Source organism: Paralcaligenes ginsengisoli (genome assembly GCF_054781135.1).
Window position 1 is genome coordinate 1 of sequence record NZ_BAAGUZ010000041.1, and the last position, 53,978, is coordinate 53,978.

Genomic DNA, 53,978 nt, shown 5'->3' on the forward strand with positions numbered 1-53,978 from the left:
GGCTGCGGCCGCGGCGGACTCAAGCTCGCTCACCCTGCCTGGGCCGCCACCCCCGCTCGTGTTAGAGTTTTTTGGGTGGTCGCTAACACCTTTTTCTGCGGGCACGGGGTAACGCGACAATACATCACGGCACGGCCTATTTGGTAGGGAGCCGAGCCCTATAAAAATACCGTCCTGGATTACAATCCATTATTCATAACAAAGGTTCCATCGAACAACGTTCTTCGGTTATCAGGGGGCTCGTCCATGACCATACTAGAATCAGGCACTCGTGAGCTGGCTGATCCCATGCCTGAAGAAGCCATTGAAAAAAATCGTGGCGAGGCGCCGGGCCTGATTGCCCGACTGGGGCGCTGGCTGGACGGCGATCGATCGAACAATCCGGTGGAAACGGAAAGCCTGTTTTCGGCGCGGTTAACCGATGTGGCGGCAAACCGGTTGGCCAAGCAGTGGTGCACCCGATACGCGGCGGCTGAGGACAAAGAACGGCGTTTCCTATTGAATAATCTGGCTCAGACAAGCTCAGGCATCGAGCCGCGCACCGATCAGGGGCTGCGCCTGTTCAAGCGTTTCAATGCGCAAGCCGATGGTTTGCGGTTCCTGGTGGGCTTGCGCGCCGATATGCTGCGCTGGCGCAAGCAGATTGCCGGCTTGACCGTGCTGGAGCACGAGCTTGAAGGCCTGTTATCGACTTGGTTCGATGTGGGTATGCTCGAACTCAAGCCCATTACCTGGGATTCGCCGGCGTCGCTGCTCGAAAAGCTGATCCAGTATGAAGCCGTGCACGAGATCCATTCATGGGAAGAGTTACGGCACAGGGTTGCGAAAAACCGTCGCTGCTATGCATTTTTTCATCCCGGCATGGACGATATCCCGCTGATTTTTGTCGAAGTCGCGTTTGCGCCGCAAATGGCCGGCAATGTACAGGCGCTGCTGGATCCTCAGTCGCCGGCGGCGGATCTGGACAAGGCTCGTTGGGCTATTTTCTATTCCATTTCCAACACGCAGGCGGGCCTGCGGGGCATCAGTTTCGGCAATTTCCTGCTCAAGAGAGTGATCGAAGAATTGCTGCGCGAATTGCCGCGCTTGAAGTCGTTTGCGACTCTGTCGCCGATTCCCGGCTTTGCGGCATGGCTGGGTAAACAGGATGGCCAGGTTTTGCAGGAACTGCTGCACGATCGCAGCGATAACCAGTATGCCCACGAGAGCGCCCGCGCCGGCGTGAGATGGGTTGCTCAATTGCAAAAAGCCGCCGTCGGCCAGGCATCCGAAGTGGTGCAGCGTACCGGCCTGAAATTGGCGGCCCATTATCTGAAAGCCATGAAGAATGGCCAGCCGCTCGATCCGGTGGCGCGCTTTCATTTGGGAAACGGTGCGCGTATCGAACGCATCAATTGGGCTGCCGACTGCTCGGCCAAAGGCCTGGAGCAATCGTGCGCGATCATGGTGAATTATCTTTACGACCTGGATGAACTGGATGCAAATCTGGTGCAGTTGGCTGCGGGAAAACCGAGGCTTTCCCGCAGCCTGAAATGGCGCTGATTGTCCTTTCCGCGCGCATTGGCGATTATTGACAGCCAGGCTGGCGGGGCGAATTTGCCCTTGCCGGACGGAGCAGAATATTTTGGAGACTTTTTGAGTGAGCAACACAAATCTTTACGCGGTACTTGAGTCGGGCTTCCCGGACGATCGAAGCCAGGTTGCGATCCAGACGCCGGCACGCGATTACAGTTGGGACGATATCGATCATTTGTCGGCGCGTTTTGCCAATCTGCTGCGCCGGCTTGATCTGCCGGCGGGCGCCCGTGTTGCGGTGCAAGTTGAAAAATCTCCTGAGGCCCTGATGCTGTATCTGGCGACGATACGCGCGGGCCTGGTTTATTTGCCTCTGAATATCGCTTATCGGGCTGCCGAGGTTGAATATTTCCTTGGCGACGCCCAGCCATCGGTATTGGTCTGCGCAAGCAAGAATCTTGCCTGGATCGACAGCCTGGCGAAGAAAACGAATACCGCTCATGTGTACACGATGGACGACGATGGCAGCGGCACGTGCCTTGCCGCCGCTGCGGACCTGTCTTCGGAGTTTCAGACCGCCATGAGCCAGGACGATGATCTGGCGGCTATTCTCTATACATCCGGGACGACCGGCCGCAGCAAGGGGGCGATGTTGACGCATCGGAACCTGGTGTCGAATGCGCAGGTGCTGAAAGCGTATTGGGGCTGGCGTGCGGACGATGTGTTGCTGCATATGTTGCCGATTTTCCATGTGCATGGCCTGTTTGTGGCCTCGCACGGGGCTTTGTTGGCGGGAGCCAGGATGATCTGGCTGCCCAAGCTCGATATCGAGCAGGCGCTGCGCTATTTGCCGCAAAGCACCATGATGATGGGAGTGCCGACCTATTATGTGCGCTTGTTGGCGGACACTCGATTTACCCGCGAGCTTTGCGGCAAAATGAGGCTGTTCATTTCCGGCTCCGCGCCGCTTCTGACGGAAACGTTCAGGGATTTCCAGGCCCGTACGGGGCATGTCATTCTGGAGCGCTATGGCATGAGCGAAACAGTAATGCTGACGTCCAATCCCTATGATCCGGCCTTGGGCGAGCGTGTGGCCGGCACGGTCGGGCAAGCCCTGCCTGGTGTGTCGGTGCGTGTGGTCGACGATGCCAATGGGGCGTTGGCCGGGGGCGAAATCGGCAATGTGCAGGTGCGCGGGCCCAATGTATTCAAAGGGTACTGGCGCATGCCCGAGAAAACCCGCGAGGAGTTCACCGACGATGGCTGGTTCAAGACCGGCGACGTAGGTCGATTTGGCGGCGATGCGCGCATTCCGGGTAATTATCTTTCGATAGTCGGACGCAGCAAAGACCTGATCATTTCGGGCGGCTTCAATATCTACCCCAAGGAAATTGAAGCCATCATCGATGAAATGTCGGGTGTGGCCGAGTCGGCGGTTATTGGTGTGCCTCATCCGGATTTCGGCGAAGCTGTGGTGGCTGTGATTGTTCCGAGGCCGGGGGCGGTTATCGATGGCCTGCGCCTGCAAACAGAACTGAAGGCGCTGATTGCCAATTTCAAGGTGCCCAAGCGTATTCATGTCATAGATCAGTTACCGCGCAACACCATGGGCAAGGTGCAGAAGAATGTGCTGCGCGAGGCCTACAAGGAACAGGGCTAAAGTATTTTCGGTTCGAGTGCTTATGGCGCTGAATGTGTTTCGATGACTGTTGTTTTGAGCTGTTTTTGGGCTTGAGCGATGACTGTGGTCTGTGTTGTCTGTAGCGTGGTTGGTGGTTCTATAAAGACGCCGCAGGGTGGGCGGTGCTGTGCAGTCCGGCACGTCCAGCGGTCGGCTAGCTGCGCTATCCGACTGCCCGGGTCTGCCTCGTCCAGGCGGGCGTCGGGCCAACTCGCGCCGCCCCGCGCTGCGGGTCGCCACTCAAACAGGGCCCGCCGAAAGCCCCCGCCTTCCCTTCGTCAGCACCCGGCGCTGGACTACCGCCGGACTACACAGCACCGCCCACCCTGCGGCTTGCGTTGAGGAAATGCCTCGAGGTATACATTGGGGAAGCGGCGTTTAGCCAATCACAGGCTACGTTGAGGCGGTGGGTGCTTTTAGTACATCCAAGTCGTCAATCGAGGTAGATGTGGCGACGTGATGGAGGCATGAGTGCGGGCACGTTAACGGTTCTATGGGTGCAGGCCCATTAACAGTAGGTGCAAGCACGTTGATTCCAGGCATGCCCTAATGTGAGCCGTCTATCGGGGCTTGGGGTCAGGACCGGCGTAAGGCGTGCGCCGGATGCTACCGTAGGGAAGGCGGGGGCCTTCGGCGGGCCATGTTTGAGCGTAGCCGCGCCAGCGGCGTAGCGAGTTTGGCCCGACGCCCGCCTGGACGAGGTAGATCCGGATCAAGCACGCCGTGCCGGTCCTGACCCCAAGCCCCGATAGATGGCGTCTTCAAATACCAAAACGTCAAATACCATAAACACCCGAGTACCATAAACACCCGACCCAAAAATACTCTAGCGAACTACCCCACCAGGACACTGCCGCCCTATTGTGTCAGCCTAGCGAAGGGACCTGTCCAGCCACTTCAATACGCCGGGCAGCGTACGGAAATCCGATACTGAACGGCTTTCTATTGTCGGGTGTCTTGCTCGCAGCATGCGCGATAATGCTCCGCCCGGGCCCAGCTCGAGAGCAACGGTTATACCTGCTTCAGCGCACGCGTCCATGCATCCCGCCCAGTCTATTTTTTCAGCAATCTGGCGCGGAAGAAGCGTAACTGCTTTCTCTTTTGTGGCTATCAGCTCGGCCAATACTCCTGATATTACAGGGCTTGTGAAATCTGCAAACGTGCAGTGTTCCAATTTTTCCCTGAATGGGGCCACCGCGCCCAGCATCAACGGCGTGTGCGAAGCTATGGCAACGGGAATGGCAACGGTATGGCCGCCCATTTGCGCGAGCAGGGGCTCGACAGCCTGCAAATCGTGATGCAGGCCACCCAGGATCAGGCTGTCTTCCCCGTTTTCAATCGCGATCGATAGTCCGTGCCGGGTAATAAGTTCATGGATAACCGTGCTGCGCAAGCCTGAGACCGCCATAAGGGATTGTCTGGCCGACGCTTCGGCGTGCGCATCCATGCAGCGTGCGCGGAATGCTGCCAGGCCGATGGTTTCGTCGGCGGAAAGCGCGCCCGCCACCCCGTAAGAGGCAACTTCCCCGATGCTGTAGCCGGCTACCAGGGCTGGCGGGGGGATACTGAGTTTGATGGCTTCCCAGACAGCCAACTCGGCGGCAACGATCAAAGGCTGCGCGATGCGGTTGGAGAACAGCAGCTCGTGATCGTCGAGTATTTCCTGCAAGGGCATGCCGCATACGGCTTCCGGCAGCCAATGTTCCAGCAGGCCTCCCACACGTGTATCGGTTTTGGCCAAATCGAACATATGTGGATGTTGGCCGCCCTGGCCAGGACATAGAATGGCTAGGCGCTGCATGGCTTTTTGTATAGGTGCGGGCTAAGACAAGTCATTGTTCCACCGGCAATTCGAGAGCACTGAATGGACAAGGCAGGTTGCAGCCAGTAAATCGGCGGCGCCGCCGGGCGAGAGCCGTTGACGCACGAAGGTGTGGTGACAATCCAGTGCGCGGTTTTTCCAATTGGGGTGTGCGGTCCCCCCAAGAGCCAGGAATTGTTGCGCAAGATTCCTGACGGTTGCCGCGCCTGCCATGCCGCCGCGATGGTACACATTGGTATCGCTGATATGCGCCATCAACGAAAAAAAAGAGTCGATCCGTGCGCAAGTCGTAGTGCGCCCGGCCTCCAGTGTCCGTTCCAGTGCGGGTAGGGCAATGTCGAAGATGGAAGGAAACCCCAATGCGGCTTCCTCGCGGGCACCGCTGGCTGCGTGGTTCACTGCCACTTGCGCGCCGTGCGATATGGAAGTGTCTGTCGATGTCGAGTGCATATGTCCGGCCAGCGCACCACCCCATGTGATCGATAAGGCACTGCGTATGGCCCGGGCGGACAGGGTGACTCGATGGGCACGACAATGGCCCATTGCCGCGCACAGCAAGCCAAGAGAAAAAATTGCGCCACGATGGGTATTGATGCCGCCCGTGGCCGACAGCATGCGGACTTCGGCCTCCATGCCTAAATGCTTGAGTGCGGCAAAGGGCGCATTGTTCATTCCCGCTTCCGCTATATTTATGAAGTAATGCCGCAATGAGAACATGCTGTGCAGGAAAGTCGCCGCGGTCATGTCATGGTGGCTGCCGCAGTCGACCAGCGATACCAGCCCCGGCTTGGGATACAAGATCAGTTCGGCATGCAGGCTGCGCACCGCAAGGCGGCCCAAGTGCGCGCAGAATGGCTTGTCCACACCTGAAGCCGGCTTTGCGGCGGGCTTTGGCGCCGGTAAATATTGAGACCGGGCCGCTGGCCTATGCGTGGATGCTAGCCCGCGCATGATATCGCCTCGATATTTCCAAGCGATGCCAGCAGCGCGGATGTCGTGGTCAGGTGCACGCTGGAATTTTCCTTGACGAGAACGCGCGAATTGATTCCGCAGCGTATCGCCTGTACCCATTCTTTCCAGGCGACCGCTTGTCCCGAAGGGAATAAGGTTTCCCCATCCAGTGGCAAAATTCCTGCATGGTGTTCCAGAAGGGCAAGCCCGTCTTCGAGTTGGGTGCGAGTTGTTGGCGAAAACAGCATGTCGATATCCGAGCTTGCCGTCACATAAGATACGGCAGTCAGTGCTTGCCATGCGATGGAGCCATAAACCTTGAACACCAGGCCGCGTTGAACGGCTTGCCCAGCCAGCAATTGCAGCTGATGCCGCCAGGGCGCAGGCGCGGTGGCGATGATGGCATCGATGGCAAGCGGAGGCATGGTCCGGCTTGTCTCGGAAATGGGTGCGCGCAATGAAATACGGATTTTTTGGCGGGTGACCGAATCGGGCGGCAGCGCGATGCCCAAGCAGACTTGATTGGGCATCGCATCGGGATCCGTGCGCCGTACAACCGCTGGCCAACCGCTCCGTTGCCAGCGCTCCAATGCGGGATGGTACTTTGGCGCAACGCTGTCGCGGCTCGCCCGCCAGCCTGCGTCCGTTAGCCAGGCCAGGTCATGCCGCTTGAACATGAGCCCCGGAAATCACTGCTTCCGCCACAGGATAGGCCAGTTTGCGGCCTCCTCGGCTCAGGCCTAACGAAGTGCGTTGATCCGATGAATTCGTACTTGCAAGCGCCGCAATCAATTGTGCGGAGAAATTGCTGTCCCAGATTGCTTCGATTCCGCCCATGCGAAAGTAGTTTTTCGGGCCGGGAGCGAAAACGGGATTTTCCTTTGCCAGTTCGATCAATGTCTGTTCCGGAACCTTGGTAATGCGCGCCATTGCCGGCAGGCCCATGACGCGAATAGTCGATTCCGGCAATGCATAGCAGGCGTCGGCCATCAGGCCGCTGGCAATGAAGCCGCCCGAAAGCGCCTGGTCGTATACAAGGGCGATGACCTGGTGGCCGCGGCGTCGCGCCAGGTCGACGCATTTTCCCAAATGCGCCATATAGCTGTTGATTCCCAGCATTTCATCACGATGGCGCAGGCGCTGCCCCTGTGTATCGACCAGAAGGAGAATTGTTCGTTGCGGATGATTGCGAACGACTTGCAATACCGCCTTCGCCTGGGACAAGGCAATCTCGATGCCGATCGATGTGTGATTCGTTGTTCCGATAACGGCGATGGTCTTGCCTTGTACCTGCGCCGTTCCCGACAGGAAGCTATCCTGCTCGATAATGGACTGGCCTTCGGGGAACAGTTGCCGTGCAAGCTCTTTCCATTCCATCATCAGGCTCCCAGGCGATATTGAGCGGCATATTCGCTGAAGGCTTGGGCTTCCAGCATGGGAACGATTTCAGGATTCGGTATGCCAAGCTGATGCCAGATGTCCATGGGCTCGGTATGTGTTGAGAACTCGTGCAGGCGATTTTCCAGCAATCTTTGTTCGGATTCCAGCGCGGTGAGCGTCAGTTCAGCCCCCGTTTTAATGCACGCCTGCATCGCGTCGTAGGCGGCTTGCCGGAAAGCTGCCGTATCGTCGGCTATGAGGGTTTGGCAATCTCCCAGCAGATAGCGGTGCTTGCCGCCTGTGGTACGCCAGACCAGTGCCCGGTCGCGCGAATCGAATTCTTCTACTCCGTTGGCTGTTTCAATGACTTCCGGTCCCGATATCGCCATCCGCCCCTCTTCCGACATTACAATCGCGTTCGTGCATCGAGCAACAATACCCATGCCTCCAAAGCAGCCGTTCGACCCGCCGATCAACCCAATCACAGGAATACCCGCGGCTCGGGCATCCAGTACCGCACGCATGACTTCGGATACCGCGATGAGGCCGGCGTTGGCTTCGTGCAAGCGCACGCCGCCGGTGTCCAGCAACAGGATAACGGCAGCGACATTTTCGGCAATGGCGCGTTTCAATAGGCCAACCAGCTTGGCGCCATGAACTTCCCCCACCGCGCCACCCATGAATCCGCCTTCCTGCGCCGCGGCGAATATGCGCGTGCCGCAAAGCAGACCCTGCCCGATCACCACGCCGTCATCGAATGAAACCGGAGCATCGAGTTGCGCCAAATGGGGGCTGACGAGCCGTATTCCAGGGGGCAGGAATTCTTCGAAAGTGCCTTTATCCAATAAACCATGTATCCGCTCGCGGGCGTTTGATTCCAGATAGCTGTTCATGACGCGCGCTCCAGCAGCGTTTCTATTGCCTGGTCCAGGCGCAGCCTGACGACTGCGGGCGTTGCCCCCATATCATTGATTGAAATGCGTGCGTCGGACAATTGCCAGCGTTGATTGAAATCCGTTACCACTGCTTCCCATATCGCGGCAAAGCCGTTTGCCGCGGTTTTGATTTCAATCGCGCAGCCGCCCTGTAGCGCTGCGTTTTCGACCAGTACTTCCAGGTTCCCGGAGCTGACGACACCGACCAGCTCAGGCTGCGCGGGTATGTGGCGCAGGCCATTTTCAAAGTGAAAATTCAAGGTTTCCATGCGTGTATTACCAGTTTCTGAAAGACTTTGGCGGGTTGTATAAGCCACCCGATGCGCGGACCAGGTCCTTCATTGTTTTGGCTGCGAGCAAATCCCGGGTTGCCGACCGCTTGTCGACGCCGAGATCTTCCGCCCTTTGAATAATGCCGCGGTCGCGAAGGTTTTCCACCATGCGCCTGTCGCGGGCCTGCCCAACGGGTGTGTAGCCTGCCACACCGCGGATTGCCTGCTCCCGCTCTTCATCGCTGCGGCACAGCAGTAGATTTGCAATCCCTTCTTCAGTCAGGATATGCGTGACATCATCGCCGTAAATCATGACTGGCGGGATAGGCATGCCGGTTTGTTCGGCAAGCTGCCATGCGTCCAGGGTTTCCACAAAGGCGGGTTGCATGCGTTCGCGATAGGTTTCGACAATTTGCACCACCAGTTTCCGGCCATGGGGGATAAGGGATTTTCCCTTACTCGCCTGTTGGCCCGCCTTCAGCCATGCGGGACTGGCATGGCGCCGTCCGCGCGCATCGGCCCCCATATTGGGGGCTCCGCCAAAGCCCGACATTCTGCCCAGGGTTGCGGTCGATGAATTGCCTTGCAGATCGATTTGCAGTGTGGAGCCTATGAACATATCGCAAGCATAGTGGCCGGCGGCCTGGCACAGTGCGCGATTGCTGCGCATGGACCCATCGTGGCCGACAAAGAAAATATCGGATCGGGCGCGAATGTATTCTTCCATGCCTAATTCAGAACCGAAGGAATGGATTGATTCGACAAAGCCGGCTTCGATTGCCGGAATTAATGCGGGGTGGGGGTTGAGCGCCCAATACTTGCAGATTTTCCCTTTTAATCCGAGCGACTCGGCGTAGGTCGGCAAAAGCAATTCGATGGCGGCGGTATTGAAACCGATACCGTGATTCAGTTTTTGCACTCCGTATTCGGCATAGATGCCTTTGATGGCCATCATTGCCATCAGGATCTGCAGCTCTGAAATTTTTGCGGGATCGCGGGTAAATAGCGGCTCGATGTAATACGGCGCAGGGCTTTGCACTACAAAATTTACCCAGTCGGCCGGTATATCCACGCGTGGAAGCACATCCACGATTTCGTTTACCTGGGCGATCACGATGCCGCTCTTGAATGCGGTGGCTTCGACGATTGCGGGGGTGTCTTCCGTGTTCGGGCCGGTGTACAAATTGCCGTTGTGGTCGGCGGATTGCGCTACCACCAGGGCGACACGCGGGGTCAGGTCGATGAAATAGCGGCCGAATAGTTCCAGATAGGTATGGATTGCGCCGATATTGAGTTTGCCGGCCGATGCAAGCCTGGCCAGCCGTCCGGCTTGAGGCCCGGAGAACGAGAAGTCCAGCTGCGACGCAATGCCTCGTTCGAACACATCGAGATGTTCGGGCAGCGCCAGCACCGACAACAGCATGTGTAAGCCGTTGATGCGCGTCGAGTCGAGACTGGCCAGCGCTTTTGCGAGAAAGTCGGCCTGTTTCTGGTTGTTGCCTTCGAGGCAGACCCGGTCGCCCGGCTCGAGCACGCTGTACAGGAGATCGTTGATATGCGCTGCGGGCAGCAACTTGCCTGCAAGCACAGCACCCAGTGCCGACCTTGCGCGGGCGAGGCGTTGGGCTGTGTTGCTTCGCCTGGTATCCCAGGCCCGGTCAGCCATGTTCATTTATTGATTCCCATCAGGACATCCGGTATTCCTGTTGCGATTCCAGGGAACAGACAGAGTAGCAATATCCCCAGGAACATCAGTGCCAGAAATGGCAAGGTGCCCTTGATTACTTGCGCGAGCGAGATGTCCGGCGCAATATTTTTAATGATGAATATATTCAGTCCGACAGGGGGGTGAATCAGGCCCATCTCCATGACGATGGTCATGACTACGCCGAACCAGATCAAGTCGAATCCAGCCGCTTTCAATGGCGGCAGGATAATCGGCGCCGTCATCAATATGACGGATACCGGCGGCAGGAAGAAACCCAGGCACAGGACCAGTATCAGGATCGTTCCCAGCAGCAGCCACTTTGACAAATGCAGGTCGACGACCCATTCCGCCGCGGATTGGCTGATGTGCAGATAGCTCATTACATAGGAATACAACAAGGACATCCCGACTATCATCAACAGCATTCCGGACTCGCGGATGGCGGAGGTCAGGTAAGGCGCCAAGTCTTTCGGCTTCCAGATCCTGTACACCACGACAATCAACGAGATTGCGAGCAAAGCTCCCACGCCGGCCGTTTCAGAAGGCGTGGCAAAGCCGCCGTACAACGCGACCATTACCCCGATCAGCAGGAATACGAATGGCAAGACGCGCGGCAACATTTCCATTTTTTGTCTTAGCGTGAAATGCTCGTTTTCCAGGCAAGTCGATTTTTCGCCGCCGTTCTTGTAAATATCGTAGGCGATGCGATATTCTTTGCGAGCGCGGAATACGGCGTAGCCGGAAAACAGCGCCACCAGCAATATGCCCGGCCCGATTCCGGCCAGGAACAGGCGCCCCAGCGACTGTTCCGCCGCGACCGCATACAGGATCATCGTGATCGACGGAGGCAGCAAGATGCCCAGTGTTCCCCCCGCCGCAATAATCCCGGCGGCGAAGCTCGGCGAATAGCCGCGTGCGCGCATTTCGGGAATTCCGGCGGAACCGATGGCAAAACAGGTTGCGGGCGAGGAGCCCGCCATCGCGGCGAATATGGCACAGGCAAATACATTGGCGATGCCCAGGCCGCCCGGAACGCGATGCAGCCAGACATGAATGGCCGAATACAGATCCCTGCCTGCCGGAGACTTGCCTATGACGGCGCCCTTCAAAATGAATAGCGGTATTGACAGCAGGGTGATCGAAGCGATTTCTTCATAGACGTTTTGCGTCACTGTGTCGAGCGAAGCCGCCGGCATGAAAAAATACATGAAGCCCGTGGCTACCGCGCCCAGGGAAAAAGCAATCGGCATGCCCGTGAACATGACGACCAGGGTTACGATTCCATACAAGGAACCTAAGACGAGTGGGTCCATTTCCGGTTCCGTGTGTCATTGATATGGGCCAGAACCTGAGCCAGGATCTGGAGAGTCAAGGCACTCATTCCGACCGCCATCAGGGAATACGGAATCCATAGTGGCGGTGCGAAATTGGATGATGTGGTTTGGCCTTCGGCCCATGCCTCGTAGCAAAGCGTCCAGGATTTCCACGAAAAAAACAGGCAGAAGAGCAGGGATGCCAGATCGGTGATGAACATCCGTACTTTGTTGACGCCTGCCGGCAGCATGGAGGCCAGCGCTTCGATCCCGATATGGCCGCGATGCGATTGCACGTAGGCGGCCGTCAGGAATACCACTCCGACCAGCATGAAAATTGATGCTTCATCCTGCCAGTCGGTTGGAATGCGAAGAAAGTAGCGGGCCACGACTGAGTACGTCAGGATTACCGATGTTACCCAGAGCGCGGCCATGGACAACCACAGCGCGGCTTTGTTGAAACCATCGAGCAATGCGATGAATGCCTTCAGGCCGGGATTGTTGGAGACATCATTTATGACGGACGGCGTTGTTTCGACGCCTTTGCTCACAGAAGCTTCTCCGCCAATGCCAGCAATTTGGCGCAATTGGCATTTTTGCCGGCATAGTCTTTCCAGGCGGTGGTGCGCGCGATGTCCTGCCATTTCTTGACTTCGGCGGCGTTCAGGTCAACCACCTTGACGCCGGCTTTTTCATAAACCGTTGCCAGTTTGACGTCGTCCGCCTTCGCCCCTTGCAGCGCGAATTGCTCCATTTCCGCGCCCACTGCCATGATGGCGGCCTGTTGATCCTTGGTGAGCTTATCGAAGATTATTTTCGACATCAACACGGGCTCGAACATATACCAGTACGCTTTGTCGCGGCCGCTGGTCAGGCTCTTGGAGACTTCTTCAAGACGGAATGAGATCAGCGATGTCGAGGACGTCATGGCGGCATCCATTGTGCCGGTCTGCATCGCTGCGTAGATTTCGTTGGAGGGCATCGAGACGACGGCGGCGCCGGCTGACTTGAGTATCAAATCCATGTCGCGCGACCCGCCGCGAACTTTCAATCCTTTGGCGTCTTCCGGGTTGACGACGGGCTTGCCGCGGGACGCGACGCCGCCCGCCTGCCAGATCCAGCTAACGATGATGATGCCTTTTTGCGCCAGGATTCGGGCCAGCTCTTTACCCACTTCGGCATTTTTCCAGCGGGCGCCTTGCTCATAAGAGGTTACCAACCCGGGCATGAGCCCGATGTTCGCTTCCTGTACTTCGCCCCCGGCATAATTCAGCGGTACCAGCGATATGTCCAGTGCGCCCTTGCGCAATGCGGAAAACTGCGCATTGGTCTTCATTAGCGACGAGCCGGGATAGATGTCGAAGCTCAGGCTGCCTTTGGTGCGTTTGCCGACTTCCTCGGCAAACGTGCGGGTCAGGCGATCGCGAAAATCGCCTTCTTTGATAGTGCCGCCCGGGAACTGGTGCGAGATTTTCAGCTTGACTGCTGTTTGCGCCCACGCCGAAGGAATTCCCCACAAAGGGGTGGTGGCCAGCGCGCCGAGCAGTGTTCTGCGTGTGAGTGATGTCATTTGTCTTCCTCAGTTGTAGTAATAATTAAATATATTTTTTATTAGATCTTGTATACTAGATTCTACTAAATTGCATTCACTGTCAAGAAATAATTGCGGTCAATAACAGGGCGCCGAATACAATATGGCTACTACGTCAAATGTCAAAAACAGGTCCGAAGCCCTGCGCGAATCGATTGAAGAGATGATTGCGGTCGGCACTTTGAAGCCAGGCCAGCATTTGGATGAAGCCACGCTGGCGGAAGAGTTTGGGGTGTCGCGCACTCCGATTCGAGAGGCGCTGATTCAGCTTTCCTCCACGGGCATCATCGTCATGCGTCCGCGTCGCGGCGCGATTGTGGCCGAAGTGGGGCCTCAGCAGCTTATCGAAATGTTCGAAGTGATGGCCGAGATCGAGGCCATGTGCGGCCGGCTGGCCGCGCGCCGCATGTCCGCGGTCGAGCATCGCGCGCTATTGGCTGCGCATCAGGCATGCAAGGATGCGTGCGATGCGTCCGATCCGGATGAGTACTTCTATAGGAACGAAGCATTTCACGAACAAATCTACTCAGGCAGCCGCAATACATTTCTTGCGGAACAGGCGCGATCTCTGCATCGGCGATTGCGGCCCTATCGGCGGCTGCAGTTGCGGGTACGCGATCGGACGAAGGCGTCTTATTGCGAACACGAAAAGATCGTCGAGGCAATTATTGCCGGCGACAGCGATTTAACGGTCGAGCTTTTGCGTCAGCACGTCACTATCCAGGGGCAGCGCTTTGCCGACCTGGTTGCATCCTTGCCGTCATTGAACGTAGAAACTCTATAAGCCCCTACAGATAAGGGCTGGCAAGCCAGATGATTTTGTTGCGCAGCCGTTTTCTGAAGGGGATCTCAGCCAGTCCAGCCAGCGATACAGGGTCGGCGTGTTCGATTTCGCTGTCGATCATGCGTTCGATGTCCTGGGCGATGCCGCGATTGTATATTTCGATATCCAGCTCGAAGTTCAGGCGCAGGCTGCGGGGATCGAGGTTCGACGAGCCTACGTAAGACCAGGCGCCGTCAATGGTGATCAGCTTCGAATGGTTGAAGTTGCCGCTGGCGCGCCAGACCCGGCAGCCGTTGCGTATCACTTGGTCGAGTTGCGCCGTCATGGCATAGTTGACCAGGCGCAGGTTGTTGCGCCCCGGAATGACAATATCGACCTGGATGCCGCGCCGCGCCGCGGTATTGATGGCGCCGATCAATATTTGATCGGGCAGGAAATAGGGCGACTGGATGCGTATGTGTTGTTGGGCTACGGCAAAGGCGCCAAGCAGCATGTTGTGCGTGCTGCTGATGAACCGGTCCGGTCCTGAACGTATGCAGCGCGCCGGCATCTCGGGCAATGGCACGTTCCAGTCGTCGCTGCACCACGTCGCGTAGGGTAGTGTTTCCTTGGTGGTGAATTCCCAGTCGTGGGCAAACACGGATGTGAGCTGCAGCACGATAGGGCCTTCGACCTGAAAGTGCGTATCGCCGGCCACGTGCTGTTTGGCAATCGCCGATACAAAGCCTTCCCGTATGTTCATGCCGCCGGTGAATCCATGCCGGCCGTCGACGATCAGGATCTTGCGGTGGCTGCGCAGATTGGCGTAGGGCATTTTCATGCCCAGGGGGTTGGTCATGAACAGGGCCGTCGTAATGCCGTGTTTGTGCAGCAGGCCGATAATGGGAGGGCGGGAGTATTTCGAACCGATCGAATCGATCAGGATCCGTATTTCAACACCGCGCTCCTTGGCCTGGGCCAAGGCCTGGACAAACTCGCGGCCGACCTCGTCGTTGTCGAAAATATAGGTTTGCAGGGCGATGGTTTTCTTCGCGCCGTGAATGGCGGCGATCATGGCCGGGTAGGCCTGGTCGCCGCCCACCAGAATCTTGATGTGGTTGTTGCCGCGCAGGGGAAAGCCGCTGATGCGGTCGCCCAAGGTGCGAAGGGAAATGAACTGGGGAGCCGAGTCGGCGCCGACATCGGCGACCGGCACTGCCTGCTTATTCGAGTAATCTTTCAACGCCTCGTCGCGTTGCTGCGAAATCCGGTCGCGGCGCACCCGGTTGATTCCCGCCACCAGGTAAAACAGCGGTCCGAATATGGGCGACATCAGGATGACGCCTACCCATCCTATGGCCGCACGTACGTCGTTCTTGGTCATGGCGGCATGGGTGGCCGCCGCTGCGCCTGAAACAAAGCTGATTAAAAAAACAAGATGAGGCCAATATGCGAGGATTAAATCATGCAATGAGTACATATCTGTCGAGGCCAGGGCAATGTCGTGAATGACCGCAATGGTGTGGCGAGTTATCGCCGGGTACTCGCACCCAGGCGGCAAGATTCCGGGCCTTAGTAGTATATAGAACAGATGTGTTCCGGAATATAGATTGATGCCGTGGCGTTCCAGGAATGCAAAAAAGCCCGCTGAAAGGCGGGCCGATACTGAGGCGTCGATTTTGTTTAGGTTGCCGGGCCGCGGTATATCGCGAAAGCCGAAAACGCAACGCGCGCGGACTTGCAAGTGTTTTTTGGGGTGACCGATGGGGCTCGAACCCACGACAACTGGAATCACAATCGAATAATTTGAACTGAAATAATTTAAATTAATCAATAAGTTAAAGTATAGGTCTGTAGAAAATAATCGAAATCTAGCTCTAATGTTTATGCGGGTTTCAGAGCCAAGGTTCTACAAAACTGAGTAAACTTAATTTAGTGCTTGCGTATGTTATTCTAGTAACTCTAATATATATAAATACAAATCGAAACAATTAACTGCTGAGGTATCAACCATGAAACCGGAAGAACTGCGGCTGCGACATGATGAATTGCTGAAAGCCGCCATGCAAAATGCTGGGGTTATGACTGCCATGCAGGTTTATCAAGCGGCACAGGCAGCTGTGGATACGCATGCTTATGCTGTCAATGCAAGCGTAATTTATGGACAGTCGACTACGACGAATGGCTTAAATTCCCCCGCAACACGCTAAACGGAAGCTGCTATGTCAACATGGGGCGAAATGCTTCAGGAGTTAAATGCTACTCAGCCTCAGAACTTCGATGAGTTGCGTCGCAAATACTTGTTGCGTTTATTTGAGCAAACCCGGCGCCCTACATTTGTATATGCATCACGTTGGACTCAACCTACGCCAGGCTTAGATCCCGCGATAATTAGTGTCGGAATTGGCGATGTGCCTGGATTTATGGAAGTAATGAAAGGCATTACTGAAGATAGACTCGACCTCATAATACATAGCCCGGGCGGGTCGCTCGAGGGAGTCGAGGCAATAGTTCGATATCTACGACAAAAGTTCTCTCATATTCGTGCAATTATTCCCCATGCCGCTATGTCTGCGGCAACGATGTTAGCAACGTCCTGCGATGAAATTATCATGGGACGTCATTCCTTTTTGGGGCCAATCGATCCGCAATTTGTTCTCCAAACGCCACTCGGGGCGAGAATGGTCGCTGCGCAAGCGATTCTCGCTCAATTTAATAAGGCTCAAGAAGAGATTTCCCGCGACCAGAGTAAGCTAGCATCTTGGATCCCAATGTTAAGTCAATATGGGCCTGATCTCTTGGTTCAATGTCAAAACGCGAGCGATCTGTCCGTGACTTTGGTGAAGGATTGGCTATCTAGCTATATGCTGAAGGATGATGTTGAGCGTGCGAAAACGGTTGCTGGTTGGTTAGGGAATCATGCGAACCATAAGACTCATTCCCGTTTTCTCCATAGAGATGACCTTGAGGCTCAGGGGTTGAAAATAGTTCGACTAGAGGAAGATCAGCAACTTCAGGATGCGGTTCTATCCGTATTTCACGCTTACACTATTACATTTTCTAGCACGCCCGCAGCAAAAATCATTGAAAGTCATCTAGGGAAAACGTTTGTTCAAATGGCCGCGCCAATCGCAACGCCACAGTCGCCTTTTCAGGTGCAGCTTGCCTTTGGCCCACCTCCGCCTGGGCCTATACAAGGCTAAATTTAAACGTCCTGTTTGTATTAATCATTTCCGAATCGCCTGAATATAACCTTGCAATCCGTTCACTTGGTCGGCGAGCTGTCCAGCATCTTTGCCCAGCTCTGCATATTCCGCGTAACACGCGCCGAATACGCCGATCCAGTCGGGACCGGTTGCATCAGGTCGGCCGCCGGCGCCGGCAGCTTTGGCGAGACGACGGTAGTGCTGCAGCAGCCCGTCAAGACGAGCACGCTCAGCATCAGCAGTTTTTTCAGCAGCTTGGCGGGCCAGGACAGCCCCGCGGTGGTTGGCATCAGCACGATCTTTTTCCTCCTGCATGGCAATTTCGAGGCTTCGGGCGGCGACGGCCGCATCGGCCTTCGCCTGGACGTGACCGGCGGTGTATTGGTGGTGCCCGTAGCCCAACACAGCCAGCACCAAGGCGACCAAGATGCCGGCGCCGATCACATATTTGCTGATCTTGGGCCAGAGCAAAGTCCACATCATTCGATTCTCACGATGCCGGCGCGGTATCCTCGGCCAGAGCGCCAACTGATCACGTCTCGGCGCATTTGATCACCGATGCCGAGATGCACCCAGCTCGAGCGGGCCTGCTCAAAAATAAGCTGATCGAATTTCAGACGGCTGGCCGAAATCATCCGGCACACGGTCATGTCATCACCAAAGCCAGGGCAATGAAAGTCTGCGGCCTGGCCAAGACAATGGCTGCTGTTCGATACACCGTCGACAGCGCGATTCAACGCAGGTGACCGATAACCGCTAGTGATAATAATCGGGTGGCCGAGCAGGGCCCGTACGTCTTCCAGCGCAGCAGCCAGTCGCGTAAGGTTGGTCAGATGTTCAGCGCTGGGAGTATTGTCGATTTTCAGGCGCATGGCGGTGTCGCTACGCGTAAATTCGGCCAGCGTAAAGTGTTCGGATAGATTCATGATTTTTCCTTTCTGAGCCAGCGCCGGGTACTGGCCCGATGACGCTTGATCCAATAACAGCGCACGGCCATGCAGGCCGCCGCCGAATTAAAAAGCACCTCACTACGATCAACGTTGACCGGGTATTGCCAGGCCCAGGCCGCGTTAGCAAACGCCGCAAAGCACAGCAAAATGAGAGCCAGCTTGCCAAACAAGCCGTCATTGACCCTGGGCGACATGACCGCCCAGGCGCTGGCCGCCGCCACAATGAGATTTGCCGCAATGTCTGTGTAGAGCCACCACATATCAACCTCCTCGTCGCGCCAACCAACTGCGCACAATGTCGGATACCAATGACCAAAGATCCGCTTCACGAATTGTGGATATCGTCTTGTCCACTACCGCCCAGCCAAACATCCCAACTAGATATGCAATACCGCCCGACCAGCCGGGAGGCATGTTCACTAAGTCGATAATGGGCTGTGCGAAAAGCGCCGCAATCACTGCCCCGGATATGCCCATGGCGAGTTTTTGTCGCCAAGACATACCCTTAATTGAAGACAGAGACATCACGGCGCCCAGCGCGCCCAGGCCGAGCGTCCACAGCTTTGTTTCCGAAAGCGTTTCGGGCAGTTGCATTCGCGTTCCTTCGGACGTAAAAAAACCGCTAAGCGGCTTGAGGCGTGAGCAGTTCGGTTTTTCGGGTCTCGTCGATGATGCCTGCGGTCACCATCGCCGCCAGGTACTCGCCCACACGCGGATCGTTCAAGTCGATGAACTGCGCAGCGATGAGCATGTCCAGGCCACGCTGAATCGCCATGGGGCCGGTACGCGCCGCCTGGTATTCCGCGTCAGTGAATTTCGACAGATATTCGAGCGACGAGAAAACCGTTTTTGGTGGCTGCACAGGAAGTGTTATTGCGGGAGCCGTCAACACAGACCCATCCCACGTCCAGCCTATGCCACCCATACCGCCGTCAATAAGTATTTGATTCGCGCCGACAGGATACTGCAGGTCATCAACCTCAATCGTATTGATAACGACACCATTTTCGATAATATGTGCTCGCATATTATTAATACTCCAGAATAATTACGCCAGCCGCGCCGCTGCCACCCGATGCGTACGTGCTTGTTTGCCGCGACCCACCGGCACCGCCGCCGCCCGAGCCTGATCCTTTTCCAGACGATCCTACCGCGCCTGCCGCGCCAACAGTGGCGCTCCCGGCGCCGCCAGCACCACCGGAACCCAGGGGCGACGAACCTCCGGCCCCGCCGCATCCGGTCGGGCCGGAGGTTGTTGAGCCATTGGTTCCGGCCCCACCACTACTGTCACCACCAGCACCGCCCCATTCGGCCGATGCCCGTTTTCCGCCGGCTCCGCCTGTCGCTGTTATCCCGGCAAAAGACGTCGAGCCGCCAGCCGTAGCATTAGTTGTCGATGTGCCGGTTGTTCCTCCGGCGCCGATGACCGCTGCCATGGCAACACCTGGTGTTAGAGTAATATTGGTAGGGGATCTGTACTCACCGGCGCCGCCACCACCACCTCCGCCTGAGCAACCCGATGCGTTCGCATCACTGTAAGCGCCGCCCCCGCCGCCTCCGACCATCGTGACCCGGCCATATTTGGTGTATATGTCGGGCGTAAAATTGCCGCTTGATGAGATGACGACACGATTAGAGTACGTAGGGACTCGGTAATATTTTGCATCCGTAGCATCCCATTTCATTAGGCCAATGCTATCCACTAAGATGATGCCTGAATCGGCACTGGGTAAATTTTGAAATGCCTGCTTTCCTAGCTGCCCTTCAATTGTCCAATCCGTATTTGTGGCATTGCGACGCCGCAGAAAGAGGGCGGAGCTGCCGGTATCGACCCATAACATATTGGGCCACGTAGTGGTTGGGGCAGCAGGGCCTGCGAAAGCGGTCGCGATGGTTTCGAGCGCCTTATTGATGTCTTGTACCAGCTGCAGCCCAGGCAGCGGCGGCGTGGTGGTAATTTGTACTGCTTCTTGAGTCATATCAATACCCCTGGTAAAAGCCGTTAATGTTTCGAGATACGGCCGTCGTGCCGTTGATCATTTGGATGTCGTGCCCGGTTTCGGTCGCATTGGAAAGCACATAGCGATCGCCGTCCTGGGCGTCATAGGTCGCGATCTGGACGTTCGGTTTCGCATGGAACGGCTTCGGATACGTGACGTGCAGGCCGGCGGCCGGAATCGTGAGATTGATGTCTTGCTGCACCAAGTCGGGCACGTCAATCGTCCAGGAGAACTCGGTCACAAACGGCACGATGAGCGCATCGTCGGTATCGAGCACGAGCCGCACGTCGAAATACCGAGCATTGATAAGGCCCGGCACGTAATCACGCCAAGGCGTAAAGACGCCATCGTTGCCGGCGCTGCAAATTTGCGGGCGCACCTTGTAATGCTGGCGGTTCGATTCGTTTAGGATGTCGGCCACACCCAACACATCGTCGAGCGCCAGAACGTTTTCATGAAAATTGAATGCAAATTCCGCAATCGTAAAATCCACGCGAACTGGCGTGGCGTAGCCGATATCAACCATGTTGCCTGCATCAGTCCGGTAGGTTCCGCTCGGTTCGACGCCGCCATACCAGAGCACGTCATCCAATGCCAGCACATCAGCACAGGCCAGGATGTCGCCCGTGCCGGCCAGCGTGAGTTGATCGCCTAAAACGATAGCGCCACCGGCGACCGTGCCAGGCCAGGCCGGGTCCTCGTCGACTGTGACGAGCACATTGCGAACGAGCGTGGCTCCCGAGATCTGCAGACTGTCGGGTGTGCCGTAAATCACGACGCCCGCGGCGGTGGCGAATCGCGCCGCCACAAAATACAGTCCGTTGCCAATGGCCAGGATATCGAGGTTCGACGTGATGGCCACGGTCCTTGAATTGATCCAGGTCGAGCCCAGGCGCACCTCATAGGTCGGAGTCCGCACATCGACCACACGGTCCCAAACGAGCGCCGTCAAACCATCGCGAAATACGTTGGTGAGTCCCGTGACGGTGGGCAGAGGCGCGAGCAAGCCCTGGACGGTGTAGGCCGCATTAAAGGTGGTGCCGCGCCCAGACGCCGGGATCGGCGTGACAGCAAACTTAATCACATCGCCCGTGTGCGCAGAGAGGTCCATCGTGCGGGCAAGCGTGGTGATTGCTGGTTGCGCCACTCCGTTGATCGAGACAATCACCTGGACTTTTGTGTCGCTGCTCGCACTCGACCAGAACGCCGTCACGCGGATCATGTCGCCGGCAACGCTCGTAATTTCCTCGGAGAATGTCACACCAAAAATTACGCCGCCGAGCAACGCCCCGTCTCTGGGCGGCGTATAGCCATAGAGGTTGGTTTCGCTGGCGTAATAATCCGGGTCGTCATCAATACCGATGAATTTCACGCCATCCTCGCCAGCGGGCTGGGCGTCGATGATCTTGATGCGCCGACCCGGGGTGGCCAGCGGATCGAACTGCCAGGCCCAGTCCATGGGCACAATATCCTCGTAGCCCGCATCGCCCGGTACCGGGAAGTCGGCTGGCAAGGCGGTAATGATTGTGAGCGCCTCGGTGTCGCCCATCGGCGCGCTCACCTGGATCAATTGCATCGTGCCGGACGGATCGCGCAGCGACACCCAGCCGGTACCGCCCGAGGGTACGGTGCGATCGAGCGTGATCGTCGTGCGGGTGAGCGCCAGGCACCGACCTGCATAGCTCCAGACCGTGAGGTCATGGCTAAACTGCACCACATCGCCTCGCGTGGCCACCATGCCCTCAATATCCATTTCCCAGGACACGCGCCGGCGCTGGAACGCCTGGGAGGCGGCAATCAGATTGGCTTCGCGCCCGGCCATGTCGACATCGGTACAGCCGTCCAGGTCGAGCGTGGCCGTGGTGTTGGTTTTGGCGACATTGGGCACCTGGACGCGCACACTATCGAGCTGCCAGTTACGAGCCGGATTGATGAAATTGCACACCACCTCATCGGCGGTCGCATCGTTGGCATAGTTCACCTCAAACGTGCCGGCCTTGATGTTGTAGGGCCCGATCATGGCCACCACGGGCAGGTTGGCCGCGTCCCAGATCACGCCCAGCTTGCCGGTTTGCCAGGTGTAGGAGGCCCGGCCCGCACGGGCAATCATGGTCAGTACGTCATGGACACTTTTTTTCTCGGTGAGGACATAGTTAAAGGTGAGCTTTTTCTGATCACACCAAGCTCCCCAGGCTTTGATGGCTTCGATTTCGATTTGAGTGTCCGCAAAACCAGCGCCATAGATTCGGTCGCCGTTGGCCTTACGGGCGCCGCGGGCGTACCAAAGAAACCACCAGGCCGGGTTGGACGACTCGGCCCATACCCAGGTCGACCCGTTCCAGACATAGCAAAACATGCTGCAGATGGCGCTGAACTCATCGATCGCGCCATTAAGCTGCGCAGTCGCCTTGATGCGCACGGCAAGGCGCCATTGGCCGGTATAGTCGGCCGTATCGGGCTGGTAGCACAGGATCTGATTGACGGCCGATTCGTTGGATTCTCGGGTGTCTTTAATATCGGCCGTGGTTTTCTGTATCCGGACCTCGTACTGACCTTGCGCGACCGACCAGCCGATGGTTTGCCGGGTCGCCTCTTGGCGCTGGCCAGATAGGCGTATGCCGGCGGCAGCGGGCGTAAGCAGGGGGTCCGGCGCCACGCCTTGCCATGGCTGGCCGAGCGCAAATGGATGCGGCGTCCAGCGCCAGACGCCATACACATCGACCACCTCGGTCGGTTCCGTGGAGGACGCCGCCCACCAGAAATTGAACTGAATATCGGGCGGAGCCGACACATCGGTGGTGCCCACGAGCTCCGTTTGCCCATCCGTGTGATCTGTAAAGTTGGTCGACCCATAGCGGATCTGCGCGCCATCCTGGCCCCAGATGTTCGTGGCTTTTTCGCGCAGGGACCAATAATGTGTCGCATAGGTGGCACCAATCGTACCGACACTGTTCCATGCGCCGGACGGTAACTGGCGGTATTGCAACTGATAATCCGCACTGCGCCAGGCAATCGTGCCATCATCGTTGGCATAAAACAGGCTCGCGGCCAGCTCAACGCTGATGTAGGTCGTGTCGATGGGCGTCGTGCGCGAATTCCAGCCGTCGGCCGACGACAGCACGAACCCCTGGATCGTATCGACGTTGCCCGGAAACAGGGTCAGATTGCCTTTGATGTCCGAGCCCTGCAGCTGCACACCCTGAAAATTCGTGATCGGCGTGTCGCCAATCTTAAAATCGCTCCAATTGCCTTGCCAATTTTGCAGGCCCAAATGGAACGCCTGGTTCAGGTACTGATCATCGCCCACGTATTCGCTGTAGGGCTGCGAGGCCAGATCAGGCACCACTTTATGCCGCCCGAAAATCAGCATCATCGGTTCCCACGGCCGGGCCCGGTTGCGTCCGCCCGAGATGGCATAGCTGGGATTCGATTCGTACTTGGCGGTCGTGCCGAGCTGGGCGGTGGTGGCCTTGGGCATGGGCAGCAGGGCAGTGACCAGAGCTGTGCCGCCGATCATGATGCCGGCGCTGGCTACAGCCCCCCATACGCCGCCAATAAGACCTCCTGTATAGACCGACGCGATAACGATCGCAATCATCGCCACGGAACGCAGAATTTTCGAACCGCCGCCACCGCCACCCAAAGCCCTTGCCCGGATGATCACCAAATCGCCAGCGCGCGGAATCAGTCGCTCCCAAAGTGCGTCTGGTACGCGGCAGCCGTTATGCCAAACAGCCACCGGCCCAGCCGGCACGACGATGCGTGTGCGCTCGATATAGGCTCGCAGCGTCTCACGATCAAGGAACCCGGCATAGGAGATCTCGCGACCATCGCCCACCAGCGCATGCGGATGGCTGATGAGCGCGGGCAGTTGATTCATTTCCATCGATAAAAACCCTCGATTTTGAAATGCAGGCGCGTCAGCACACGCAAGCGCTCCCTGGTTACAGCCCCGAAGCTCTGATTGGCATGAAGTACCCACCACTCGTTCGCCAGCCAGCACATGATCCCGATGTGGCAGTCGTGGCCACGTCCGACGAGCAAGACAGGCTCTCCATCGGCGGGCGCGTCGATACGCGCGGCATAGTCGCCTTTAATCTCTTGGATCTGTTTGGCCTGGTCGACATAACCTTGAGCATGAGCTGTGGGCAATCCAATCGTCTTGCCCAACACCTCTTTGGCTACCTTGGCGGCCAGGGCTGCGCAATCACCTGTTTCAGCGATGTAAGGTTTGCCGACATAGCCATCCGACCAATGCATACCGAATACCCATAAAAAAGGCCCCGCAATATGGCAGGGCCAGAAACGAAAAAGCCGCCCGGAGGCGGCCTTAATACAATGATATTTTTTTCAATGCGACATTAAAGTCGCGAACTCCGGAGATTTGACGGCTTTTCCTACCAGGTCCTGAATCGCTGGCATAAAGGCCTGTGCTGTTTGATTGCAAGCCGTTTCTCCATAGAAACTGGTTTGGTAAGGATATGTCTCATTGAGAACCATAGTTTTCCCATTGGATGATTTCAATGTCAACGCCGCGTCCCAGTGGCCGCCGTTCGATGAAAAATTGATGGAATCTAGATTTCCGCTGATGGTCACCGGAGATGATGTTGAGTAGACTTCAGCAATTTTCATTTCATCGATCAAAGCCTTCCTGATGTAATTCGCGAACGATTCTCCATCTGGCGTTTTTATGGGGCCTACTCCGCGACACATAATCTCCTGAAGATCCGTGCCTTTCCTGCTGTCTTTGACAGTTGATGTAAATTGACCGACTTGCACCGGCGTATTTTTCAGTGAGCGCAAGGCGACCACGTTATCTGCTGAAATCGAATACCTACTGGTTGAATAGGTGGAGCACCCAGCCAACAACAGCGCAGCAGTAGCGACAATTAGAACCCTCATTATTTCTCCTTGTAACTTTTATTAAGAAATAAATTCTACCAGTTGCCCGGATTGGTGGTCGGATTGAATGTCGTGACGGTGCCGACCTGGCCTAACGTATTCACAAAGCCCAGCGTACCCGTCACGGTCAGGTTATTGATGTTCAGATTGGTCAGATCCAGCGTCATGTCAAACTCGTGCAGGTCCGGCGCGCTGCGCATGACCTGAATGATCCGACATTTCGCGCCCTGGCCGCCGCGGCTATACTCGAGCCACTGGGTCAGCTCGCGCCCAATGTTATCGATTGATAACTGCGCTTGCGGAATCTGGCCATCGACATCATCAGGCAAAGTCACCTGAAACGCGCAAGCGATAAATTCATTGCCATTGGATGTCAGGTTCTGCGTATCGTTTACCACACGCACCGGCTGGGCCAGATCGGCATGCGTGATTTCGAGCATGACGAGAAACGGCTCATCAGCGCTGGTGGCCAATAGATTACGCCGGGCCGCAGAAGTGTAGGTGCGCATTAGCCTACGGTCTCCAACTGCACGGCCGCCAACCATACAATGCCCGGGCTGCTCCATTTCAGCTTACCACTCACAATGCGAGTCTGCTTCGTCACGCTGTCCAACGGGTCGGCCCAATCGAACCAGCCGGCACCGCCATTGAGATCCGCTTCAAACCAAGCGTCAAACAACAATTTATCGGCGAGCTTTTTGACCATGACATTAGCATCGCGCGTAACGATGGCTTTTGACCATCGCGGGCGCTGCTTGGCCAATCCGCCATCCATATCCGTGCGCAGCACACCAAAGTCGGGTGTTTCACCATAACCGGGCAACAGAACTTTGGCGTAGGAAGGGAAGGTTGTCATTTACACAGCTCCCATGGCACGCAACTGTTGGCCAAGCCGGCCATTTCGATTGATGTCTTTGAGCACAATATCTATTACCATGCCATCGGCATCGAATCGTGGAGTTGCCTGCTGCGCCGCAAGGGGCTGGCTCGAATTATTTGTGAGGTTTACCTTCACATTCATGCCGCCCATGGGTGCGGCACTGCCCACCACGCCGCCGCCCGCGTAGCCACGCAAACGCATTGCCTCTACTCGAGATACGCCGCCATTTCGGCGCACATCGTCCTGACTGAAAACAACTTCGCCCTTGTGAACAATTCCCGCTGGCGTAAGCTTGCCACCCGAACCGGTGTAGCCGCCAAGGTCAAACCCGCCAAGCATCGTATCGACGGTGGCGATAGGGTCGATCGTGCTAATTGCGCCGGCGCCTGATCCAGAAAAGAGCTTCCCAACGATGCCACCGATGTTTCCGGTTTTGTCAAAATCGCCAAGTAGCGCACTCGATAACTGACTGGCCGCTAGGTTGGCCGCCATCTTTAGCAGCATATCTTCAAAAGCTGTGCCAATATCGTCAAAATTGCCTTTCAATGCATCGTAGAGACTGTCGCCCAGACTTGACTGGATGTTTTTGGCGGCCTGCTTGGCAAACTCACCCATCGAATCCGTTTTGCTGGCAAAGGTCTTTTCGAGCCGAGATACCGCATCGGCATAACCTTCGGCACTCAATGATCCGTCATCAAAGGCGTTGATCAGCACGCTCATCTGCTGAATGAACTCTTCGCCCTTGGCGTTGTCCGGATACAGCGTATCCATGAGCTTGGAAAACGCTTCTGCCTCTTTCTTGCGATCGGCTTCAGCCTGGGTGGCCTCTTTGATGAAATCCACCGAGGACGCCAGCGCAATAGCGTAGTCCTGCTCCGTTTGCGTCTTGAAGGTTAGCGTGCCAGCGCTGATTTTCTGCAGGAGCTTTTCGGTTTCGGTTTGCGTGCTGATGAGATCGATCTGGCTTTGCATCTGCTTGATATAACGATCGCCATCATCGAGCTTTTCTTTTGTGCCGCTGGCATCCGCCTTGATGGTAGGTGCGGCGTTGCCCTTACCCGTGCCGTTGGCGAATTTGACTGGATCAAATGCTAAGCCATCATCGCCAATAACGCCAGCCTGCCAGAGATTTTGATACTGATGGAGATTACCTCCCATCAGATTGGCAAGTTTTTTGTTCGAATTCTCGACAATTTTGTCACGCTCGGCCACAACCGCGGCCAACTCGGCGAGCTGTTTTTTCTGAAGCTCTGGGTCGAACATGCCAACAAGCCCTGTTTTGTCGACAGCGCTTTGCGCAATAGCCACTTTAATATCTGCAAACACTGCTTTGAAGCTGTTCGCGGCAGTGTCCACTGTATTGATCATCAAGACGATTTCGTCGACTGTGGCGGCAAACGTTTCGCCCACGCTGTTTAACCAGCTTTGTAGACTGATATCCTGAGCCAGCGAATGCACCGATTCAGCCAAGGTGCCGGTATTTTCGGCGGCTGAAACCATAAACTGCGCGTACTTATTGAGCGTGGGCAATACTTCGGTGGAGATTTGATCAATGCCGCCCTGAAACATTGTATGTAGGCGCGACAGATTATCGTTGAAGTCTTCAGCCGAGCGGGCGACATCGGTGCCCAATACCACACCGTATTTCGCGGCTTCATCTCTCAGCTGGGCCAGACCATCGGCACCGCCATTGAGTAATGGGATGAGCTGCGCGCCGGCCTTGCCGAAAAGGTTGACCGCCAGCGCTGTTTTTTCTGCGCCATCCTTATAGCTTGCGAATTTATCAGCGACTTCGCCCAAAATGGTGTCGCTATTTTTGAGCTTGCCACTGGCGTCGTTGACGCTGATCCCCATGGCGGCGAAGCCTTTCACGGCATCGCCCGTGCCCATGGCGGCATCGCTCATGTTTTTCGTGAGCCTGGTCAGCGCCACACCGAGCTGCTCATGATTCACGCCCGCCAGATCGGCGGCATAGGCCAGGCCTGTGAGGGCTTCCACCGATGTACCGGTGGACTGAGCCAATTTGCTCATATCGTCCATGGCGTCGATAGATTGCTTGACCAGGACGGCCAACGCTACGCCGGCGCCGGCCAGCGCGGTACCGATGGCGGCGCCGGCAATGACAGCTTTTTTGGACAGATCGCTTAGCGCTTTTTCGGCGCGCTTGGAATCGGTCTCGAAGCTACCTGTTTTCATTAGCAGGTCGACGACGATAGATCCAGCAGTTGTGCTCATTGAGATACTCTATCGAGGAGGTTTGACACCAAACGCTTTAAAGGTCGCGAGATCCGCATCTGAAAACTCACTATCCGATTCCGAGGGTTGCAAAAAGTCCAGCATGTCGCTGATCGAGCCGCCTGCCAGTCTGGTGGCGATAAGCGCGGCGGGCCGATGGAAGCGATGTAAATCGTCGAAAGGTTCCTGCAGATAAAATTCCTGCCAACGCAGAAACTCGGCTTGTGTCATTGAGGCTTGCCATTGCTCAATGGTTCGCCCGCCCAGCGCCAGGGCCAAGACATGCCAGAACCATGTCTCGCCCTTTATGCGTTTCCCTGTTTGCCCGATCCATTGATTTCCAAAATGATCTTGGTAAGAGCGTTGAGCACAGGACCCTTGAGAGTGAGCGCCTTTTCAAAGGTCAAGGCAGGGGCGCCGTCGGGCTCACACAAACTCGCCGCCACAAGTCGGAAAATAGCCTCGGATTGGCGCACCTCGTCTTCAGATTTTTCAGCCAGGCCGAATTTGCGAAACTCGACGGCGGGCAGCTCTTTGAAGTAGAGCGTATGCTTCTTGCCGTCGGGAAGGTCTACTTCGCGCTCATGGACTGTCGCGGACACGAATAAGGAGTCGTCGAGCATTATGCGGTCTTCCAGGTCCAGGCCACGGAGCCCGAGCGCTGCAGCGTCAGGGTACCTTTGACGATATCGTTGGTGGCGATATCGATGGCTACGTCTGCCACGTACGCCGTAAAGAGGGCGCTTGTGCGGTCGGCCGCTGGCGGTGCTTGCAGGGCATCGTTGCTATCGAGCGTGGGGGCCGTGATACCGTCCGAGAAGCCGATGAGCCAGGAAATTTTGTCCCCTGAAGTCTTCAGATCAAAGAGCTCTTGTTGGTCCGCCGCATTCGGATGAAAGTTGAACGGCACAGTGACCTGGCCAGGATTACCCAGGCCGCCCTCGAAGGTTTTGTCGTCGATGTTGTCCAGGCAGGTCGAATCGATCTGATCTCGAGCGCCGCCCAGGCCTTGAATGCCGGTAGGGCAGGTGAGTGTCATAACGGCAATCGGGCTGCCGGCGGCCAAGTACAGCTTGGTCCCTTGGGTTTTCACTACAGGCATGGTCGTGACTCCAAAAAAAAGCCCGCTCGAAGGCGGGCAGATAAAACGGTTGAGAAAAATCTATCTGTTTGAGATGAAATCAGCTTCTTGACTGATCCGGTAAAGCTTCGTGTCGGGGTCGCGACCATCGATCACGATGTGATTGGTCAGCCCTGCAGCATCCAGGGCCATACGTATGGCAGCGCCAAGGGTTTCGATCTCCGTGTCCGATTCGCTCCAGGCGTCGATCTGGACGCTATCAAAGTCGCCGCAAGGCGAACTGCTTAATTGGTTATAGGGCTGGTCAGCGACCACGAACCACGTTATATATGGTTTGGCAACATCCTGAGGAGCTGTGCCGTGTCGATAGATGCGTACAGGGCTTGATCCGATCAGAGCCGTGATCGCAGACACATTTAGAATTGGAAATACGAGAGGCAGCATCATTTTGTCTGATTTTGAGCCGCAAGCTTCTTGACGACAAGGTCCAGGCGGCGTATCAGATCCTTGCTGATGACATCGATGGCTTCGGCTCCTTTATTAACGACGGCTGGGCGCATCCAGGGTGTGGCGGGCTGGTGAATAGATCCGTATTCCAGCAGACTGGCGGTTTTGCGAGTGGTTACAGGTTTGCCGGTATTGCGATCTGGGTAGGTTTTTCGCCGCACGCGCACCAAGTATCGCTCGCCGTTTTCTCCAAAAATGGCTTTGCCACGACTGGCGATTACATTCTTTTCCAGCAATCCGGTCGACTGATCGCCATTGACGGCGATTTGCGTCTTCAGGTTTTTTATCGCTTCGTCGCGAATCAATCGGGCGCCCTTAGCCAAGGCTAGCTTTACCGGCCCGCCGCGCTTTGAGACAACCTCAGCCGGCAGGCTCTGTAGTGTAGCCAGCACGCCACTCAGGCCAGAAATATTCATTTCAACTTTCATTGTCCGTCGCTGACCCCAGAAATACACCGCAGCCGATATTCGCGTCGGGCAGTAATGTCCGTTTCGATACTGCCGATATTGAAAATCTGCCCATCCCACAAAATACGCATGGATTGCATTAGGCCCGGGAACCATCGCAACGTGATTCGAGCAGCGACTTCGGCCTGCACGGTACCCGATTGATTTAATTCCTTGCCTGGCCCGGTCAACACTTCCGCGGGCACATCGACAAGTTCCGTATTGGAATCAAGCCACACGTTTTGCCAAGTCAGCGCGATGGCGCCGGTGGTCGGATCTTGAGCATTGACCTGCTCCTGGATGATCACGCGATGGCGCAGTCGATGGGCCAACATGTCAAACACCCAGGCAAAGGCGATGTGGCATGAGCTTTACCTCGGCCGCACGACGCAATTTGTCCGCATCGTCAGGCGTGGCCTGATAGGTGGCCTGTAACAACAATAGGATGCCCACTATGACGCTGCCAGGTACCGGGTCTTCGCTACTGGACTCACTATCCCACTCGATCAGGTTGGCGCGATTCATAAACTGGACGGCTTCGTCCTCGGCACCATCGAGCAGGACCTGGAGCTTGGCGTCATCGGCTGAATGGATAATGTCCAAGAAATTCTTGGCCACAGTGAGATCAATAACGCTCATAAGATATCCAAGTGCCTGCAACGTGCTTGATGTCGGCGGCCGCCGCCACCAGGTCATTGAGTGTTTGCGTGACTTCCACCACCGGCAGGCCATTGTCATCATGAAAAATGATGATGCCGCCAGGTCGAATTGCGGCCTTGGCCAATGCGTAGTCGTTTTCAACGCCACGTCGACTGTGATCGGCATCGATGAACACGGCATCAGCGTGCGGCAGATCTTCTGGAACAAGATCGAAACTGCCATTTTTGCGCACGATCAGCTCAAAACGCGGGTCGGACAGGGCCATCTCGCCGGGCCGCGCCGGCACCTCACGACGCTGAACCGGCATGAGAGTTTGATAACCAGCCTCGACATCGATGCCGACATATCGCGAAACCGTCGGCACGTTACGCAGGATAGCAACGGCTGTACGACCATTGTTCACGCCGAACTCAATCACAGTTTTTGCAGACACTGATTCGATCAGGTGCATCAGTACGCCTAGTTCCCCCGGGTTAAAGTAGCGCGAGGGCAGACCACCCAGGTTATACCTGCGCGGTGCCAGGTGCACCGACTCTCGATTTCTCGATATGAACATCTACAAACTCCAGTAATCGTTGCTCGGCCCGTGTAAGGTCGATCTTTTTGACACATCGATGGGTATGGCTGAAACATTGACAAGGCGCAATCGGGTCAATACCCAGGTAGGGAGCCAGGGCCGCGCCAGCCGAAAATGAGGCGCTCGACTCATAGCCACCAAACACTACAACAGAAGCGGTCCCCACAGATTGCGCCAGAATTACCGCAAAGCCAGGCGACGTAAAGACTAGAGCCGCGCGCTGCACCAGCGCGGCCAGCACCTCGATATCCAGCTCACCCGAATGCAGCGTTACGTCAGCGTTTACCATATGGCCGACTGCCCATTCCTTCTTAGGTTGCAGGTCGGCCACGCTTACCACAAAAAAACGGTCTCGGATTGATTCAAACAGCGTTGCGTACGCAGTATGGTCGGGATTGCGATTTCGACAACCTCCCCATTCCGCACGCTCCACCAGTGGCCGATAGATGAGAATGGGCTTATCTGGGTTCCAACGATCAATCCATTGCTGAGCGCGGGTCTGCCACTCATGCGGAATCGATAGCGAAAAATCACCAACCGGCACGCCACACTTGGCCGACATGGCCCCTAACACCGAGCCATGCTGACGCACATACTCGGGCGGATAAGACACAGTCAGGCGCCGAGCTTCACGTGGAACACCACTTTCAAACTTACTGGCTTCACGCGCAGCGTTTTTCGCCTGTGTGCGAAGTTTCGAGCCTTTGCTGACCACATGTACATCTAAGTCGTAATACAGGCACGGCCAAGGTGTTTCAAGCCAAATATCGTGAGATTGCGACAACTGGCGAATCACCGATCGTTGATGAAGGTTGTCTCCCAGACCGTGCATGCCCTCAATGAAAAGAGCGGGGCGGTGGTGCATCAACACATCATCGAGCGCCGCAGTCGGAAACACGGTCAATGCGGTGGCCCGACTGCAATTAACGATCTCTATACCGCTCAAGTCCTGACCTACCTGTCGAAACTGAGCCGGCCATTTATCAACCGATCCGGCATTACCCAAACCACGGGGATGATCACCATGCCAATGAGATTGGCCATTGGTTTTCTGACAGTCATAGCCCAACAACATAATGCGCTTCGCGCCCAGATGGGCGGCCAGTGCGATCGCGCCGGCACCCGAATTCTGATAGGTCATGAAGCGAGCTTTGGTCACATCCGGACAATGCTTTCCTGTTGACCACATTTCACCTTTGAAGGTCTGCTGTACCTCGACAAGATAATGTTTCCACCAAACGGCATCCATGGCATAGAGCACGTCAGCCCAAGGCGCCAGACGAAAGCTCGTATTTACAACAATAACGCCGCGACCTTCTTTCTCCTGCCGCCAGTATCTGACAGTTTCACAATCGTCTGCGGTAAGGCTTGGGCCGCTGGCAATGCAGACAACAGTGTGCCAGCGGCCTGGCTGGGGTCATCGAGCCCCAAATTACGTGAAACCAAACCGGAGCGTTCCAATGCTTTGGCGTGAGTTTCGCTCACCTCAAAGCATTGACCGCGTTTGATTTGGCCGTAATGATCGAACCCATGCAGGGCCGTTACTGATACCATGCTACCTACCTTGACAATAGCAAGGGTCGATGACCCTTGCTATTTAGGGTTACACCGACGCCGGCAGACCGTCGAAGTCGCCCTTGACGAACGACTCGGGACGGAACACAGAAAGCCCGACACGCTCTTCGCACAAGATCGTGACCATGTTTTTCACGAAATTGTCGCGATCCTCGGTCGAAACAGTGACCGACACATCTTCACGGTCCCATCCCTGCGCACCCTGCTGAAAGGCTCCTACCAGGAAGTCGCTCGCTGTCATGGCCTTGGTCGGAACAACCGGACGGCCCCACAGACCTGGAACGGCCAGGCCCCGAGGAGTCGCAAACAGATATTGGTTGTCTGTGGTCTTGGTCAGTTCGATCGCAGCCCAGTCAATGGGGCTCAACACAATGCCGTCCGCATCGAATTCGGCCAAGGTGACTTGCAACATAGCCAAACGAAGACGGTCGATAGCGGTTTCCGCTTGAACCGTTACGCCTGGGTTTGCGTAGGCGCTGGCTTGGGTGTAAATACCGTTCAAGTTCAGCCCAACGCCCGAACCTTTGAGCAACTGTGCTTCTTCCTTGAGTTTGAGTCCATACCGAAGACGACCGTCAATATAGCTGGCCAGCATCGCGGCATCCGAAAGTACTTGGCGCGAGGCGCGTACCCAATGAGCAATCGTGGCCACCGGATCCGTGTCGAGTTCGAAGGTGATATCGGATTCGGGCTTCGGGTTCGTCGGGTTTTCTGACACGACATCGGCATTATTGGTAAAGCCTGTTTCCCGTACGTACTCAATACTGCTTGAGCCCGTGCGACCCCAGTTAAGTAGATCGCGAATAAAAAGACGTTGCTGCACGGGCATTACCATGCCGATGCGCTGGGGCACGATTAAATCGCCCGCGGACGTACCGGAGCTCGTGATTGCCGCTTTGATGGGCACCGAAAAGCTACCTTTCCCACCGCTTGCGGCGCGCAAGGCAAATGCTTCGAAGCCGTCGCTTTCGATAAAGGCCTGGCCCATGGATTTCGGCGCGGCATTGCCGCCGCCGGACTCCAGTTTGACCATCAACTGTTCTGCCGCCTGCAGACGCGCCTGGAGTTCGCCCTGTTGCACGAGCAGCTTGTCGACCGAAGCCTTGGTTTCTTCAGACAGTTTGGCGTGATTCTGAATTTCAGCCTTTGATTGCTCGGCGTACGCCTTTAGATTGTCGCTGACCGTTTTTAGATCGGCCTGGACCTGCTTGTATTCTTGTTCAAGTTGGCTCATTTGAGCACTCCTAATAGTTGGCTGGAAAGTACTGCAGCGATACCCGTTGCCGGGTCAGTGTCAGCAGCGCGAGGCGTGCTGCGTCCGGTAGCGCCAGGCGTACCGCTGCCAGTGGCGTCACGCACACTGGACTTGATTTCATCGAGTAATTGCTTGCGTTCGGTGCGCGGCATGCCAGACTTGGCCAGCGCTATATCGAATTTCCGCGCGGCGAAAGCGGCATTCTTGGCAGAAGCGTCGGTTTGCACCGCATCCTGACTGAGTAGCGCGTCAGCAAAGCCTTGATCGATCGCTGCGCTGCCGGCAATCCAGCTCTCCTTGTCCATGAGTGCGGCCATGTCTTCTTGTGAGTCGCCGGTGCGCGTCGCGTAGATATCGGCCATGGCTGTATCGAACGGCTCGAGCCAGTCCGCCACTTCGCGTAATTCGTTTCTATTGCCGGCAGCGACGACCCAGGCGTTATGGATCATCAAAAATCCGGCGCGGGCAATTTGCACTTCGTCGCCAGCCATAGCGATAATCGATGCGGCTGAGGCGGCAATACCCAGTACCTTCACCGTGACTTTTCCTTTGTGTTCACGTAGCAGGTTATAGATTGCCAGGCCCTCAAACATGTCACCGCCCGGACTGTTGACGTTCACGGTCACATCTTTATCGCCCATCGTGCGCAAAGCCCCAGCCACGCGCTTGGCAGTAACGCCGTCGCCTGTCCAGTAATCGACACCAATCACATCCAGCACACTGATGGTGTTTTCATCATCTATGGCTGCATGAATGCCTGGATTCCAGCGCTCCAAGGCCCTGGGCGAAAGGTCGTAGCTGACCCGCGTTTTGATTTCATTGGTTTGCATTGTTGGCCTTTTGTGTTCCGATTTGATCGATGGGCGCCAGAGCAGTTTGCACGGTCAACACATCGGCATTGCCGCCGCGGCGTTCGCGGTTTTCCATTTCGCGGACCTCGTCGCGAGTGAAGATTCCGTTATTCACCATCTTTGAATAAAACTCGCCCCGTGCCGCGCTGTCGGCGCGCAGCAAGCCTTCGATGCTGAATTCGGCGTAATACCGCAGTTGCTCTATAGGGCTTAGTAAATCCTTATTGATGGCCTGCTCAATCCGGGTGAGCCACGGACGTAAGGTAAACGTCAGAAAGCCAATCATTTGCTGCTCAATGCCCGTGCCCCAGCTGGTCGAATTACCGGTATGGCCCACCATATGCGGCGGAACTCGAAACCATCGGCAGATTTCCTCGACGCTAAATCCGCGTGATTCCAGAAGCTGAGCATCCTTGGGGTTGATGCCGATCGTCTTGGCATCCATGCCCGCCTCAAGCACAGGCGACTTCCCGGCATTTATGGCGCCGCTGATCTTTTCCACGGCCTTGCGAAAATCCTCTCGCTGCTCAGGTTTGATCGAGCGGTCAATGGTGAAGGCTACCGTTGGCGATAAGCCATGTTCAAAAGTGCTGTTTGATGCATTGCTGGCGGCCAGTGCGGACCCGAATACCTTCGCGCCATATTCAACTGCCGATAGCCCCCAGTTTCCATCTGTCGTAAACCCTGGTATCCGAAAAATATTCGACTCAGGAATTTCCCGCTGTTTTCCATTCATTTCGGTGTAGCGAAACTGCCTATTGCCCTGCGAGTTTCGAGTAATGAAGAGCCGGCCCGGGTAAAGAAATTCCAGTGCCACCAATCGATTGCCGATCATTTTCTTTTCCGCCATGCCATTGCCGCGCAACAACATTGACACAATCTTGGCCTCCCAATAAACCGTGGCGGTGGAGGTTGCGTTCGGCCTGGAGTGGATTAAGGTATACAGCGGATGTTGCGTAGCAAGACGGCGACCATTGGTCGTACGTTCATACAGACCGAGCGGTAGCGTTGAAATTGTTTCGGAGATGAGTCTGGCGCAGGACCATACCGCCGAAAGCTGCAAGATCGTCTTTTCATTCACTTGCTGGCCAGCCTCGGTTGAGCCGAACTGCGCCCAGAATCCGTCGCTCAGCAAGCCGATGGGCACACCAAGCCACCCAAGCAATGCGGATTTAACTCGGCCTGGCTTTTTATAGGATTTCATCCGTATGTCTTTGCCTTAGAGCGTCGAGGATCTGTCGCGTGGACAGCCCGCATATTCGCCGTCGAATGTCGTTACGTCGATCTGTTCGTCATCCTCGGCCGGCGCGCCGAACGCAGCCAGCAATACATCGAGTTTGGCCTCCAGGCGCGTCAGCCGATCGTCCGAACCCATGGTGCCAATTTGTATTTCGGAACCTAAAATCACAACTTGGTTGTCAGGAAATGTGCGGGCTGCAAAATCATTGATAACGCGACGTTGTTCCTCATTGATGAGATTGCTTACACTGAGTACAACGGTGTCGCCGGGCTGAAGATCCAGTTTCTGCATGGCAGCCAGTACGGTAATTTCGTTCATGCGATGATTGGATCCAAAATAAAGTTATCAAAGCCGTCATCGGGCTCTTCGTTCAGCGCGCGGCCCATGGCCATAATTAATGCAATTGGCGCATCGATCTTGTTTTCCGGCTTTTCTTTCGTCGGGTGGCGCAAGCCCGAGAACTTCGATTCGCGCATGACCACATTGCTGATCATCCAGGCCACCGCTGGGTTATCGTCATGCTCGATGTTTTCAGTCAGCACCAGGTTTTCAATCTCAATGATCGGCAAGGTGAACCGGCTGGATGTTTGCGGCATCTCCACCATCAACAACCCATCGTCTTCGGCCAGTTTCGCCGCAAAATACGCAGCGAATTTCGGATCGAACATGACTTCCTTGATTTCATGCGCGTCCCGCAGCTGCACGAGATCCTGGCGTATCACATCAAAATCCGTGGCGTTGCCGGGTGTCACGATCAAGTGCTGCGATTGTTCCCAGTTGTAAAAATGCCGATTTTCTGGCGCGTGCGCCTGATCTTCGTTGTGATAGAGTTTGAAGAACACGTAATACTTTCCGCGGCGCTTGAACACAATACACAGCGCAGCGATATCCTTCTTTTCAGCCAAGTCCAGGCCAATCCAGCAGGGCTCCCCAGCAAAATCTTCCAGGCGAAGCCGGGCGTTGCCTCGAGCTTTCCAATCTTCCACCGGAATCCACTTGGACCCGCCACGCAGCCATATATTGAGCCGCTTGGTCTGAAAGTTTGGTAACTCGCTGCGCTGCCGTCGAGCCTTATCCGCGGCGCTTTGCAGGTTTTCCACATAGACCGACACGCCTAGGTTAGGATTGGCCTTGGCCCACTCAATCGGGTCATCCCACTGGGCCGGATCGTCCACCGTGTAGATGATGGCCAGAAACTCGTCATCATCGAAAATTCCCTCGAGTACCTTTTCTGCATACTCGTGTTGCGCATAGCCAAACGACGAAAGATCAAAGCCGGCCGTTGTGATCTGCCAGACCATGGGCTGGCGACGTGCCCCCAAACCCGACTTGATGACGTCATAAATCTCCGCTGTCGGGTGAGCATGCACCTCATCCAGGATGGCGCCGTGCGGGTTTAAGCCGTCAAGGCTTTTCGAGTCCCGGCCCAGAGGCACGAACTTGTCGGCGCGGCCTGGGCGAGGGTTGAAAAGCTCGTTTAACCGTATGCCGATGTGCCGGCGCAGATGCGGTGAGGACTGCACCATGCGCACAGCTTCGGCATGAGTGATCTTCGCCTGTTCCATCTTCGTGGCGGCCGTATAGACCTCGGCGCCGCCCTCACCGTCAAATTCAAACAGGTACAACCCGATCCCGGCGAGCTTCGTGCTTTTACCGTTCTTGCGCGGAACTTCTTCCCAAACCTCCCGGAACCGGCGAGTGCCATCTTCGCGCAGCCATCCGAAGGCCAGCGCAATCCAAAACTGCTGCCAGGGCGACAGGACAAACTGCTGGCCCGCCCACTCGCCCTTGGAGTGGCGCAAAAACAAAAATGATTCGAGCGCGTGTTGGGCGTGCGCATCCGAAAACCGCAGGCCGCGCAAATGCCCGACCTGCAGATCGCGGTAGTGCCGTTCCACTGCCAGCTTGGTCCAGCGACAAACCGATATTTCGCCGGCTATCACACCACGGCCGTATGCCTCCCAATCAAAGGCGGTCACAGCAATAACTACACTTCGCGCAAGCCGATGGCGACTTTGCGACGGCGGTGTGCTTCCACTGGATCATCAAAGAGCGATCCTTGTTCGGGCGCGTCCAGGGCGCTGACCGTCTTCTGAAACGAAGGAATGGTGAGCGCGGCCTCAGGCAACCACTGCAACAATTCTTTCTTCAGGGTACGTGCCACATAAAACAGTTGATGCGGCTGCTCGTACCCGTTCGGCGTCTTGACCACATAGGAGCCATCATTCTTTTTTGCGAAGACATTTAGCGCTTCTTCGGCCTCGGCCCAACGAACGAACGTCCTGCAGATCACCGTGAGCATCATGGCATCGGTACGGTGAATCAGTCCGTAATCCAATAGAGCCGCAGTGACGTGGTCCCACACCTTGCGCTCTTTGGCTGATAGCCGGGTCTCAGCAGCAGGGATTTCGCTCGGGATAACCGAGGCGGCAGGCGCAACTTCCCCGTCCTTGCCCGTGACTGCTGGCAGAAGTTGAAGATGTGATGCCATGGTTTATGGGAGGTTGACCCCCCCCCTATTTAAAAACTTTACCTACGCGAAAGAACACTGAGCGGCCGGTTTCCAGGCCAAATATTTCAGACTTTTTGCCCACCCCTGCCTTGAGCGCGGAGCCGCTCGGCCTGGCTCTTGACGTCGTGGCAATCGTCGCACAGCCCTTGCGTGTTGCTCTCATCGTCCGCGCCACCCTCAAAGAGAGGCACAATGTGATCACGCTGAGTCGCCAACCGGATACGGCCAGCCTTGATACATGCGACGCACAGTGGCTCCTGCGCGAAGAGTTCTTCGCGTAGGCGCTGCAGTTTGCGGCCCGTGATGCGCTTGGTCTCAACTGGACGCTTGACCGACCATGCGACGGGCCGATGCTTGGCACAACCACCGGCACCGTCGTACACCAAAGCACAGCAGCCCGAATGTGTGCACGGTTTCGGCGCGGATTGGCTCATATCACCACTGCTTGACGTAATCCCGGATGTCGAACACGACGGAATAGCCGCCAATATGACGGCCGGCGATCTCGCATAGACCAATACCCAAAGCCAGCCCAATCAAAATGCCAAACATGAGGTCGCCTTAAATCTGAAATAACTCGGCCCACCAAGCAACGATGCAGGGTGGGCCGAGAAGCTGCGATGTGGCGCAGCGGAGGAGAACAGGGTGGTGTTGCAGTAGCGAGTCACAACGACCGCTGGAATTTACCGTATTTTGCCCTGTTTGGTATAAAGCGCGAAATTATTTTTAAACAATTCGTTCGCGGTGCCGCGATTCACGCAACAGCTTTTGCGCATCGAGCCATGAAGCAATGCGAATATCGGCATGACAAAGGCGACGATGTACGGTTGCACGAGTCACTGCCAGCTTCTCGGTGATCTGCGAGACACCGCCGCCCCAAGTGTAAAAGGCCACGACCACAGTGCTGAGGTCATTAGGTAGGGCAGCGATGGCCTGGTCGATCATCATGGCGTCTGCCTCCATGGCCGCACTGATCTCAATAAAGTTATGGCGGATGGTTGAACCCTCGATATATTCAAAGCTTGGGCTCGTATAGCCGTCGCTGGCCAGCCGCCATAATGCCCAGCCTTCCAGTCGTTGATCAATCCACTTGATGCGCTGCATGTTTCTTTTCCTTTATCCAGGGCGTGCCCAGCTCGTGTCCGTTCTCACGTGCATAAAACGTAGTTTCGCCCTTCAGCCCCTTGCGGATTTGGGCATCGATCATCTCGCTACCGAAGGCCTGGCGCATTGCATCAATAAAGGCGGCAGTTCCGGGCATGTCGTTTCGTAAGCTCTTACTCATCCGTCTAACCTCAAAAATAGGTTAGACGGCAGGTTAGACGGCTGAGAACCGCATGGATGCTCATTCCGTCTAACCTCCTAACCTATTTATCAATAAATGAAACTTAAAATTTAGTAGTGTGGTGTTGGGCATGTACGTACACGCGCACGCGGGCGCATGTGCGCATGTGAAAAGTGGCAAAAAGGTTAGGAGGTTAGACGAGGCCAATGTTTACGCGGGTCTTGGCCGTCTAACCTGCCGTCCAACCTTTTCGGGTTAGACGAAAACACACGTGCGCGTGTCATCGCTACCCATCCCTGGAAGTGCGACAGATTGACGGGCTTTTGACCCATGAGAGTGTTATATCGGCAGCGTTTCATGCTCCACCGATACAGTGCTGCCGCTGGGCGCAGGTTCTTGCGCTTCAGGGCGTTCGTAGTAATAAAGTCGATGGCCGGTTGCCTGTCGGCCCTTATGCCAACCCAAGCGCGTCATGATCGAGCCGATGCGCGTAGTGGCTGATCGCTGGCCATCAATCTTGGCCAGTTCCATTTTGATGGCACCGGTCAGAATCTGTGCGGAGGTAAAGTGCTTGGCGACGGCCTGAACCGGCTCATCGAGCCATTGAGCCACGGTTTCGTGCCAGGGGTCGACCAACTCCCGCATTTGCTGTTCCGGCACAATGAGCGTGGCTTCCTGTTCGCGTGTCGGGTAGACCTGCTCGCCGGCCAGCACTTCATGCATGGCCTGCGCAAAAAGCTGATCTCGGATCTCCGCAATGAGTTTGAGATTCACTTTTGTGCAGAGCACCGACCAGAATCGCCGGTTACCCGTCGGGTCTTTGTGGTATTCGTAATTATTGGTCGTGGCAGCGAACACCGTCTGGCGCAGCTGCGTGACGGTACGGCTTCCGTAGGGCGGTCGATAGCGGTCCTGTGCCTGGGAGAGAAACGCTTTGATGCGCGTGGACTCGGATCGATTGAATGCGTCGAGTTCGGCTATTTCATAGATCCAGGTGCCCAATATCGACATGAACACATCTTTGCTGTTCAGATCGAGCGGCGCATCGGAAAACCATTCGCCGCCCAGGACACGCAGCGCGCTCGATTTCATCAGACCCTGAACACCTTCGAGAATCAACACATAGTCGCCTTTGCAGCCCGGGTTGATGATCCGATTGACGGCCTGACGCAACCAGAGTGACCCCACCAGGCGGCTGTATGCCGAATCGTTAACGCCCAGGCAATCCCGCAGCCAAATTGAGCGGCGATCTTCACCATCCCATGCCAGCGACTCGAGCCAGGCCAGCACAGGATGGAATTTATGGCGACTGGCGATCAACCGCACACCTTCACCGATGGTGCTGGTGCTTTTAAACAGCAGCCGGCCCGTGACGCCCAACCACATGCTGAGCTCCAGGTCATCCTCGGCGGTCCATTCGCCGGCGGGCGACACCCAGGGCGGCGTGCGCAGCTTTTCAATACGTCCGGAAAACTCGTTATAGCCCACGAGCCCCTTCAGTTCGGGATGTTCGGCCAGGGCAATCGCGACATTTTCCTTGCAGTCTGCATAGCCGCCGCCGGGCTTTTGGATCAAGAACGATTTCCAGAAGGGCCCTGCGGCAGCGGGCGCAGGGGATGAAGTCGCTTCTGCCGCTGGCGTCGCCATAGGGTTGTTCGCGTGAATCGAGTCCCGCAAACTTTTAAAAACCCAGGTTTTGAGCTCTTCGCCGGTTTTACCCTCAGCAAGAGCATCCGCCACATCCCACCCGTCCAAGACGGTGCCTGGTGTCGGTACCATAACGATGCGCACCTGACACCCCAAACCCAGGAGAATTGCTGCAATGTCTTCTGCCGCCTTAATGCCGGGTTGACCTTGCCGGCCAGGCCCGGCCTGTTCGGGCAGCAGCTCGTGCGTCTCCTTGTCGGTCTTCGAGTCGCAATCAGGCCAGATGATGACCTTGCGGCCCGCAAGCGGCGCCCAGTCAGCCTTTTTGACGGCCTTGCCGCCGCCCGGCCAGGACACCACATCGAACCAGTCACTCATCGCCGCCCGGGCCGCATCGACACATTTCTCACCTTCGACCACCAGCACGTATTCTTTGTTGCTGAAATGCTCTACGCCATAGAGCGGTCGGGGATCGGGAAAGGATAACCATCGCCACTCGCAACGGCCCGATTTACTGTCGCGTGCCCAGCAACACGGGATGATTTCCTTGCCGCCATCGGACGTTTTGAATCGATAAATATGGCCCAGCAACTGGCCAGACATATCGTGATAATCCCACCGGGCTTCAGCGTGGCCGCGCACCGGATGCGCCACCGGCGCCGGGCCCGCACCTTCTGGTATGGGTAAAACGGGTATCCAGGTGGTTTTAGGTCGTTTCGAGGGAGATTCGACAGGGCGGGGCGCGGCCGCCGCCGACACGGCCCCCGCTATAAACCCGAGCTGGATGCCAAGCTCTCGGGCGGCCTTGCCTTGTTCACCTCCCGTGAAGATCGCCGCATACAACGACACCAGGTCGCCGCCGCGATCGCCATCGGAGGAAAAATCAGCCCATTGTCCGGTTACGAGATTCACGCCCAGTGACCGGCCTGCCTCGCCCTTTATGCTTCCGCAGCGCCACTCGTGGCCATCCCGGACGCCATTGGGTAGCCAGTCTGGCACGAGTGTTTCGGAGCGGCTTAGGGCGGCGTCGGCTATTGCCTTGAAATCGAGCTTTTCGGCCATGCTCACCGTGCCTCAAAAAATGCGGTCGGTAAAGTACTCCCAACGATTCTCAACGATGGCCCGGCAACAAGTCCAAATTTAGCCACTCGTTTATTTACCCCGGCAACAGGAATTCGAGCCACGATCTCAATACGGCCGGAGTCGCGCAAGCGTCGACAAGAGTCTTTTGCTGCGGCATAGCTGCATTGGAGATCCACGGCCAATTCGCGGGTCGTCTTGTCGGACCGAGCCAAAGATTCCAATATCGCCGCAGATACATCGCCCAACGGCCGGCCGGCGCGACGCTCTATTGGGTCGTAGCATGCCGTCATTTTGGCCTCGCTGCGGCCAACGAAGACGCCATGAGTGCCGCCGCCATGCGCATCAAATCACGACACAACGCGGCAATATCATCGGCTTCGCGTGGCGTGATCACCATATCAGCCTCGGCATCAGCTACCGTTCCCGCCAATGCGCCGACTTGGCGCGCGATAGATAAGGCCTTCGCCTGAATCGAGGATGCATCTGTCTCATCGGCCGGTTGAGTGGCAATGATTCGACCATATTGCGCGTTCAGTGCGTCGAGCCACTCAAGCGCCTGGGCCTGGACTTTTTCCTGCATCCATTCGGTCAGTAGTTCGACCATTTCCAGCGAAATCGACTCACCGTCGACATGCCGTAATCGAGTGCGCAGCGTCTCCGGGTGGATGGTTTTGCCGCGGCGCACGGTGAGAAACTGGGCCGCATCGGCCAGGCCTCCAGGCGTCGCCCGAATGCTGTTGTAGAGGACGTCGCGCCAATCGGCGCCAGAATATCGGCTCGTCATGGCGCCTACCCTAAATCGGAAATAAAGTGCAACCCTGAAATTTCGTTGATTTCAGGGTTTCGGAGGTTTGCGTGGCGGCATACGATGACGTCAATCCGTACAAACACGAATTCGGGAAGCCACAATGGAAATGATGACACTCGTCGAGGACACTGCCGCCATGACCGAGGAAGAAATTGAATGTCTGCTGGAGCAGGCGAAGGAACTGGCTCGCCATACGTTTGAGAGACCGGGCCGAGAGCATGTGCTGGGCGTTTACCGCCGCCTGCTCTGGAACCATGAACACGGCCTGGATGATGCTGGCGCTACCACGCTGCATTAGAGAGGCCAATCCTAATGTCGCAAGATTAAAGATTACCACCCGTAAGCTATACATGAGTGATCTCTTGCGAATCGGACGTGAATTCGGAAACAAGCTCGGCAGTCGTCAAGCGCGAATCCGCAAAAACAAGGCGCTGAATAACGTCAAGACTAGGCTTTTTCCCGCGCCATCGCGTGGCGATCTGCCATAGATATCCGGCATCTACCCCCGCTTTATGCGCGAGGAGTTTGCGGTCATTTGAGTCAAGCGATTGGTAGAGGTCTGTTAGCTTCATACGGCAATATTAGCGCGGCGCTATGCATAAAGTCAATAGCGCCGCGCTATGCCAGATGATTAGCTCTGCGCTGTCTAATTGCTACTTATGAAAACTGTCGAAGAAGTACGCCGCATCCGTTTAAAAATGCTCATTAATGAAGTGGGCGGAAGGGCGGCTGACCTGAATAGAGCCACGGGCAAGATTGACCGGGATTCAACTTATAGCCAAATACTAAATCAATCGCTGGGCAGCAAAACAGGAAAACCGAAACAAATGGGGTCGCCGCTTGCGAGAGAGCTAGAGATTGCGCGCAACAAAGAGGTCGGCTGGATGGATACCGACCCGGATCTTTCGAATGAGGCATGGCCATTTTCGGTGATTCAGAAAAGTCGGATTCTGGCATTAGATCGTGAAGACATAATTCGCTTGGAAGCCGCTCTTCAGGTAATAGCGAAAAAACTAAATCTGAACATATAGTTTTGGATGGAATTTATGGCGCATTTCCCTTATTGAGTAACAGAAATTTAGTTTGATGTGGTTTTGTAAGGAGATTTTATGGGGTGGTTTTCCGATAATTTCACAAAGTCCGATTCCATGCGCGATGCCAACGGGCAGCCGCGTGTTCTCGCATTTCGGTCCGAGGCGGTGGCAGAGCGACAGATTGATGAGCTTATAGGATTGGTAAAAGGAGTATTGGCAGACGGAGCCATTTGTCAAGAAGAGGTCGAATTCCTATATGGCTGGATGACTACAAATAAGGGGGCCGCCGATGTTTGGCCGGCCAACGTTCTTTACCCGCGAATTTCAGACGCTTTGTCTGATGGGCATATGGATGCCGATGAGGAAAAAGAAATAATGGAACTGCTCCTCGCTGCGGTGGGTGGCAATACAGCCCCTTTGCATGGGCAGCATAGCAATAGCTCCACATTGCCCTTATGCAAACCCGTTCCTGTCATCGAATTTGAACACCACAGTTTTTGTTTTACAGGGAAATTCAATAGTGGCACTCGTACTTGGTGCGAGGAGCAGGTCCAGCTACGCGGCGGAATCTCAGCATCGGGGATTACCAAGAAGCTCAACTATCTCGTCATTGGTGAGATAGGAAGTCGAGATTGGCTGCATTCCACTTATGGGTTGAAGATTAACAAAGCAATCGAATACCGAAACTCAGGAACTCCGTTGCACATTGTCAGCGAACAATCTTGGTATGAACGTTTAGCAGGATGATATGCATATATTCAGAACAATAGCGACTTCAATTCGAGAAGGTCTTTCAACGCAGGAACTTTGGTTGGCTGAAGACAACGGCTTGATTGCATGTTGGGAGCGTGGGCGACAGATGGCACTGGATGAGCCAGAAGTCGCCGAAGCCGCTATGGCCGACGAATTGGTTCCGCTGCCATGGAAAGGTGGCGTCGGAACAACCACCAAGAACAAACATAAATATGGAACGCTACGCTACCTGGCAATGTGGCAAGGCCTTAGAAAGGAAGATCTTGACATCGATACGGCCGAGGAACGACAACTATTTTGCCGGCGTTTTGAGACCATGGTTACATTTACGCAAGATAAAACGAAATACTAAAATCTCTGAATTTCCCATACGCTCCATTTTCTTATCGGCAAACTAGGGCAAATCCCAATCTCTCAGCAAAACCGGCGTCATTTCTGGCTTTACGCTGAACTCGGTCGAATCTGTTGGCATTTTTATTCTTGCACTGTATAAATATACAGTGCAATATTAAGCTACAGAAGGAATTGTATTGGGAGACCTGTATGTCGAAACATATTAAAAAGAAGCATGACCGCCCGCCGAGTCCCACCGGGAAGCCAATGCTGTGTCTGGGAATAGGCATTACGGAAGGCGCGGATCGGTATGTCCAAAAGCCGCTAACAGAGATTGATTTTGACCTAGAAAAGCAAGCCGTACGGCAAATTTTAGATAGTGTACTGAGGCTGCAAACCTATATTGCTTTGAGAGAACGACAAAAATAAGGCTAACCATAGCCTAGCAACAGACCTGCTTGCGCAGGTTATTTTTTGTCTGATTAAAAATTAATTAGCGCCCCGCTATTGACAAATAGATTAGCGCGGCGCTAGTATATCTCCATCGAACGACCAACTCGGCCACACACCGACTACAAGATGGAGAACGCCTTGACCCTAATCACCCCCACCCAATCCGAAATCATCCTGCCCTGCGCGCCAGGCGAATTTTGCGCAGAGGAGGGCGGTTCCCTGGCCGGCATCATGCGCGGCGATACCGGCTTGCTCTACTGCCTATTTACCTCCGATATCGAGACTGAAATCGCCAGCGTGGAGTGGGGCGGTTATGGCAAGAAGGAAGCGATCGCCAATTCCAAATGGGATGGCCTGGCCAACACCCGCGAGTTGGTCGCCTCCAAGATTGCGCATCCTGCCGCCGAACAAATTGCGGCGCTCACGATAAACGGGCACTCGGACTGGTACCTGGCCGCCCAACGTGAAAGCGCCCTGTGCTGGGCCAACGTCCCGCATTTGTTCAAAGGTGCCTGGTATTTGACCAGTACCCAGTACTCGCCCGACGACGCCTGGATCCAGACCTTCGGCTATGGCAACCAGCTCATCACCGGCAAGGGCAGCACCTGCCGGGCGCGTGCTGTCCGCAGATCAATCATTCAGTAATTCAGTCATTTCGACGGCTGTGCCGTCGATCTTTCTCATATTGAATCGAGGTTCGCCATGCATTCAAACCATATTTCAAATCGCCACACCGCCGGCGCCGGCATCCAGGGCGAATGGTCGAACAAGACAACGGATCGACCGCTGACGCCGCGCGACCTATTGGTATCTGCTTGCGTTTTGGGTGCGGCATATCTGGTGGTTTGCATGGCTGCGGCAGCAGGGTTCTGAACATGCGCAGCCACGTCACTGAAGCCCAGTTGCTCGAGGCATTGCATGCCTCGCGGCTGACCGTGTGCCTGGCTGCAGCCTTGCAGTCACCTGCGCTGGCGATTGCGCTGACCAACACGGCGTTGGCTATTGCCAGCCGCCAAACCTTTAAACCTCGCCCAGCCGCCATCGATCACAAGCGGCGAGCGGCGGGCGACATTGATTAAGAGAAGTCATGGAACAAGATCAACTTAAAGAAGCATACCGATGGCTGGAGTCCCTGCAATGGGATGGAGTCGATCGTTTGAGCACTTGGCTCACGGTCTGTCTGGGTGTTGCAAATACGGCCTATACGCAACAAGTAGGCGGACTCTGGATACACCAGGCCGTCAACCGATTAATCAGGCCTGGCAGCAAGGCTGACTATGTGCTGGTCCTGGACGGCCCTCAAGGCCTTGGAAAGTCCAGCGCATTACGCGCATTAGCAGGGCCTTGGTTTTCTGATGCGCCGCTGGATTTGAGCAGTAAAGACGCATTTATGTCGATCAGCGGTTCGTGGATTCACGAAATTACAGAAATCGATTCGTTGTCGCAGTCGGACGCAATGCTCATGAAAGCCTTTCTTACTCAAGATCGAGATCAGTACCGGCTTCCTTATGCCTCGCGGATAACCAGCCACCCGCGCCAAACTGTATTTGCGGCTACCAGCAATAATTTCGCCGGCGCGAAATACCTAACGTCAGGTCGACGCTTCTTGCCAGTTCGGTGCACGGCGATTGATCTACCTCTTATTCATGCAATACGAGAGCAATTATTTTCTCAAGCGCTATATGAAATCACACCCAGCAATCTGACTATTCCTCAAAGGATCGCAAAATGAATCACGGTCCCTACCGAATTCTCGGTCTGGCAGGGCGGGCCGGCGCCGGAAAGGACACGGCAGCCGATGTGCTATGCCAGTCATACCAGTTCTGTCGACTGGCCTTTGCCGATGCCTTGCGCGCCGAAATAGTCCAGGCCTTCGGTATTGATCCTGGGCTGTTTCATGTCTCGACCAAAGAACAGAAAACCCCCGACCTGGCGATCGGTCGCTGCAACGACGGCGTTTTTATGCAAATCATGGTCAAACTGGGCGTCAGCGTTACGGCCCCACGATCACCGCGCGAAATCATGCGCTGGTGGGGCACGGAATACCGTCGTGCAAAACATCCCACTTACTGGCTTGATAAAGCTAATGAATCGATCGATGCAGCGGCGCGACGCGGCTTTCGGCGCATCGTCATCACCGACGTTCGCTTCGCAAATGAAGCGGACTTTGTGCGCGGCCTGGGCGGCCAAGTTTGGATGATTAAACGTACTTTGGCGGAGATGGCCGCAGCAACCCACGAATCTGAGACTCAGTTGGCCTTGATCCATCCCGACGCCGAGATAAAAAATAATCGTTCGATGGTGTCGTTTGCCAACGAAGTCCTCAGAACCTATGAGGCCCAGTATGAAGCCGCGTAAACCATACAGGCCGCGCCTGGTGCGCATTCCCGTCACGGGCCTGCGCGATCAGATTGCATTGCACATGCATGCCGCGCTGGTCTGTCTGGAGGCCAACCCTGGGCAGGACGCCTTCGATGGACTTGGCGCGATTTTCAACGTCATCGGATTGACCATCGAGCACGATTCCCGGCTGTCGCACGAGGCCCGCCTTATTGCGGGCGGGGCCGCGGCAATGAATCAGATCGAGGCCAAAGTGTGCCAGCACAAGCTGGTGCCTCAGAACCATGAAATTGCGCCAATTCGAATCGCCGTCAACGCCATAGACCGAATTTTGCCTTGGCTCGATGTCTCTCGGATGCATTTGGCGCAAATGCAGCTGCGCATGCTGCAGCGCCCGACAACCGATGTTTTATCTACACATTCAACGAGGAGCGTATGAATACAACAACTTTAGCGCTGGTGCCTGGCGCGCAAATGGAGGGCGGCTTTCTGAGCGGCATGTTTCGCATCGGTAACGACACGCATGGTCTTGTCGTTGCGCCAAAAGACCTGGGCGAACTCAAAGGCAAATGGAACTCGACCTACAGCGACGTGCCAGGCGCGAAAAGTTATTGCGATGGCTTGGCCAACACTGAGGCCATGGCTGCGGCCGGCAGCAGTCTGGCCAGAAACATCCTGGCCTTATCAATCGACGGTTTTGGCGATTGGTATCTGGCGAGCCGCGATGAGCTCGAATTGATGTATCGCTTCTTAAAACCATCCGCTTATGAGAACGTCTGCACATTTCGGGACGGCGATAACCCCAGCAGCTCTCCGGTCGGCTATCCCTACACAAAAACAAATCCCGCACAGACGAGTGTGCCTGAATTTCGAAAGGGCGGCACACAGGCGTTTGAAGACGATTGGTATGTGACCAGTACCCAGTATTCGCCCGGCGGCGCCTGGGTCCAGGGCTTCGGCGATGGCGACCAGAACGTCGACAACGAGGACGACACCTGCCGGGCGCGTGCTGTCCGCAGATTCAAAATTTAATCATTCAATTATTTAGCCGCTGGCGCAGCCAGCGGACCAAGGAACGTTCATGATCCGAATCAAACAAGTGACACGATGGGAATTCCCCGACGATACGCCGATCGATTGTCTCAAATTGGTAGAAACGCAGCCATGCCCAATTTTCACTGGCATTTTATCGATGGCAGACGCACCAAAAATCGGCAAGCCGTGGGAAGGCCAGGGCGGCGTTTACGCAGGAATGATGCGTGGCTACGACGGCGTGCCCGACTATCCCCTTATCGTGCCCACTCACTCTCATGCAGAGATGAGCAAAATTGCCTGGGGCTCGCAAGGGAAGGAGGAGCCGGACGCGGCGAGCGAATGGGATGGTTTGGCGAACACACGAGCCCTGATCAACAGCAACGATCATCCAGCGGCCCGCTGGGCTCATAACCTCATGATCGATGGGCATTCGGATTTTTACCTACCATCGCGCCGGGAATTAAGGCTGATGTGGATGAATGTGCCCGAACTCTTTGGAGACGGCTGTTATTGGTCGTCTACCCAGTGTTCGCCCGGCTTCGCCTGGGTCCAGGTCTTCGGCAATGGCGGCCAGAACGTCAGCCACGAGGGCGGCCCCTACCGGGCGCGTGCTGTCCGCAGATTAATCATTCAGTAATTCAATCATTTGGCGCGTAGCGCCTTTTACCATGGCCATCCATACCGACCTGTCCATTTATGAACTTGCCAGTGATTTGCTCGATGTCGCCGTCGACCTCACCTGCAACTTTCCGCGTAATGTGCGCAATCTCGGCCTGCGCATCAACGATGCGTGCATTTCCATGATTGTGCTTATTGCTCAAGCCAATGCAGCCAGGAATAAGGTTCCGTTTTTGGACGAGTTGCTGGAACATCTGCATGTCGTCGAGATCTTGCTTCGGCTGTCGCTGAGCAAGAGGTTTATTGTCCCCAAACAATACGCACGAGCTGCGGGTGTATGCAACCGCATCGGCAAACAGGCCGGCGGGTGGCGGAAAAGCTCTGCAGCGAGGCCAGTTGTATGACTGTCACGGCAATCATGCCCGAGCCTATTTTGAATCTGGTCGCGCCGCCGGCCCACAAGGCTGCCGACATGCGCACTCAGGATATCGCTGGCTACGGCCAGACCCGATCCTGCGCAGTTTCCCCACTGATCGACACGAGTCTTCGGCGGGGCGACGTAGATAGCGCGAATCAACCCAGTATTCGCCCAACAACGCCTGGATCCAGAACTTCGGCAATGGCAACCAGAACATCAACAACAAGGACAACACCTACCGGGCGCGTGCTGTCCGCAGATCCAATCGCTGCAGCATCTTTCGAAGATCTGGTGCTGGCTTACCTCGACTGTCGTCGGCATAAACGTACCAGCAACAGCGCGCTGGCGTTTGAAATAAACCTCGAGCGCAATTTGTGCGAACTCTTCGACGAGCTGTCCAACGGCGAATATCGTCCTGGCCGCTCGATTTGTTTTGTGGTGACTCGCCCGAAGGCTCGCGAAGTCTGGGCGGCTGATTTTCGAGACCGAATTGTTCACCACTTACTTTATAACCACGTCGCAGATCGATTTCTGCCAGGCTTCATTGCCAATAGCTGCGCCTGCATTCCGGGGCGCGGCACGCTCTATGCCGCCGAGCGCCTCGAGCACGATGTTCGCAGTATTACCGAAAACTGGAGCAAGCCAGCCTGGTATCTGAAGTGCGATCTGGCCAACTTCTTCGTGGCGATCGACAAACGAATTTTGCACCAGCAACTCATTGCTCGAATTTCGGAGCCGTGGTGGCGCCGCCTCGCGGAAACCATTCTTTTCCACGATCCGCGCACCGATGTGGACGTGCGTTGTCAGCCTTCATTGCTGCACCTGGTACCGCCTCACAAGAGCCTCTTTAATGCGCCGGACGATTTTGGCCTGCCGATCGGCAATCTGAGCAGCCAGTTTTTTGCCAATGTGTACCTGAACGCGCTGGACCAGCATGCGAAGCATCGGCTGCGCGCGCGCCGCTATGTTCGCTATGTGGACGACTTTATTTTTCTGCATGAATCGACTGACTGGTTGCGCGCCACGCTGGCCGATGTGACCAAGTTTCTTCCGGCGCGTCTGGGCGCGCACCTGAACCCGCGCAAGACCATTTTGCAGCGCGCCGACCGAGGCATTGACTTTGTCGGCCATGTCATCAAGCCATGGCGTCGAACGACACGACGCAAGACGATCAATGTCGCCCTGAGTCGTATCGAACAAATGCCTCAGACAGATGTATACGCAGCCGCCAACAGCTATTTCGGCCTGTTGAGACAGGCAACCCACAGCCACACCGACCGTACCCGCCTCGCCAACGCATTGCGCCGGCATGGTCGGACCGTCAACGGCGGCATAACAAAAATCTACAGGAGCAAATATGACCAATGACATTTCTCGGTTGGCAATCGAAATCGCTGATGAAGCGGCCGCGATGGATATCAATGCCTATTGCATCAAAACGACGATCGATAACCGGGCGTGGCTCAACACGCAGCGATCGAAATATTCAGCCGATGACCTGGCCGTGATCGCCAGGGCGACACGGTATCTTGACGCGCGCGGAATGCTGGCTCGGCACGCTCAGAATCGTAATTTGGTGGCGCTCGATGCGGGAGGCCGCCATGCTCACTGAAAAGAAGAGGCCGCGCATCGACCGCGATCTCGTTTTCATTTATTCAGCGCTGGCCGCGGCGGCCGGGCTCGTCGTGTTTGTGTTTGCCTATTTGATCGCGGTGAGCGTATGAATAAGCCAATCCCACATCTCGATCCGGATTCGGGGGTCAGCCAGTTTGAGCGGCACATGATGATCCTGACCGCTTTGTATTGCGGCTATGCGGGCTTCGGCCTCTGGATGTTGTGCGTGACGGCCGCCGGGAGATAGGTCATGAAAACCGCGTTGATCTTTCTTGGACTGATTGCTTTTTTAGCCTATTGCGGCCTGGTCTGCTACCTGTATTTGACAGGGTGGATCTGATGCAACGCCGCGCCACCGACAACATCAATCGAGTACCCACCATGAACGAAACCGATCGACTGAATTTTGTACTCGCACATTATGCGACTCAGTTTTTGGAGATTGCCTATTGCCAGCACGACCACACCACGCTCTACCGTGTGCCGGGAACTATTCCGTTTTATCCGACGGCTCGCGATGCTATTGATGGCGGCATCGCTGCGGAAAAGCTGAAAGGGCTGTTGTGACCCACTTATCCACCGATCTTGTGAATAACCCATTGGATAACCTTGGGTCAATTCATGAAACCGTAATAAATCCGGAGCCCAAAGGTTCTATGGTCAAGGAAAATCCAATGATCGACCTCAAACAACTCAAATCTGCGGCCGTCGCTGCCGGCGGAACTGCCTGGAAATGGTGGGACTCCTGCTCATTTCGCCGCCTGACGTTCGAGAAGGGGCAGCACACTCGCGATGGCGATGCCCTGAGTGGCTGCATCCAGCCATCTGATGGGCATCCAGACGTGCAAATGGGGCCCGGCGTTCGTGAATTTATTGAGCTGGCCAGTCCGGCGGCGATTATCGAAATAGTTGAACGTCTTGATTCGGCAACGTCCAATCACTCTTGCCCTCACGAAGAGTGTGCCGAGCCCGATCGATGCTCGCAAGCCGCGGCATGCGTGGATTCTTGGGGATATGTCAATGCGCATGTAACGGCGCAGGGGCCGAGCGTGCCTGAAGGTCTTATCGCAGCATTGCGCAACCAGCGCCGGATTGACAAGGACGGCTCCGAGGTTGCGGTAAGTCGCCAAGCGGTTGACAAAGCGGCCGATTTGCTTGACAAACTCGCCACCCTATCAGCAGACGGACAGACGCGGCAGGATTTGCAAACTAGTGACCAGGCGAACATACAACACGCCGAGAATTGCAAAGACGATGATTGTGACCGGTGCAATGCACTGCTTGAGTTCTATATGGCCTGTGACAAGTGCGGGCACATCGGAAATAAGGATGCTTCCGGCTGGGCCAAGGTCGGGGATCAATTTTTCTGCAAGGGCTGTGCGCAGCAGGACGCCGATAAGGTGGATTCGCAGCCGCTAACTGGCGACGAAATCCGCGCAGCAGTTAAAGCGGCTCGCAATGCTAGCGGACCATCGGACGCCACCCAACCGGGCGAATACGTGCTTGCAGGAGCTCAGGCAGCTATCGCAAAGGCAGCGCCGGCGATGGCAGGAGTGCCTGTAGCATCAGTCAATCCGCAAATCACTCTTACTCTACGTCAGGCAGTGGAGCTCGTTGAGTTCTTCGGCGGCTGTGATGCGGAAGTAAGTATTGGGGAATGCCCTTTTGATCCGCCTGGATTGTATGCGTGGTGCACAGAGTATCCCGAGGAAGGCTCGCAATACCTAGGCCCGACTGAGGTTGATGACG

At 55.8% G+C, this 53,978-nt stretch carries 68 protein-coding genes (1 of these 68 running past the window's edge); 24 read left to right on the plus strand and 44 right to left on the minus strand.

What is annotated here, in order from left to right; translation table 11 throughout:
* Positions 1-246: 246 nt before the first annotated feature.
* Together ACYVIS_RS18960 and ACYVIS_RS18965 are read left to right on the plus strand one after the other, a co-directional pair.
* Positions 247-1,542, plus strand: a complete 1,296-nt coding sequence (locus ACYVIS_RS18960; RefSeq protein ID WP_370635969.1) for a malonyl-CoA decarboxylase domain-containing protein — start codon at positions 247-249, stop codon at positions 1,540-1,542.
* A 97-nt stretch (positions 1,543-1,639) separates the two neighbouring features.
* A complete protein-coding gene (locus tag ACYVIS_RS18965; RefSeq protein WP_232743972.1) occupies positions 1,640-3,175 on the plus strand; it encodes a malonate--CoA ligase in 1,536 nt (511 codons plus the stop codon).
* 892 nt (positions 3,176-4,067) lie between these two features.
* Here the strand turns inward: ACYVIS_RS18965 and ACYVIS_RS18970 are convergent.
* Genes ACYVIS_RS18970 through dctP form a run of 10 tightly spaced genes read right to left on the minus strand, consistent with a single transcriptional unit; the run spans position 4,068 to position 13,147 of the window.
* Positions 4,068-4,997: an ACP S-malonyltransferase gene (locus ACYVIS_RS18970; RefSeq protein WP_460874747.1), complete on the minus strand. Its 930-nt coding sequence runs from the start codon at positions 4,995-4,997 to the stop codon at positions 4,068-4,070.
* 21 nt (positions 4,998-5,018) lie between these two features.
* Positions 5,019-5,969 carry a triphosphoribosyl-dephospho-CoA synthase MdcB gene (gene mdcB / locus ACYVIS_RS18975; RefSeq protein ID WP_460874748.1) on the minus strand — a complete coding sequence of 317 codons (951 nt, stop codon included), beginning with the start codon at positions 5,967-5,969 and terminating at the stop codon, positions 5,019-5,021.
* Positions 5,957-6,646 carry a malonate decarboxylase holo-[acyl-carrier-protein] synthase gene (gene mdcG / locus ACYVIS_RS18980; protein WP_460874749.1) on the minus strand — a complete coding sequence of 230 codons (690 nt, stop codon included), beginning with the start codon at positions 6,644-6,646 and terminating at the stop codon, positions 5,957-5,959. The genes mdcB and mdcG overlap by 13 nt, the downstream gene beginning before the upstream one ends.
* Entirely contained in the window at positions 6,630-7,346 is a 717-nt protein-coding gene (mdcE, locus tag ACYVIS_RS18985) for a biotin-independent malonate decarboxylase subunit gamma (protein WP_460874835.1), read from the minus strand. The genes mdcG and mdcE overlap by 17 nt, the downstream gene beginning before the upstream one ends.
* Positions 7,347-7,348: 2 nt before the next feature.
* On the minus strand, positions 7,349-8,242 hold the full coding sequence (locus ACYVIS_RS18990) for a biotin-independent malonate decarboxylase subunit beta (protein ID WP_460874751.1): 894 nt from the start codon (positions 8,240-8,242) through the stop codon (positions 7,349-7,351).
* Entirely contained in the window at positions 8,239-8,553 is a 315-nt protein-coding gene (mdcC, locus tag ACYVIS_RS18995; RefSeq protein WP_460874752.1) for a malonate decarboxylase acyl carrier protein, read from the minus strand. The genes ACYVIS_RS18990 and mdcC overlap by 4 nt, the downstream gene beginning before the upstream one ends.
* A gap of 7 nt (positions 8,554-8,560) precedes the next feature.
* A complete protein-coding gene (gene mdcA, locus ACYVIS_RS19000; protein WP_460874753.1) occupies positions 8,561-10,228 on the minus strand; it encodes a malonate decarboxylase subunit alpha in 1,668 nt (555 codons plus the stop codon).
* The gene (locus tag ACYVIS_RS19005) at positions 10,225-11,577 is read right to left on the minus strand and encodes a TRAP transporter large permease (RefSeq protein WP_460874754.1); all 1,353 of its coding nucleotides are present in this window, start codon (positions 11,575-11,577) and stop codon (positions 10,225-10,227) included. The genes mdcA and ACYVIS_RS19005 overlap by 4 nt, the downstream gene beginning before the upstream one ends.
* A complete protein-coding gene (locus ACYVIS_RS19010; RefSeq protein ID WP_370636000.1) occupies positions 11,559-12,068 on the minus strand; it encodes a TRAP transporter small permease in 510 nt (169 codons plus the stop codon). The genes ACYVIS_RS19005 and ACYVIS_RS19010 overlap by 19 nt, the downstream gene beginning before the upstream one ends.
* A 56-nt stretch (positions 12,069-12,124) precedes the next feature.
* Positions 12,125-13,147: a TRAP transporter substrate-binding protein DctP gene (gene dctP / locus ACYVIS_RS19015; protein WP_460874755.1), complete on the minus strand. Its 1,023-nt coding sequence runs from the start codon at positions 13,145-13,147 to the stop codon at positions 12,125-12,127.
* A gap of 124 nt (positions 13,148-13,271) precedes the next feature.
* On the opposite strand from dctP, the gene ACYVIS_RS19020 reads away from it, so the two are divergent.
* Complete coding sequence (locus ACYVIS_RS19020; RefSeq protein WP_232743963.1) at positions 13,272-13,952, plus strand: GntR family transcriptional regulator; 681 nt, start codon at positions 13,272-13,274, stop codon at positions 13,950-13,952.
* Positions 13,953-13,956: 4 nt separating this feature from the next.
* Here the strand turns inward: ACYVIS_RS19020 and cls are convergent, their stop codons facing one another.
* Positions 13,957-15,411, minus strand: a complete 1,455-nt coding sequence (gene cls / locus ACYVIS_RS19025) for a cardiolipin synthase (RefSeq protein ID WP_460874756.1) — start codon at positions 15,409-15,411, stop codon at positions 13,957-13,959.
* 532 nt (positions 15,412-15,943) lie between these two features.
* On the opposite strand from cls, the gene ACYVIS_RS19030 reads away from it, so the two are divergent.
* On the plus strand, positions 15,944-16,141 hold the full coding sequence (locus ACYVIS_RS19030; protein WP_460874757.1) for a hypothetical protein: 198 nt from the start codon (positions 15,944-15,946) through the stop codon (positions 16,139-16,141).
* 12 nt (positions 16,142-16,153) lie between these two features.
* On the plus strand, positions 16,154-17,134 hold the full coding sequence (locus ACYVIS_RS19035) for an SDH family Clp fold serine proteinase (RefSeq protein WP_460874758.1): 981 nt from the start codon (positions 16,154-16,156) through the stop codon (positions 17,132-17,134).
* Positions 17,135-17,158: 24 nt separating this feature from the next.
* On the opposite strand, the gene ACYVIS_RS19040 is transcribed toward ACYVIS_RS19035, so the two are convergent.
* The 33 genes from ACYVIS_RS19040 to ACYVIS_RS19200 all read right to left on the minus strand — a co-directional run bounded on the left by ACYVIS_RS19040 (position 17,159) and on the right by ACYVIS_RS19200 (position 43,607).
* Positions 17,159-17,620: a hypothetical protein gene (locus ACYVIS_RS19040; protein WP_460874759.1), complete on the minus strand. Its 462-nt coding sequence runs from the start codon at positions 17,618-17,620 to the stop codon at positions 17,159-17,161.
* On the minus strand, positions 17,617-18,063 hold the full coding sequence (locus ACYVIS_RS19045; protein WP_460874760.1) for a D-Ala-D-Ala carboxypeptidase family metallohydrolase: 447 nt from the start codon (positions 18,061-18,063) through the stop codon (positions 17,617-17,619). Before ACYVIS_RS19045 ends, ACYVIS_RS19040 begins: the two co-directional genes overlap by 4 nt.
* Positions 18,060-18,347, minus strand: a complete 288-nt coding sequence (locus tag ACYVIS_RS19050; RefSeq protein WP_460874761.1) for a hypothetical protein — start codon at positions 18,345-18,347, stop codon at positions 18,060-18,062. The genes ACYVIS_RS19045 and ACYVIS_RS19050 overlap by 4 nt, the downstream gene beginning before the upstream one ends.
* Position 18,348: 1 nt before the next feature.
* Entirely contained in the window at positions 18,349-18,681 is a 333-nt protein-coding gene (locus ACYVIS_RS19055; RefSeq protein ID WP_460874762.1) for a hypothetical protein, read from the minus strand.
* Positions 18,682-18,709: 28 nt separating this feature from the next.
* A complete protein-coding gene (locus tag ACYVIS_RS19060; protein WP_460874763.1) occupies positions 18,710-19,114 on the minus strand; it encodes a hypothetical protein in 405 nt (134 codons plus the stop codon).
* Between the two features lie 4 nt (positions 19,115-19,118).
* Positions 19,119-20,066, minus strand: coding sequence for a glycine-rich domain-containing protein (locus ACYVIS_RS19065; RefSeq protein ID WP_460874764.1), 948 nt, complete (start codon positions 20,064-20,066; stop codon positions 19,119-19,121).
* Position 20,067: 1 nt separating this feature from the next.
* A complete protein-coding gene (locus ACYVIS_RS19070) occupies positions 20,068-23,973 on the minus strand; it encodes a TipJ family phage tail tip protein (protein WP_460874765.1) in 3,906 nt (1,301 codons plus the stop codon).
* Entirely contained in the window at positions 23,964-24,347 is a 384-nt protein-coding gene (locus ACYVIS_RS19075; protein ID WP_460874766.1) for a hypothetical protein, read from the minus strand. The genes ACYVIS_RS19070 and ACYVIS_RS19075 overlap by 10 nt, the downstream gene beginning before the upstream one ends.
* A 90-nt stretch (positions 24,348-24,437) precedes the next feature.
* Positions 24,438-24,989: a hypothetical protein gene (locus tag ACYVIS_RS19080; protein ID WP_460874767.1), complete on the minus strand. Its 552-nt coding sequence runs from the start codon at positions 24,987-24,989 to the stop codon at positions 24,438-24,440.
* 35 nt (positions 24,990-25,024) lie between these two features.
* A complete protein-coding gene (locus tag ACYVIS_RS19085; RefSeq protein WP_460874769.1) occupies positions 25,025-25,498 on the minus strand; it encodes a DUF1833 family protein in 474 nt (157 codons plus the stop codon).
* Positions 25,498-25,845 (minus strand): hypothetical protein, encoded by a 348-nt coding sequence (locus ACYVIS_RS19090; protein WP_460874770.1) that lies wholly within the window; start codon positions 25,843-25,845, stop codon positions 25,498-25,500. Before ACYVIS_RS19090 ends, ACYVIS_RS19085 begins: the two co-directional genes overlap by 1 nt.
* The gene (locus ACYVIS_RS19095) at positions 25,846-28,104 is read right to left on the minus strand and encodes a phage tail tape measure protein (RefSeq protein ID WP_460874771.1); all 2,259 of its coding nucleotides are present in this window, start codon (positions 28,102-28,104) and stop codon (positions 25,846-25,848) included. It lies immediately after the preceding gene.
* 9 nt (positions 28,105-28,113) lie between these two features.
* Complete coding sequence (locus tag ACYVIS_RS19100) at positions 28,114-28,335, minus strand: phage tail assembly protein T (protein WP_460874772.1); 222 nt, start codon at positions 28,333-28,335, stop codon at positions 28,114-28,116.
* A gap of 74 nt (positions 28,336-28,409) precedes the next feature.
* Positions 28,410-28,727: a hypothetical protein gene (locus tag ACYVIS_RS19105; protein ID WP_460874773.1), complete on the minus strand. Its 318-nt coding sequence runs from the start codon at positions 28,725-28,727 to the stop codon at positions 28,410-28,412.
* Positions 28,727-29,206 carry a phage tail tube protein gene (locus ACYVIS_RS19110; RefSeq protein ID WP_460874774.1) on the minus strand — a complete coding sequence of 160 codons (480 nt, stop codon included), beginning with the start codon at positions 29,204-29,206 and terminating at the stop codon, positions 28,727-28,729. The genes ACYVIS_RS19105 and ACYVIS_RS19110 overlap by 1 nt, the downstream gene beginning before the upstream one ends.
* A gap of 60 nt (positions 29,207-29,266) precedes the next feature.
* Positions 29,267-29,632, minus strand: a complete 366-nt coding sequence (locus tag ACYVIS_RS19115) for a DUF3168 domain-containing protein (RefSeq protein WP_460874775.1) — start codon at positions 29,630-29,632, stop codon at positions 29,267-29,269.
* Positions 29,629-30,108 carry an HK97-gp10 family putative phage morphogenesis protein gene (locus ACYVIS_RS19120; protein ID WP_460874776.1) on the minus strand — a complete coding sequence of 160 codons (480 nt, stop codon included), beginning with the start codon at positions 30,106-30,108 and terminating at the stop codon, positions 29,629-29,631. Before ACYVIS_RS19120 ends, ACYVIS_RS19115 begins: the two co-directional genes overlap by 4 nt.
* Before the next feature lie 8 nt (positions 30,109-30,116).
* Complete coding sequence (locus tag ACYVIS_RS19125; protein ID WP_460874778.1) at positions 30,117-30,473, minus strand: head-tail adaptor protein; 357 nt, start codon at positions 30,471-30,473, stop codon at positions 30,117-30,119.
* Position 30,474: 1 nt separating this feature from the next.
* Entirely contained in the window at positions 30,475-30,777 is a 303-nt protein-coding gene (locus tag ACYVIS_RS19130) for a head-tail connector protein (RefSeq protein WP_460874780.1), read from the minus strand.
* A complete protein-coding gene (locus tag ACYVIS_RS19135) occupies positions 30,764-31,249 on the minus strand; it encodes a class I SAM-dependent methyltransferase (RefSeq protein ID WP_460874781.1) in 486 nt (161 codons plus the stop codon). Before ACYVIS_RS19135 ends, ACYVIS_RS19130 begins: the two co-directional genes overlap by 14 nt.
* Before the next feature lie 52 nt (positions 31,250-31,301).
* Positions 31,302-32,636: a glycosyltransferase family 9 protein gene (locus ACYVIS_RS19140; RefSeq protein WP_460874782.1), complete on the minus strand. Its 1,335-nt coding sequence runs from the start codon at positions 32,634-32,636 to the stop codon at positions 31,302-31,304.
* Positions 32,637-32,668: 32 nt separating this feature from the next.
* Complete coding sequence (locus ACYVIS_RS19145) at positions 32,669-32,929, minus strand: hypothetical protein (protein WP_460874785.1); 261 nt, start codon at positions 32,927-32,929, stop codon at positions 32,669-32,671.
* Positions 32,930-32,978: 49 nt separating this feature from the next.
* On the minus strand, positions 32,979-34,184 hold the full coding sequence (locus tag ACYVIS_RS19150; RefSeq protein WP_460874786.1) for a phage major capsid protein: 1,206 nt from the start codon (positions 34,182-34,184) through the stop codon (positions 32,979-32,981).
* Positions 34,181-35,035, minus strand: coding sequence for a head maturation protease, ClpP-related (locus tag ACYVIS_RS19155; RefSeq protein WP_460874787.1), 855 nt, complete (start codon positions 35,033-35,035; stop codon positions 34,181-34,183). The genes ACYVIS_RS19150 and ACYVIS_RS19155 overlap by 4 nt, the downstream gene beginning before the upstream one ends.
* Positions 35,022-36,203, minus strand: coding sequence for a phage portal protein (locus ACYVIS_RS19160; RefSeq protein WP_460874788.1), 1,182 nt, complete (start codon positions 36,201-36,203; stop codon positions 35,022-35,024). The genes ACYVIS_RS19155 and ACYVIS_RS19160 overlap by 14 nt, the downstream gene beginning before the upstream one ends.
* Positions 36,204-36,275: 72 nt before the next feature.
* A complete protein-coding gene (locus tag ACYVIS_RS19165; protein WP_460874789.1) occupies positions 36,276-36,614 on the minus strand; it encodes a hypothetical protein in 339 nt (112 codons plus the stop codon).
* The gene (locus ACYVIS_RS19170; RefSeq protein ID WP_460874790.1) at positions 36,611-38,275 is read right to left on the minus strand and encodes a terminase large subunit; all 1,665 of its coding nucleotides are present in this window, start codon (positions 38,273-38,275) and stop codon (positions 36,611-36,613) included. The genes ACYVIS_RS19165 and ACYVIS_RS19170 overlap by 4 nt, the downstream gene beginning before the upstream one ends.
* Before the next feature lie 8 nt (positions 38,276-38,283).
* Complete coding sequence (locus ACYVIS_RS19175; RefSeq protein ID WP_460874791.1) at positions 38,284-38,787, minus strand: P27 family phage terminase small subunit; 504 nt, start codon at positions 38,785-38,787, stop codon at positions 38,284-38,286.
* Positions 38,788-38,873: 86 nt separating this feature from the next.
* Complete coding sequence (locus tag ACYVIS_RS19180; protein WP_460874792.1) at positions 38,874-39,242, minus strand: HNH endonuclease; 369 nt, start codon at positions 39,240-39,242, stop codon at positions 38,874-38,876.
* 292 nt (positions 39,243-39,534) lie between these two features.
* A complete protein-coding gene (locus ACYVIS_RS19185) occupies positions 39,535-39,912 on the minus strand; it encodes a hypothetical protein (RefSeq protein ID WP_460874793.1) in 378 nt (125 codons plus the stop codon).
* Positions 39,890-40,093 (minus strand): hypothetical protein, encoded by a 204-nt coding sequence (locus ACYVIS_RS19190; RefSeq protein ID WP_460874794.1) that lies wholly within the window; start codon positions 40,091-40,093, stop codon positions 39,890-39,892. The genes ACYVIS_RS19185 and ACYVIS_RS19190 overlap by 23 nt, the downstream gene beginning before the upstream one ends.
* 339 nt (positions 40,094-40,432) lie before the next feature.
* Positions 40,433-42,802, minus strand: coding sequence for a virulence-associated E family protein (locus ACYVIS_RS19195; RefSeq protein WP_460874795.1), 2,370 nt, complete (start codon positions 42,800-42,802; stop codon positions 40,433-40,435).
* A 307-nt stretch (positions 42,803-43,109) separates the two neighbouring features.
* Positions 43,110-43,607: a phage regulatory CII family protein gene (locus ACYVIS_RS19200; protein ID WP_460874796.1), complete on the minus strand. Its 498-nt coding sequence runs from the start codon at positions 43,605-43,607 to the stop codon at positions 43,110-43,112.
* Between the two features lie 124 nt (positions 43,608-43,731).
* On the opposite strand from ACYVIS_RS19200, the gene ACYVIS_RS19205 reads away from it, so the two are divergent.
* The 19 genes from ACYVIS_RS19205 to ACYVIS_RS19295 form a co-directional block, all read left to right on the plus strand.
* Complete coding sequence (locus tag ACYVIS_RS19205) at positions 43,732-43,929, plus strand: hypothetical protein (protein ID WP_460874797.1); 198 nt, start codon at positions 43,732-43,734, stop codon at positions 43,927-43,929.
* 361 nt (positions 43,930-44,290) lie between these two features.
* Complete coding sequence (locus ACYVIS_RS19210) at positions 44,291-44,662, plus strand: hypothetical protein (RefSeq protein ID WP_460874798.1); 372 nt, start codon at positions 44,291-44,293, stop codon at positions 44,660-44,662.
* Between the two features lie 78 nt (positions 44,663-44,740).
* The gene (locus ACYVIS_RS19215; RefSeq protein WP_460874799.1) at positions 44,741-45,412 is read left to right on the plus strand and encodes a BRCT domain-containing protein; all 672 of its coding nucleotides are present in this window, start codon (positions 44,741-44,743) and stop codon (positions 45,410-45,412) included.
* A gap of 1 nt (position 45,413) precedes the next feature.
* A complete protein-coding gene (locus ACYVIS_RS19220; RefSeq protein WP_460874800.1) occupies positions 45,414-45,770 on the plus strand; it encodes a hypothetical protein in 357 nt (118 codons plus the stop codon).
* Between the two features lie 191 nt (positions 45,771-45,961).
* A complete protein-coding gene (locus ACYVIS_RS19225; RefSeq protein ID WP_460874801.1) occupies positions 45,962-46,180 on the plus strand; it encodes a hypothetical protein in 219 nt (72 codons plus the stop codon).
* A gap of 162 nt (positions 46,181-46,342) precedes the next feature.
* Entirely contained in the window at positions 46,343-46,849 is a 507-nt protein-coding gene (locus ACYVIS_RS19230) for an Lcl C-terminal domain-containing protein (RefSeq protein ID WP_460874802.1), read from the plus strand.
* 230 nt (positions 46,850-47,079) lie between these two features.
* A complete protein-coding gene (locus ACYVIS_RS19235) occupies positions 47,080-47,283 on the plus strand; it encodes a hypothetical protein (RefSeq protein ID WP_460874803.1) in 204 nt (67 codons plus the stop codon).
* An 8-nt stretch (positions 47,284-47,291) separates the two neighbouring features.
* Positions 47,292-47,936 carry a VapE domain-containing protein gene (locus tag ACYVIS_RS19240; protein ID WP_460874804.1) on the plus strand — a complete coding sequence of 215 codons (645 nt, stop codon included), beginning with the start codon at positions 47,292-47,294 and terminating at the stop codon, positions 47,934-47,936.
* Positions 47,937-48,052: 116 nt separating this feature from the next.
* Positions 48,053-48,562: a deoxynucleotide monophosphate kinase family protein gene (locus tag ACYVIS_RS19245; protein ID WP_460874805.1), complete on the plus strand. Its 510-nt coding sequence runs from the start codon at positions 48,053-48,055 to the stop codon at positions 48,560-48,562.
* Positions 48,549-48,983 carry a hypothetical protein gene (locus tag ACYVIS_RS19250; protein WP_460874806.1) on the plus strand — a complete coding sequence of 145 codons (435 nt, stop codon included), beginning with the start codon at positions 48,549-48,551 and terminating at the stop codon, positions 48,981-48,983. Before ACYVIS_RS19245 ends, ACYVIS_RS19250 begins: the two co-directional genes overlap by 14 nt.
* 35 nt (positions 48,984-49,018) lie before the next feature.
* Positions 49,019-49,576, plus strand: a complete 558-nt coding sequence (locus tag ACYVIS_RS19255; protein WP_460874807.1) for an Lcl C-terminal domain-containing protein — start codon at positions 49,019-49,021, stop codon at positions 49,574-49,576.
* A gap of 49 nt (positions 49,577-49,625) precedes the next feature.
* Entirely contained in the window at positions 49,626-50,216 is a 591-nt protein-coding gene (locus ACYVIS_RS19260; RefSeq protein WP_460874808.1) for an Lcl C-terminal domain-containing protein, read from the plus strand.
* Between the two features lie 31 nt (positions 50,217-50,247).
* On the plus strand, positions 50,248-50,601 hold the full coding sequence (locus ACYVIS_RS19265) for a four helix bundle protein (RefSeq protein WP_460874809.1): 354 nt from the start codon (positions 50,248-50,250) through the stop codon (positions 50,599-50,601).
* A complete protein-coding gene (locus tag ACYVIS_RS19270; protein WP_460874810.1) occupies positions 50,598-51,983 on the plus strand; it encodes an RNA-directed DNA polymerase in 1,386 nt (461 codons plus the stop codon). Before ACYVIS_RS19265 ends, ACYVIS_RS19270 begins: the two co-directional genes overlap by 4 nt.
* Complete coding sequence (locus ACYVIS_RS19275) at positions 51,973-52,227, plus strand: hypothetical protein (protein ID WP_460874811.1); 255 nt, start codon at positions 51,973-51,975, stop codon at positions 52,225-52,227. The genes ACYVIS_RS19270 and ACYVIS_RS19275 overlap by 11 nt, the downstream gene beginning before the upstream one ends.
* Entirely contained in the window at positions 52,217-52,339 is a 123-nt protein-coding gene (locus ACYVIS_RS19280) for a hypothetical protein (RefSeq protein WP_460874812.1), read from the plus strand. The genes ACYVIS_RS19275 and ACYVIS_RS19280 overlap by 11 nt, the downstream gene beginning before the upstream one ends.
* On the plus strand, positions 52,336-52,476 hold the full coding sequence (locus ACYVIS_RS19285; protein ID WP_460874814.1) for a hypothetical protein: 141 nt from the start codon (positions 52,336-52,338) through the stop codon (positions 52,474-52,476). The genes ACYVIS_RS19280 and ACYVIS_RS19285 overlap by 4 nt, the downstream gene beginning before the upstream one ends.
* A gap of 134 nt (positions 52,477-52,610) precedes the next feature.
* The gene (locus ACYVIS_RS19290) at positions 52,611-52,796 is read left to right on the plus strand and encodes a hypothetical protein (RefSeq protein WP_460874816.1); all 186 of its coding nucleotides are present in this window, start codon (positions 52,611-52,613) and stop codon (positions 52,794-52,796) included.
* A gap of 107 nt (positions 52,797-52,903) precedes the next feature.
* Positions 52,904-53,978, plus strand: partial view of a hypothetical protein gene (locus ACYVIS_RS19295; protein ID WP_460874817.1) — the 5' portion only. The gene runs 338 nt beyond the window's last position; 1,075 of the gene's 1,413 nt are visible here — the first part of the coding sequence; the start codon lies at positions 52,904-52,906; its stop codon lies off the right edge, out of view.

Excerpts from the sequence above, each read along its gene's own strand:
- mdcE (WP_460874835.1), bottom strand. The coding sequence starts at position 7,346 with ATGGAATGGAAAGAGCTTGCACGGCAACTGTTCCCCGAAGGCCAGTCC.
- ACYVIS_RS19265 (WP_460874809.1), top strand. The coding sequence starts at position 50,248 with ATGGCCATCCATACCGACCTGTCCATTTATGAACTTGCCAGTGATTTG.
- ACYVIS_RS19205 (WP_460874797.1), top strand. The coding sequence starts at position 43,732 with ATGGAAATGATGACACTCGTCGAGGACACTGCCGCCATGACCGAGGAA.
- ACYVIS_RS18960 (WP_370635969.1), top strand. The coding sequence starts at position 247 with ATGACCATACTAGAATCAGGCACTCGTGAGCTGGCTGATCCCATGCCT.
- ACYVIS_RS19270 (WP_460874810.1), top strand. The coding sequence starts at position 50,598 with ATGACTGTCACGGCAATCATGCCCGAGCCTATTTTGAATCTGGTCGCG.
- ACYVIS_RS19250 (WP_460874806.1), top strand. The coding sequence starts at position 48,549 with ATGAAGCCGCGTAAACCATACAGGCCGCGCCTGGTGCGCATTCCCGTC.
- mdcG (WP_460874749.1), bottom strand. The coding sequence starts at position 6,646 with ATGTTCAAGCGGCATGACCTGGCCTGGCTAACGGACGCAGGCTGGCGG.
- ACYVIS_RS19125 (WP_460874778.1), bottom strand. The coding sequence starts at position 30,473 with ATGTTGGCCCATCGACTGCGCCATCGCGTGATCATCCAGGAGCAGGTC.
- cls (WP_460874756.1), bottom strand. The coding sequence starts at position 15,411 with ATGTACTCATTGCATGATTTAATCCTCGCATATTGGCCTCATCTTGTT.
- ACYVIS_RS19075 (WP_460874766.1), bottom strand. The coding sequence starts at position 24,347 with ATGCATTGGTCGGATGGCTATGTCGGCAAACCTTACATCGCTGAAACA.
- ACYVIS_RS19100 (WP_460874772.1), bottom strand. The coding sequence starts at position 28,335 with ATGACACAAGCCGAGTTTCTGCGTTGGCAGGAATTTTATCTGCAGGAA.
- mdcB (WP_460874748.1), bottom strand. The coding sequence starts at position 5,969 with ATGCGCGGGCTAGCATCCACGCATAGGCCAGCGGCCCGGTCTCAATAT.
- ACYVIS_RS19045 (WP_460874760.1), bottom strand. The coding sequence starts at position 18,063 with ATGAATCTATCCGAACACTTTACGCTGGCCGAATTTACGCGTAGCGAC.
- ACYVIS_RS19225 (WP_460874801.1), top strand. The coding sequence starts at position 45,962 with ATGTCGAAACATATTAAAAAGAAGCATGACCGCCCGCCGAGTCCCACC.
- ACYVIS_RS19055 (WP_460874762.1), bottom strand. The coding sequence starts at position 18,681 with ATGCAACTGCCCGAAACGCTTTCGGAAACAAAGCTGTGGACGCTCGGC.
- ACYVIS_RS18990 (WP_460874751.1), bottom strand. The coding sequence starts at position 8,242 with ATGAACAGCTATCTGGAATCAAACGCCCGCGAGCGGATACATGGTTTA.
- ACYVIS_RS19115 (WP_460874775.1), bottom strand. The coding sequence starts at position 29,632 with ATGATGCTGCCTCTCGTATTTCCAATTCTAAATGTGTCTGCGATCACG.
- ACYVIS_RS19020 (WP_232743963.1), top strand. The coding sequence starts at position 13,272 with ATGGCTACTACGTCAAATGTCAAAAACAGGTCCGAAGCCCTGCGCGAA.
- ACYVIS_RS19195 (WP_460874795.1), bottom strand. The coding sequence starts at position 42,802 with ATGGCCGAAAAGCTCGATTTCAAGGCAATAGCCGACGCCGCCCTAAGC.
- mdcA (WP_460874753.1), bottom strand. The coding sequence starts at position 10,228 with ATGAACATGGCTGACCGGGCCTGGGATACCAGGCGAAGCAACACAGCC.
- ACYVIS_RS19255 (WP_460874807.1), top strand. The coding sequence starts at position 49,019 with ATGGAGGGCGGCTTTCTGAGCGGCATGTTTCGCATCGGTAACGACACG.
- ACYVIS_RS19155 (WP_460874787.1), bottom strand. The coding sequence starts at position 35,035 with ATGCAAACCAATGAAATCAAAACGCGGGTCAGCTACGACCTTTCGCCC.
- ACYVIS_RS19005 (WP_460874754.1), bottom strand. The coding sequence starts at position 11,577 with ATGGACCCACTCGTCTTAGGTTCCTTGTATGGAATCGTAACCCTGGTC.
- mdcC (WP_460874752.1), bottom strand. The coding sequence starts at position 8,553 with ATGGAAACCTTGAATTTTCACTTTGAAAATGGCCTGCGCCACATACCC.
- dctP (WP_460874755.1), bottom strand. The coding sequence starts at position 13,147 with ATGACATCACTCACACGCAGAACACTGCTCGGCGCGCTGGCCACCACC.
- ACYVIS_RS19030 (WP_460874757.1), top strand. The coding sequence starts at position 15,944 with ATGAAACCGGAAGAACTGCGGCTGCGACATGATGAATTGCTGAAAGCC.
- ACYVIS_RS19165 (WP_460874789.1), bottom strand. The coding sequence starts at position 36,614 with ATGAACGAAATTACCGTACTGGCTGCCATGCAGAAACTGGATCTTCAG.
- ACYVIS_RS19035 (WP_460874758.1), top strand. The coding sequence starts at position 16,154 with ATGTCAACATGGGGCGAAATGCTTCAGGAGTTAAATGCTACTCAGCCT.
- ACYVIS_RS19260 (WP_460874808.1), top strand. The coding sequence starts at position 49,626 with ATGATCCGAATCAAACAAGTGACACGATGGGAATTCCCCGACGATACG.
- ACYVIS_RS19110 (WP_460874774.1), bottom strand. The coding sequence starts at position 29,206 with ATGCCTGTAGTGAAAACCCAAGGGACCAAGCTGTACTTGGCCGCCGGC.
- ACYVIS_RS19135 (WP_460874781.1), bottom strand. The coding sequence starts at position 31,249 with ATGCACCTGATCGAATCAGTGTCTGCAAAAACTGTGATTGAGTTCGGC.
- ACYVIS_RS19290 (WP_460874816.1), top strand. The coding sequence starts at position 52,611 with ATGAACGAAACCGATCGACTGAATTTTGTACTCGCACATTATGCGACT.
- ACYVIS_RS19060 (WP_460874763.1), bottom strand. The coding sequence starts at position 19,114 with ATGCGAGCACATATTATCGAAAATGGTGTCGTTATCAATACGATTGAG.
- ACYVIS_RS19275 (WP_460874811.1), top strand. The coding sequence starts at position 51,973 with ATGACCAATGACATTTCTCGGTTGGCAATCGAAATCGCTGATGAAGCG.
- ACYVIS_RS19090 (WP_460874770.1), bottom strand. The coding sequence starts at position 25,845 with ATGACAACCTTCCCTTCCTACGCCAAAGTTCTGTTGCCCGGTTATGGT.
- ACYVIS_RS19215 (WP_460874799.1), top strand. The coding sequence starts at position 44,741 with ATGGGGTGGTTTTCCGATAATTTCACAAAGTCCGATTCCATGCGCGAT.
- ACYVIS_RS19240 (WP_460874804.1), top strand. The coding sequence starts at position 47,292 with ATGGAACAAGATCAACTTAAAGAAGCATACCGATGGCTGGAGTCCCTG.
- ACYVIS_RS19180 (WP_460874792.1), bottom strand. The coding sequence starts at position 39,242 with ATGAGCCAATCCGCGCCGAAACCGTGCACACATTCGGGCTGCTGTGCT.
- ACYVIS_RS19080 (WP_460874767.1), bottom strand. The coding sequence starts at position 24,989 with ATGAGGGTTCTAATTGTCGCTACTGCTGCGCTGTTGTTGGCTGGGTGC.
- ACYVIS_RS19150 (WP_460874786.1), bottom strand. The coding sequence starts at position 34,184 with ATGAGCCAACTTGAACAAGAATACAAGCAGGTCCAGGCCGATCTAAAA.
- ACYVIS_RS19285 (WP_460874814.1), top strand. The coding sequence starts at position 52,336 with ATGAATAAGCCAATCCCACATCTCGATCCGGATTCGGGGGTCAGCCAG.
- ACYVIS_RS19050 (WP_460874761.1), bottom strand. The coding sequence starts at position 18,347 with ATGTGGTGGCTCTACACAGACATTGCGGCAAATCTCATTGTGGCGGCG.
- ACYVIS_RS19145 (WP_460874785.1), bottom strand. The coding sequence starts at position 32,929 with ATGGTATCAGTAACGGCCCTGCATGGGTTCGATCATTACGGCCAAATC.
- ACYVIS_RS19175 (WP_460874791.1), bottom strand. The coding sequence starts at position 38,787 with ATGGCATCACATCTTCAACTTCTGCCAGCAGTCACGGGCAAGGACGGG.
- ACYVIS_RS19235 (WP_460874803.1), top strand. The coding sequence starts at position 47,080 with ATGCGCAGCCACGTCACTGAAGCCCAGTTGCTCGAGGCATTGCATGCC.
- ACYVIS_RS19120 (WP_460874776.1), bottom strand. The coding sequence starts at position 30,108 with ATGAATATTTCTGGCCTGAGTGGCGTGCTGGCTACACTACAGAGCCTG.
- ACYVIS_RS19130 (WP_460874780.1), bottom strand. The coding sequence starts at position 30,777 with ATGAGCGTTATTGATCTCACTGTGGCCAAGAATTTCTTGGACATTATC.
- ACYVIS_RS19040 (WP_460874759.1), bottom strand. The coding sequence starts at position 17,620 with ATGATGTGGACTTTGCTCTGGCCCAAGATCAGCAAATATGTGATCGGC.
- ACYVIS_RS19210 (WP_460874798.1), top strand. The coding sequence starts at position 44,291 with ATGAAAACTGTCGAAGAAGTACGCCGCATCCGTTTAAAAATGCTCATT.
- ACYVIS_RS19185 (WP_460874793.1), bottom strand. The coding sequence starts at position 39,912 with ATGCAGCGCATCAAGTGGATTGATCAACGACTGGAAGGCTGGGCATTA.
- ACYVIS_RS19105 (WP_460874773.1), bottom strand. The coding sequence starts at position 28,727 with ATGCTCGACGACTCCTTATTCGTGTCCGCGACAGTCCATGAGCGCGAA.
- ACYVIS_RS19095 (WP_460874771.1), bottom strand. The coding sequence starts at position 28,104 with ATGAGCACAACTGCTGGATCTATCGTCGTCGACCTGCTAATGAAAACA.
- ACYVIS_RS19280 (WP_460874812.1), top strand. The coding sequence starts at position 52,217 with ATGCTCACTGAAAAGAAGAGGCCGCGCATCGACCGCGATCTCGTTTTC.
- ACYVIS_RS19200 (WP_460874796.1), bottom strand. The coding sequence starts at position 43,607 with ATGACGAGCCGATATTCTGGCGCCGATTGGCGCGACGTCCTCTACAAC.
- ACYVIS_RS19085 (WP_460874769.1), bottom strand. The coding sequence starts at position 25,498 with ATGCGCACCTACACTTCTGCGGCCCGGCGTAATCTATTGGCCACCAGC.
- ACYVIS_RS19065 (WP_460874764.1), bottom strand. The coding sequence starts at position 20,066 with ATGACTCAAGAAGCAGTACAAATTACCACCACGCCGCCGCTGCCTGGG.
- ACYVIS_RS18970 (WP_460874747.1), bottom strand. The coding sequence starts at position 4,997 with ATGCAGCGCCTAGCCATTCTATGTCCTGGCCAGGGCGGCCAACATCCA.
- ACYVIS_RS19190 (WP_460874794.1), bottom strand. The coding sequence starts at position 40,093 with ATGAGTAAGAGCTTACGAAACGACATGCCCGGAACTGCCGCCTTTATT.
- ACYVIS_RS19220 (WP_460874800.1), top strand. The coding sequence starts at position 45,414 with ATGCATATATTCAGAACAATAGCGACTTCAATTCGAGAAGGTCTTTCA.
- ACYVIS_RS19070 (WP_460874765.1), bottom strand. The coding sequence starts at position 23,973 with ATGGAAATGAATCAACTGCCCGCGCTCATCAGCCATCCGCATGCGCTG.